Raw genomic sequence first — 56944 nt, 5'->3', positions numbered from 1 at the left:
TCAGACGCGCAGCAAGCACGCAGCCCGCCGAGCCGCCGCCGATGATGATGAAATCGTAGCCTTCGGTCATCAGGCGGCTCCGGTCGGGGCTGGGGCCCGGAATTTTCGAAAATTCCGGACAAAAGTTCTGGAAAACTTTTGGGCGTTGCGCATGGGTCAGAGCCTTTCGATGGAAAGCCCGCCGTCGACGGGGATCACCGCACCGGTCGCAAAGGCCATCTGGCCGGTAACCAGCGGGATCACGGCCTGCCCGATATCCGAGGGCTGGCCCCACCGCCCGGCCGGGACGAGGCCGCCCTCGATGCGGGCGGTGTACTTGTCCTTCACGCCCGCGGTCATGCCTGTTTCGATGATACCGGGACGCAACTCGAAAACGCCGATCCCGTACGGCGCGAGGCGCAGCGCAAGGGTCTGCGCGGCCATCGCAGCGGCGGCTTTGGAGATGCAGTAGTCGGCGCGCTCGGGGCTTGCCATCTGGGCCGAGACCGAGGTCACGAAGGTGATGGAACGGTAGTGTGGGCTTGCGGTTGCGAGCATCCGTTTCGCCACCGCTTGGGCAAGGAAGAAGGCGCCGCGCAGGTTGATGCCCATGATCCAGTCGAAGTTCTCCGGCGTGATCTCGAGCATGTCGCCCCGCACTTTGGCCGCGACACCTGCGTTCTGGATCAGGGCGTCGATGGGGCCTTGATCGGCTTCTATGCGGTGGAGAAGTGCCGGGATGGCGGCGAGGTCCGAAAGGTCATGGCGATAGCAGCAAGCGTCTGGGCCCAGTGCGGCCAGAGCCGCCCGAACGCCGTCATCCTCGGGCGCTGATCGGGACGCGATAGCCAGGCGAAAGCCCTCTTTGGCCAACGCTTGGGCGATACCAAGGCCAATGCCCTGCTGGCCTCCGGTCACAAGGGCAAAGGGGGCGGTCATGCGGGGCCTTTCGCGATGTGCTCACCCGCGCGCAGGGCAAGGGCGGCGATGGTGAGCGAGGGATTGACGGCAGCGGAGGTCGGCAGAACCGAGGCGTCGACGATGTAGAGGTTGTCGAGGTCGTGCGCCTTGAGGTTTGCGTCGACGACCGAGGTCGTGGGGTCGGCGCCCATCCGGTTGGTTCCGCACTGGTGGCTGGGCTTTGACTTCGGGAACCCGCGTGACAGGGCGATGGGCCAGCCCGCGCGGCCCATGGCTTTCTTCAGACGCCGGACCAGAAGGTCATGGGCACGGGTGTTGGTCTGGCGCCAGTCGAGGACGACCTCGCCGTTCTTCCAGAAGACACGGGAGTTCGGGTCGGGCAGGTCTTCGGACATGGCCATGATGTGGATCGAGCGGTCGGCGATATGGCGGGCGAGCCAGAGGGGAAGGCCCGCCTCGCCCGCAAGGATCGGGCCGGTGATGCGGCCGAGCATCTGGATGTTGCCCAAAGGCTCGTCATTGGGGCCGCCCTTCAGGTAGAAATCGTTGATCTGGATGGTCTTTTCGTAGACCGACCGGTTCCGGCGGAAGGGGTTGTAGGCGACCATCCCGGTCAAGTTGTGGTTCATGAAGTTGCGCCCGACCTGATCGGAACGGTTCGCAAGCCCCCTTGGGTGATCGTCGTTCGCCGAGGCGAGGAGCAAGGCCGACGAAAGGATCGCCCCCGCCGCAAGGCAGATGATGGGGGCCGAAAGCGTTTCGCGGCGCCCGCCGCTTTCCACCTCGACCCCGGTCACGCGGCGGCCTTCCGCGATCAGGCGCGCCACTTTCGTGCCGGTCAGCAGCGTCACGTTCGGATGCTTCAATGCCTCGGCAAGCCCGCAGCTTTCGGCATCCGACTTGGCGCCTGTGGTGTCGGGGAATGCGTCCCATGTGGTCGGCGCGCGGGCCAGCCAGCGGTCGAGATCGACACCAAGCGGCAGGGGCGAGACGTGCAGGCCCTGGGCTGCGAAGGCGCGCGACAGGGCGGCGATGTCAGGCTCATCGGGGACGGGTGGAAAGGGATAGGGGGTCGAATGCGGGGGTTCGGTTGGGTCGGTAGTCGCATCGCCGCGGACCCGGTACAGGGTTTCGGCGCGGCTGTAGAAGGGTTCAAGCTCGGGATAGCCGATTGGCCAGCCAGGCGTGGTGCCTTCGACATGCTTCAGTGGCGCGAAATCCTCGGCCCGGTAGCGAAGCAGGACGGCGCCGTAGAACTTGGTGTTGCCGCCGACGAAGGCGTAGTTGCCGGGGTGCAGAGCCGCGCCAGATATGTCGCGCCAGGTCTCGTTCGGCTTGAAGTGACCGCGCTGGAAGATCGCGGCCGGGTCCCGCGCTTCGGGACTGTCGGGCAGGCGTTCGCCCCGCTCCAGGATCAGCACCCGGCGGCCTGATGGCGCCAGCGCCGCGGCCAGCGTGGCACCCCCCATGCCGGAACCGATGATGATCACGTCAGGCTGCATCAGGCGGGGATCCGGGCCTCGGTCTCGGGGTCGAAGGCGACGGCCTTTTCCATGTTCACTGCAAAGTCGAAGACCTGCCCTGGTGCCACGGCGGCATCGGCGCGCATCCGGGCGATGACGTCCTTGCCGGACAGGGTCATGGTCACGAACGTGTCGGCGCCCGAGGGTTCGGTCACGGTGACGCGGTTCGCGAACGGCTGGATGTTTCCGGACTTGCGGTCCGCGCCTTCGGGGTCGGTGATGGCCTCGGGGCGAATGCCCAGAAGAATGGGCTTGCCGTCCCAATTGGCCATGTTGGCCTGGCTGAACCGAAGCTTGCGGACCACGCCTTCGGCATCGGTGACGGCGGCATGGGGCTGGCCGTTCTCGACCACTACGGTGGCCGGGACGATGTTCATCGCCGGGCTGCCCATGAAGGTGGCGACGAAAAGGTTTGCCGGGGCGTCGTAGATTTCTTTCGGCGTGCCAAGCTGCTGGACATGGCCCTTGTTCATCACCGCGATGCGGGTCGAAAGGGTCATCGCCTCGATCTGGTCGTGGGTGACATAGACGATGGTGGTCTTGAGCTTGTGGTGCAGCTTCTTGATCTCGGTCCGCATGTCGACGCGGAGCTTGGCGTCGAGGTTGGAGAGTGGTTCATCGAAGAGGAAGACATCGGGGTTCCTGACCAGTGCCCGCCCCATGGCGACGCGCTGGCGCTGGCCGCCGGACAGCTGGCCGGGCTTGCGGCCGAGGAGGTGATCGATCTGCAGAAGCTTCGCGACATCCGCCAGTGCCTGATCCCGCTTGGGCTTGGGGACACCGTGCATCTCGAGCCCGAAGGTCATGTTCTGGCCGACGGTCATGTTGGGGTAGAGGGCGTAGCTCTGGAACACCATGGCGATGTTGCGCTTGGAGGGGTGCACCCCGTTCACCACGCGGCCCTTGATCGCGATCTCACCGCCCGAAATCGCCTCCAGCCCCGCGATCATGTTCAGAAGTGTCGACTTTCCGCAGCCCGAGGGGCCGACAAGGACAAGGAACTCGCCCTCCTCCACGGCGATGTCGACGCGGTGCAGGACCTCGACGCTCCCGTAGGATTTGGTGACGTTGCGGATGTCGAGAAAGCCCATTGTATTCTCCTGTCGTGGTGCCCTCGGGGTCGCCCCCGAGGACCATTCGTTTACTGCGCAGCGGCGATGGCGTCGGCGAGTGCGGTCGCGCCCTCTTCGGCGGTCATCTCGGAATTGAAGAAAGTGGTGATCGCGTCGGTTGCGGCCCCGACGACGGAGGCATTCGCGGCATGGGTTCCGGCGAAGGTCGGGACGGCCGAGCCCGCTCCGTCATTGGCGGCAAGGCTGGCCGAGGTCGCTTGCGCGCAGGCGTCCATCGCCGAAAGGTCGATGTCCGTTCTGGCCGGGATCGCACCCTTGGCGTTGTTGAAGGCGATCTGGACCGCGGGGTCCATGATGGCGCTTGCCAGCACTTCCTGGCCCTTGATCAGGTCGGGATCGGTCTGGGTGAAGAGCGAAAGCGAGTTGACGAGGTAGACGAAGCTGTCGCCCTTCGCCTTGGGTACGGGGATACAGGCGAAGTCAGTACCCGCGACCTTGCCGGCATTGGTGAACTCACCCTTTGCCCAGTCGCCCATGATCTGCATCGCGGCCTCGCCGTTGATCACCATGGCCGAGGCAAGGTTCCAGTCACGGCCCGGGAAGTTTGCGTCCACCATACCGCGCAGCTCGGCGATCTGGGCGAAGACGGCTACCATTTCGGGCCCGCGCAGGGTGGCATCATCCAGCTCGATCAGGGCCTTGCGGTAGAAGTCCGCCCCGCCGACGCCTGCTGCGACGGCCTCGAACATGTAGGCCTCCTGCCAGGCCTGCCCGCCATGGGCGAGCGGGATGATTCCGGCCTCGCGGAACTTGGGCGCCAGAGCGTTCAGCTCTTCCCAGGTCGTCGGATAAGCCGCGCCGATCTTGTCGAAGGCGGCTTTGGAGGCCCAGATCATGTCGGTCCGGTGAACGTTCGTCGGCACCGAAACGTAGTGCCCGTCGATCTTGGTGAAGTCCTTCACGGCCTGCGGCAGGGCCGCGTCCCAGCCCTGCGCTTCAGCCAGCGCGTCGACGTTGCCAAGCATCCCCTCGTTGGCCCAGTCGATGATGTTCTGCCCTAGCATCAGCATCGCGGCCGGAGGATTGCCGCTGGCGATCCGCGCCTGCAGCGCCGTCTTGGCCTGATCACCGCCGCCGCCTGCGACGGGCGCATCCGTCCAGGTGACGCCCTCGGCAACCACCTTGTCACGGACGGCCCCCAGGGCCGCGGCCTCGCCCCCTGACGTCCAGAAATGCATGACCTCGACCGAGGGGTCGGCAAGCGCCGGGCTTGCTGCGCTGAGCAGAAGCGCGGTGATGGACATTAGCCTCATTCTCGTGTTCCTTCCTGTCGTTCGCCCGGTTCCGCTTCGCAAAGGGGGGGCTTTGGGTTGAACATGACCGTCGGGCGGTTGCCGCCGCCCGGCGGTCTCCTGACCTATCCTTTCACACTTCCCGCCATCAGCCCGCGCACGAAGTAGCGGCCTGCGACGATGTAGACGAGAAGCGTGGGCAGTGCGGCCAGGATCGCACCGGCAAAGTGGACGTTGTACTCCTTCACGCCCGTGGACGATTGGACGAGGTTGTTAAGGGCGACCGTCATCGGCTGGCTGGTGCCGCCGAACGAGACGCCGAAGAGGAAGTCGTTCCAGATGTTGGTGAACTGCCAGATCACGCTGACCACCGCGATGGGGCCGGATACGGGCAGGAGGATGCGCCAGAAGATCCGGAAGAACCCCGCCCCGTCGATCTGCGCGGCCCGGATAAGCTCGGTCGGGAAGCTTGCGTAGTAGTTCCGGAAGTAGAGCGTGGTGAAGCCGATCCCGTAGACGACATGGACAAGGATCAGGCCGGGGACCGACCCCGCGAGATTGAGTTTGCCAAGGATCAGCGCCATCGGGATCAGGACGATCTGAAACGGGATGAAGCAGGAAAAGAGCATCAGCCCGAAGACCCAGGTGTCGCCCCGGAACCGCCATTTGGTCAGGACATAGCCGTTCAGCGCGCCGACGATAGTGGAAATGGCGACAGCGGGGACGACCATCAGGATCGAGTTCAGGAAGTATGGCCTTAGCCCCGTCGGCTCCACCCCGATCTGGGCGGTGGACCAGGCCGACCGCCAGGGGGCGAGGGTCCATTGCGAGGGGAGCGCCATCATGTTGCCGCCGGTGATCTCCTCAAGCGGCTTCAGTGAGTTGATGCCCATGACGTAAAGCGGCAGGAGGTAGAAGAGCGCGAAGAGGATCAGCACCAGATAAAGGAACACGCGGGTGACCCGACCGGTCGAGACGGCGGTGTCCTGAGAAGCGACGCTCATGCCTTCTTCTCCTTCAGTTCCGCGTAAAGGTAGGGCACCATGATTGCCGCGATGGTCATCAGCATGATCACGGCGCTGGATGCGCCGATGCCCATCTGGTTCCGGGTGAAGGTGTAGGAATACATGAAGGTCGCCGGCATCTCGGTCGCCCTGCCCGGGCCGCCACCGGTCAGAGCGATGACCAGGTCGTAGGACTTGATCGCAAGGTGGCTGAGAATGACGAAGGCCGAAAGGAACGCGGGTCGTAGAAGCGGGATGACGATGCGGCGGTAAAGCTGCCAGTTCGAGGCGCCGTCGATCTGGGCTGCCTTCAGGATCTCGTTGTCGATGCCGCGCAGGCCCGCGAGGAACATGGCCATCACGAAGCCCGAGGTCTGCCAGACCGCCGCGATGACGATGGTGTAAAGCGCCATCTCGCCGTCCTTGATCCAGGTGAAGGAAAAACTCTCCCACCCCCAGTTGCGCATGATCTTTTCCAGCCCGATGCCGGGGTCGAGGAACCACTTCCAGGCCGTTCCGGTGACGATGAAGCTCAGCGCCATGGGATAAAGGTAGATCGGCCGCAGCATCCCCTCGCCCCGAATCTTCTGGTCGAGGAAGATCGCCAGCATCAGGCCGATGACCGTGCAGATGACGATGTAAAGCGTGGCAAAGATCGCGATGTTGATGATCGCGGTGTTCCAGGCGGGGAGCGCGAACAGCTTCTCGTAGTTCTCGAACCCGACCCAGGTGAACCTGGGCAGCATCTTCGAGCCGGTGAAGCTGAGGACGATGGTGAAGAGGATGAAGCCGTAAACGAAGAGGAGCGTCACAGCGAAGGAGGGCGCAAGCACAAGCTTCGGCAACCAGTCCTGCAGGCGTGTGCGGAAATCGGCCCCTGTAACGGCCATGGTGTCCCCCCTCGGTTCCAGCCGCGTCCAAAATCCTTGAGTAAGGATTTTGCCAAATTCCTTACTTAAGGAATTTGCTGGGGGCGGCGCGGGCCGCCCCCGGTCTTGCGATTACTGCGCGGCGGCGACGGCTTCCGCCAGCGCGGCGGCGGCGGCGACACCATCGGCATATTCGCCGTTGAACGCGGCGGTGATCACGTCATAGGTCGCGTTCTTCACCGCAGCAGGTGCCGCATGGCCATGCGCCATCGAGCCGAAGAGCTTGCCCGAGCTGTTGGCTTCTGCAAGGTCCGCCATCCCTTTCTTGCCGCAGTCGTCAAACGCGTCGTTCGGAACGTCGGTCCGCGCGGGGACCGAGCCCTTGACCACGTTGAACGCCGACTGGAACGTCGGGTTCATGATCGCCGAGGCCATCGCGCCCTGGGCAGCCATGGCGTCTTCGCCCTCCACCCCGAACATCGCGAACTGGTCCGAGTTGAAGGTCACCGCCCCCTGCGTGCCGGGGAAGCGGATGCAGACGAAGTCGGTGCCTGGGACCTTGCCGGCCTTCAGGAACTCGCCCTTGGCCCAGTCGCCCATCATCTGCATGCCCGCCTCGCCATTGATCACCATGGCCGAAGCCAGGTTCCAGTCGCGGCCCGAGAAGTTGGCGTCGACATAGGTCGAAAGTTTGATCAGGCGGTTGAAGGCTTCCGCCATCTGCTCGCCACCAAGCGCTGCGGGGTCGAGGTCGATGAAGGCCGCCTTGTAGAAGTCGGTGCCCATGCCCAGAACGACACCGTCAAAAACGGTCGCGTCCTGCCAGGCCTGACCACCGTGGCCAAGCGGCGTGATCCCGTTCGCTTTCATCGCGTCAAGGACGGCAACCAGCTCTTCCCAGGTCTCGGGCGCCTTGCCACCGGCGGCGTCAAGTGCTGCCTTGTTGATCCAGACCCAGTTGGTCGAGTGGACGTTGACCGGGGCCGCAATCCACTTGCCGTCCGACTTCGAGAACGCCTGCAGCGCAGTTGGAACGACGGCGTCCCAGCCTTCTGCCGTGGCAACCGCAGTCAGGTCGCCAAGCGCGCCTTCGCCCGCCCAGTCAAGGATGTCGAAGCCGAGCATCTGGACGGCGGTTGGAGGGTCGCCGGCCGTGACGCGGGCACGAAGCGCGGTCATCGCAGCCTCGCCACCGCCCCCGGCGACGGGCATGTCGACCCAGCCGATGGACTTCGTGGCAAGGTCATCCTTCAGCACGTTCAGCGCTGCCGCCTCGCCGCCCGAGGTCCACCAGTGCAGAACCTCGACGTCTTCGGCCATGGCAAGCGAGGTGGTCATCACCAAAGCTGCCGCAGTGGTCAGTGTCTTTCCGAAAAGCCGCATTTGATTTCCTCCCATTGGATGCGCATCTCACAACCCGCTGCCGGTTTCGGTCAGCGGGGTCTTACCCAAGGCTCTCGCGTGCGGCCGATCCGCATCACGAGCGACTTGATCTCCATGAATTCGTCCAGACCGTAGCGACCGATCTCCCGCCCCAGGCCCGATTGCTTGACGCCTCCGAAGGTCACCTCCGGGAAGCCGTCCATCCAGGTGTTGGTCCAGACCGTACCCGCCTGTGCACCACGTGCAAAGGCAAGGCAGGTGTGGATGTTCTCGCTCCAGACCCCGGCGGAAAGGCCGTAATCGGCATCGTTCACCAGCGCCAGTGCCTCGTCAAGCGTGCGGAACGTGAGGACCGTCAGGACCGGACCGAACACCTCTTCGCGGGCGATGGCCATATCGGGCGTGACGTGGGTCACCACGGTCGGCTGGTAGAATTGCGGTCCGAGCCCAGGCACTTGCAACACGCCGCCGCCCAAGGCGACCCTGGCCCCTGACGTGCGGGCGGCGGAAACGTAAGCGTCGATCTTGGCGCCGTGTTCTGGCGTCACGATGGCCCCCACCTGCGTCGCGGGATCGAGCGGGTCGCCGAATGCGACCTTGCGGGAAAGCTCAACTACGCGGGCGGTGAAATCCTCCGCGATGTCCTCATGCACGATGATCCGGCTGCCGGAGTTGCAGCACTGGCCCACGTTGAAATAGACGCCGAAGACGACCGCATCGGCAGCGCTTTCCAGATCGGCGTCGGGGAAGATCACCTGCGGGTTCTTGCCGCCAAGCTCCAGCGCCACCTTCTTCAGCGTGGCACTTGCAGCCGCCGCGATGCTCCGGCCCACGGCGGTCGATCCCGTGAAGGTGACCATGTCGACGCGGGCGTCAGAGGCGAGGGTTGCACCAACGGGCTGGCCATAGCCGAGGACGATATTCACGACGCCCGCCGGCAGCCCGGCCTCGATCAGAAGCTCACCCAGCATCACCGTGGTCGAAGGGGTCAGCTCGGACGGCTTCACCACGCAGGTGCAGCCCGCGGCGAGCGCAAAGGGAAGCTTCTGCGACAGGATCCAGAACGGGAAATTCCAGGGCGTGATGACCGACACCACGCCGATGGGTTCCTTGAGGACAACGGCCAGCATGTCCTCGCCAAGCGAGTTGTGGCTGTCACCGTGAAGCGTGCGGGCAAGCGCCGCGGCATAACGCCAAAGGTCGGCAGCGCCCGAAACCTCGCCTCTCGCCTGGGCAATGGGTTTGCCGGATTCCAGCGTCTCCAACAACGCCATCCGCTCCACATTGGCCTCGATCAGGTCGGCGACCTTCAGGAGGACGGCGGCCCGGGCCTTGCCCGAAAGGTGGCTCCAGCGGCCGTCGTCAAAGGCCTTGCGGGCCGCGGCGATGGCTGCCTCGGCTTCCGGCTTGCCACCTTTGGCCGCGCGGCTGACGACAACCCCGTGCGACGGCGACAGACGCTCGGACACCGCCCCGTCGGCGCTGTCGCACCACTGACCGTCGATCAGGTGGCGCGCCTGAAACGGTGCTGCAGGAAGAGCAGTACCGGAAGCCGGGATGATGGTCAGGTCAAGCATGTCAGGTCCCCGGAAATTCGGCTGGGCGCTTCGCTCGGAAAGCGGCCACGCCCTCGTCACGGTCCGCGCTGGCGGCGATGGCGGCGGAACCGAGCGCCTCGACCATCGCGGCATGGTCCTCGCCCTGGGCGGCATGGATCATCGATTTGGTGATCTCGGTCGCGCGGGGCGAAAGCGTTGCGACCTTGGCCGCGATGTCCTGTGCCGCAGCGCGAGCGTCTTCGGCCACTTCGGCCACGAAGCCGCAAGACAACAGCCGCTCCGCCCCGATGCGCCGACCAAAGAGCGCCATTTCCTTCAGCATCCCCTCCGGGATCAGCCGGGCAAGCCGCTGCGTCCCCGACCAGCCCGGCACGACTCCGATCCCGGCCTCCGGCAGGGCAATCGTGGCCTTGGGCGCGATCACGCGGATATCGCAGGCCGCCGCAAGCTCCAGCCCCCCGCCGAAAGCATGGCCGTTCAGACAGGCAATCGTCGGTTTCGCCAGCCGCGCCAGCCGGTCAAACAGCCGATGCCCGCCCCGGACCCAGTTCCGCGCGAACTCGGCGGGCGAGATGTCGCCCCAGGCATTCACGTCGGCGCCCGAGCAGAAGGCCCTGTCGTCGTCGCCCGTGACGATCACAGCGCGAACCTCGCTGCGGCCTTCGATCACTTCCAGATGGCCCGCCAGCTGGCCCAGCATCTCGACCGTGAAACAGTTGAGCTTGGCCGGGTTGTCGAGCCGCAGTTCCGCCACCCCTTCCGCGATATGAAGGCGAACGCCGGTCATGGCTGCCACCCCATCGGGCCCTCGGCCAAAAGCGACAGCGGCATCGTGGTCGCGTTCCCGGCCACCGAAACCCTGCCCCCCGAGGCCGCAACGATGTCGCGCGCGGGATCGATCCCCGGCATGATCTCGGTCGCGACCAGCCCCTCGCCGGTCAACCGGATCACGCAGCGTTCGGTGACGTAAAGCACCTCCTGCCCCTGAGCCCGCGCCCGGTTACCCGAGAACGTGACATGTTCCACTTGGTCGACCATTTTGGAGAACTTGCCCGGCTGCGCAACCTTCAGGCCCGCCGCGGAAAGCTCCACCTGCGCGCCCGCTTCGAACCAGCCGGAGAAGACGATCTTCTTCGCATGCGCCGTGATGTCGACAAACCCGCCACAACCGGCGGTCAGGTACGGCTTCTTCCCCAACTTCGAGACGTTGACATTGCCTTCGACGTCAATCTCCAGGAAGGACAGGAACGACACATCGAACCCCGCGCCCTGGAAGTAGATGAACTGCTGCGGCGAGGGCACATAGCCCCAGGCGTTCGACGCACATCCGAAAGCGAAACCCGTCAATGGCATGCCGCCAACGGCACCCTGCTCAATGGCCCAGGTCACCGCCTCGGGGTGCCCCTCCTCCAACAGAATGCGCGGTACCATGGCGGAGATTCCGAAGCCGAGGTTCGCGGTCTGGCCCGCTTTCAGCTCCAGCGCCGCGCGGCGGGCGATGACCTTTTCCACCCCATGCTCGGCCAGCGAGAAACTGGACCAGGGCCGCATGATCTGACCGGAGATCGCCGGGTCATAGGGCGTCTCGCAGGTCTGCTTCTGGTCCGGGTCGATGACGATCAGATCGACCAGATGCCCCGGCACGCGCACATCATGTGGCCGCAAGGACCCCTTCGCCGTCACCCGCGACACCTGGGCAATCACCAGCCCGCCATTGTTCCGCGCCGCAATCGCCTGTTCGAGGCCCCCGAGATAAGCGCCCTCATGTTCGTAAGTCAGGTTCCCGTTCTCATCCGCCGTGGTGGCCCGCAGGATGCAGACGTCGGGGTAGATGTTCGGGAAGTGGAGCCACGTCTCGCCCCCGAACTCCACCCGTTTGACGATAGGAGCGCCCGACCCGCGGGCGTTCATTGCGCAGCCCTCGCGGATGGGATCGGCAAAGGTCTCCATCCCCACCTTTGTCAGAACACCGGGACGGCGCGCGGCAGCCTCGCGGTGCATGTCGAACAGGATGCCGGAGGGCACGTTGTACGCCGCGACCCTGTCCTCGACGATCATCTTCCAGATCTCGGGCATCGGCAGGTTGGACGAGCCCGAAGGGTACGACCCCGCCAGAACCCGCGCCAGAAGCCCGTCCTCGGCGATCCAATCCATGCCCTTGACGCCGTACATGTCGCCCGCAGCGATGGGATGCAGCGTCGTGATGTCCCTTGGATGGCCCTCGGCGCGGAAGCGGTCGCCCAAGGCTTTCAGCACCAGATCAGGGCAGCCCAGCGACGAGGACGAAGACACCGTCACCACCGCGCCATCGGGGATGCGGGCGACAGCCTCTTGCGGCGAGACAAGCTTCGTCATGCCGCCCTCGCGTAGTCGACAACCTGCCGGATGCCGGTGCGGGCGGCCTCGCGCACGGCCAGGGCCACTGCCAGAGAAGCCACACCGTCCACACCGGCGGCGGCGGGCTGGCCTTGGCCGGCAACAGCCGAAAGGAAATCCCGCACGCCCTGGACATAAAGACTGTGCGCCGGGAAGGGCACGGCTTCACGGCAAGCGGCAGTGACCAGCTCGATCTCTCCGACCGGCTGTTGCGTCATCACGCCCCGCGCGAAGATCGAGCCCTCACTGCCATGCACCTCCAGCCCCGATCCGGCAAACGGATGGGTGAAGCTTTCGTGGCTCATGACCATGGCGCCCGAGGGCATCGACCAGACCGACATCGCGCTGTCCTCGACCCCCTGCCCCATGCCGGACGCCCCCATCTGCGCCACAACCGCCGATGGGTCTTCGCCAAGCAGGAACCGCGCTACATCGGCGTCATGCACGGTTATGTCGGGGATGACGCCGCCCCCTGCCGCCGCATCGTTGATCCGCCAGCCCTGCAAGCTTTCCGGCAAGTGGACCGCATGGAACAAGCGCAGCGACAACACGCGGCCAATCCGGCCCCGCACGATCAGATCACGGATCGCCCGATGCGAGCCCGAGCAACGCAGGTGATGGTTGGTGGCGAACACCCGCCCCGCCTTATCGGCAGCCATGACCATCCCAGCGGCCTCAGCCACCGTCATCGCCAGGGGCTTTTCGCACAGCACATGCTTTCCCGCCCCGATCGCGGCCAGCGCCTGCGCGCGGTGCTTCTCGTTCATCGAAGAAATGTAGACCGCCTCGATCGAGGGATCGTCCAGCACGACGGAGAGCTCAGTCCCCGCCCCCGCAATCCCGTTCTTGTTTGCGAAGTCCTTGGCGCGGGTCGCGGTCGTGCTGACAACTGCCTTCACGTCGCCGCCCGTTGCACGGAAAGCCCCGATCATGTGCTGCTCGGCAATTGTGCTCGCCCCGATCAGACCCCAGCGCATGATTCTCCCGAAAGTTTGGACCGTTCCAAATCGATACTGGAACGATCCAAATAGTCAAGCGTTCATCCGCCATCAGGTTAGCCCCACGGAAAGCCGACCCTAGCGTTTGGTCTTGGTGCCCGTGTCAGCCGAACCGTTCCTCAGGTCCAGCTTCTGCAGATCTTCCAGAAGATCAAGCAACTGCTCAAGCCGCTCATGCCCGAACTCGGCTTCGATCTGCCCCAGGATCGCTGCACTTTGCCCCGCATGCGCCTGCACCAGCTGAAGCCCAACCGGAGTGATCGCGACAATCGCCTTGCGCCGGTCCTCTGGCGGGGTCGTGCGCGAGATCAGCCCCTCGTCCACCATCGGGCCAACCATCCGTGTAAGGCTCGACAACAGAAGGCACGCCTCCGCCGCGACCTGGCTCAGCTCCAAAGGCCCCCGTTCCTGCAACACGCGCAGAACCCGCCATTTCTGCTCGTTCACGCCAGAGGTCGAAAGCATATCACGAAGCGGCCCCATCACCGTCTCCCGCGCCCTAAGCAGCGCAATGGGCAGCGATCTGCGCATCAGACGAAACGAGGGCGGCGCATCGGACATCCCCGGCTTATCGCGCGTTTTCACGTCGGCCTCAATCCTGCGAAATTACTTGACCGAGCAACTATCTTCCCGCTCACTGCAGCCAGGAGCCCTTCATGCCCCACATACAGATCGACTATTCCCCGAACCTTGAAAACCGCCTTGATGTCGCAGGCCTCTGCCGAGTTCTGCGCGACGCGGCGGTCGAAACCGGGGTCCTGCCGCTGGCCGGCATCCGTGTCCGGGCCATCCGCGCCGACCACGTGGTGATCGCCGACGGCAACCCGGACCACGCCTTCCTGGACATCGTGCTCCGCCTGCGCGGCGGGCGGTCGGACGAGGCCAAGGCCAGGGCGACGGAACTGATCTTCGCAGCCGCCGAGGACTACTGCCGCGAGGTGATGGAAACCTCGTCCTTCATGCTGTCGATGGAACTGCGCGACATCGACCCACGCTTCAGCCCGAAGGCCAGCTCGATCCGCAAATACCTCCCCGGAGAGCCCGCATGACCCTAGCCACCCATCTGGAAAAGCTGGAGGGTCACCTAAAGCGGTTCCGGTCCAGCGGGATCCTGAACCTGATCGGCGGCGAGGATGCGCCCGGCGCAGGGGGCGCTTTCGACACGCGCTCGCCGGTCGACGAAAGCCTCATCGCAAACGTCGCGCGGGGCACGGCAGCCGACATCGACCGGGCCGCGCAAGCGGCAAAGGCCGCGTTCCCCGCCTGGGCCGCTCTGGCAGGCGACAAACGCAAAGCGATCCTCCAACGCATCGCCGACCTGATCGAGGCGCGGGCCGAGGAAATCGCGCTTTGCGAATGCTGGGACACCGGTCAGGCCTGGCGCTTCATGTCAAAGGCCGCCCTGCGCGGCGCCGAGAACTTCCGCTTCTTCGCCGACCTTGCCCCCGGCGCGCGCGATGGCAAGACCCTCCACTCCCCTGACCACCTGAACCTGACCTCCCGCAGACCCATCGGTCCGGTGGGCGTGATCACCCCCTGGAACACGCCCTTCATGCTTTCCACCTGGAAGGTCGCGCCCGCTTTGGCCGCAGGCTGCACGGTCGTTCACAAACCCGCCGAGTTCAGCCCGCTGACCGCACGCCTCCTGGCCGAGATCGCGCATGAAGCGGGCCTGCCCCCAGGCGTTCTGAACCTGGTCAACGGCTTCGGCGAGGAAGCAGGCAAGGCCCTCACCGAACACCCCGACATCAAGGCCATCGCCTTCGTCGGCGAAACCCGAACCGGGTCGATGATCATGAAGCAGGGCGCCGACACCCTGAAACGCGTCCATTTCGAGCTTGGCGGCAAGAACCCCGTCGTGGTCTTCGACGACGCCGACCTCGACCGCGCGCTCGATGCCGTGATCTTCATGATCTACTCGCTGAACGGCGAACGCTGCACGTCGTCGTCCCGCCTTCTGGTCCAGGAAACCATCGCCGACACCTTCCACGCCCGCCTGATCGAGCGGGCAAACAACATCAAAGTCGGCCATCCGCTTGACCCTGCCACCGAAGTCGGCCCCCTGATCCACAAGACGCATTTCGACAAGGTCATGTCCTACGTCGACCTCGGCCGCTCCGAACGCGCCACACTTGCGGCCGGTGGAACGCGCGTTGGCGACAAGGGCTGGTTCATCCGCCCCACCCTCTTCACCAACGCCACGCCTGACATGCGCATCGCGCAGGAAGAGGTCTTCGGCCCGTTCCTCACCTCGCTGACCTTCAGGGATGAGGCCGAAGCGCTGGCCATCGCCAATAGCACAGCCTACGGGCTGACAGGGTACCTATGGACCAACGACCTGACCCGCGCCCTGCGGTTCTCGGACGCGCTGGAGGCGGGCATGATCTGGGTAAACTCCGAAAACGTCCGCCACCTGCCCACGCCCTTCGGCGGGGTCAAGGCCTCGGGCATCGGGCGCGACGGGGGCGATTGGTCCTTCGAGTTCTACATGGAACAGAAGAACACCGCCTTCGCTTTGGGCACCCACAAGATCCAGCGACTGGGAGCCTGAGATGCCCGTCCCCGCCCCGAACCTCTACCCGCCTTTCAACACCATCCGTCTAAGCCATGTCGAATTGGGCGTAACCGACCTTCAGCGCTCACGAGCCTTCTATGTCGATACGCTGGGCCTCCAGGTGACCGAAGAGGACGCCTCGACCATCTACCTCCGCGCGATGGAAGAACGCGGCCACCACTGCATCATCCTCAAACAAACAGACAAAGCCGGGGCCCGCTATCTGGGTTTCAAGGTCTACGACGAAGACAACCTAGACCGCGCCGCCGCCTTCTTCAAAGCCCGCGGCCTGCCGGTCGATTGGGTCGACAGCCCCCATATCACCCGCGCTTTCCGCACCCGAGACCCGCAAGGCATTCCGCTGGAGTTCTATGCCCGGATGGACCGCCTGCCTCCGATCCACCAGCAGTACGCCCTCTACCGGGGCGTCAAGCCCCTCAGGATCGACCATTTCAACTGCTTCTCTCCGGACGTCGACGCCGCCGTCGCCTTCTGGAACGAGATCGGCTTTCGTGTCACCGAATATACCGAAGACGCGGACACCGGCCGCCTCTGGGCCACCTGGCTGCACCGGAAGGGGGGCGTTCATGATATCGCCTTCACCAACGGCGCTGGCCCACGGCTCCACCACACCGCCTTCTGGGTGCCGACGCCCCTCAACATCATCGATCTTCTCGACCTCATGTCCACCACCGGCTGGCTGGCGAACATCGAGCGCGGCCCCGGCCGCCACGGCATCTCGAACGCCTTCTTCCTTTACATCCGCGACCCCGACGGCCACCGGATCGAGCTTTACTGTTCCGACTACCAGACCGTCGACCCCGACCACGAACCGATCCGCTGGGACCTGAAGGACCCCCAGCGCCAGACCCTTTGGGGCTCCCCCGCCCCGCGCAGCTGGTTCGAGGAGGGGAGCCTTTTCGCCGGGACCGCGCCCGTCCAGAGCACCCTCGCGGCAAGCCCGATAATCGCGCCATGAACCTGGTCGCCTTCACCGCCAGCGGCGTCCAGCACTGGGGCGTACGCGCGCCGGGAGGTGTTCTGGCGCTGTCGGGTGAGTTCCCGCAGTGGCGGACACTCCGAAACGTGATTGCGGCAGGGGCCATCCCGGCAGTTCTGGACGCCGCAACTGGCCGCCTGGCAAGCCATACCGAAGGATCGTTCACATACGATATCCCCGTCGCCGATCCGGAGAAGATCATCTGCGTCGGCTTGAACTTTCCCGACCGGAATGCCGAGTACAGGGACGGTGAGGCCGCGCCTCCCAACATGTCGCTCTTCATCCGCTTTCCTCGCTCTTTCACCGGCCACGGCCAACCCTTGATCCGCCCCCTGGAAAGCCCGCAGCTCGACTACGAAGGCGAGATCGCAATCGTCATCGGCAGGCCCGGCCGCCGCATCCCCGAAGGCGACGCCCTCACCCATATCGCCGCCCTGACGCTCTGCAACGAAGGCACGATCCGCGACTGGGTGCAGCACGCCAAGTTCAACGTGACGCAAGGCAAGAACTGGGACCGCTCCGGCGCGATGGGGCCATGGCTCGTCCCCTTCACCGAGCCTTCACAGATCGCCGACATCCAGCTCACCACCCGCGTCAACGGCGAGGTCCGCCAGCAGGACCGCACCAGCCGGATGCTCTTCCCCATCGCCCGCCAGATTGCCTACATCTCGACCTTCACCACCCTCGTCCCCGGCGACATCATCGTGACCGGCACCCCCACCGGCGCAGGCGCACGCTTCGATCCGCCGGTCTGGCTGAAACCGGGCGACGTGGTCGAGGTGGAGGCCGACGGGATCGGCACCTTGCGAAACGGAGTGGCCGACGAATGACCCCCGAAGACCACCGAGCCGCCGCCCGCGCGCTCCTGAGGGCCGAGGAAACCCGCACCCAGATCGGCCTTCTCTCCCTCACCTACCCAGACATGACGCTTGACGATGCCTATGCCGTTCAGGCCGATCTCATCGCCATGAAACTGGCGATGGGCCGACGCGGCATCGGCTGGAAGATCGGCCTCACCTCCCGCGCCATGCAGGAGGCTCTGAAGATCGACACCCCCGACAGCGGAGTCCTTCTGGACGACATGCTTTTCGCTCACGGCGCGACAATCCTGAAAAACCATTTCATCCAGCCAAGGGTCGAGGCCGAGATCGCCTTCCTGATGGCCCAGGACCTCAGCGGCGCAGAAACGACCCGCGGCGACGTGGTCGCCGCCACCGCCCATGTCGCCCCAGCGCTGGAAATCCTCGACACCCGGATCCTGCGCACCGATCCCGTCACCGGGCGCACACGGATCATCACCGACACCGTCAGCGACAACGCCGCCAACGCAGGCGCCGTCCTCGGCCCCCAGCGCCACGCCATCGACGCCCATGACCTCCGCTGGGTCGGCGCCATCGTCAAGCGCAACGGCATCGTCGAGGAAACCGGCCTCGGCGCAGGCGTCCTTGACGACCCGGTCACCGGAATCCTCTGGCTCGTCCATCGCCTCGCGCGCTATGGTCAGGGCCTGAAGGCGGGCGACATCGTCCTCTCCGGCAGCTTCGTCCGGGCCATCGAGGCCCCGCCCGGCAGCCGGTTCGAGGCCGACTTCGGCGCCTTCGGTTCTGTCTCCATCAGCATCGAGTAACCCATGCCCGCCCCCCAGAACCGCCTGAAACACCGCCTCGCCGCCGGCGAAACCCTCTACGGCTGCTGGCTCGGCATGGCCGACCCCTACGCCGCCGAAATGGCCGCCACGGCGGGGTTCGACTGGCTTCTGATCGACGGCGAACACGCGCCGAACGACCTGCGCACCACGCTTGCGCAGCTGCAAGTGATCGAACCAGGCCCAAGCGCACCCATCGTGCGGCTCCGCGACGACGACCCCGCCCGGATCAAGCAGACGCTGGACGCCGGTGCCCAAAGCCTTCTCATCCCGATGATCGAAAGCGCCGCCCAGGCCGAGCGCTGCCTCAAGGCCACCCGCTACCCGCCCGACGGTTTCCGCGGCGTGGGGTCCTCCCTCGCCCGCGCCTCGAAGTTCGCCCAAATCCCGGACTACCTGACCACCGCAAACGACCAGATCTGCCTGATCCTGCAGGTCGAGAGCCTTGCGGGCCTCGCGGCACTGGACGATATCCTGGCCGTCAAAGGCATCGACTGCGTCTTCATCGGCCCCTCGGACCTCGCCGCCGACATGGGACACCTCGGCAACGCCAGCCACCCGGACGTCCGCACGGCCGTCTTCGACGCGCTCCGCCGGATTTCCGCCTCGGGCAAGGCCGCGGGGGTTCTGGCAACCGAAGACGGCTTCATCCAGGATTGCCTGAACGCAGGCGCCCGCTTCGTCGGCGTGGGGATCGATGTCCTGGCCTATGTCGGCGCGCTAAGGGCGCTGGCGCTCAAGTACGCTCCGCCCGCCAAGGCCTGACTCGCCACCAAAAGCGTTTTCCCAACTAAGTCCGGTCCAAGCCGAAGTTCCGCCACAATCCTTGGTTCATTTCCCGACCCAAAGCACAATCTGGAGTTAGCGATGGGCCTCTCTTCCAAACTTCCCGGACGGGTCTCAATACCAGGCAAAGCCGCGGCGATTGCCAAGCCAGCGTCGGAGCCGCACCTGAAATGACCGCGACGGCGACATGGCGGCAGAGCGCAGATCCGCTCTCCACACCCTTCACCGCTTACGTGCTTCTCTCGGAAGGGCTTGAGCTTGCAAGCCGCGAAATCCTTGAGGCCGTGGTCGACGATTTCCCGTCCATGTTCTGGACCAGCCGCTTTGGCGGCGACCAGACCTGTTCGACCGATCAGACCTGTCACGTCGTCTTCCACCCCGAGCCGGGCCGAAACGAACCGAAGGAAGTCCACGTCTATACCGAACCCGGGCGCTTCCACACCCACTGGGACGCATCCTGTGCCAGGTCCGAGATGTTCTTCTCGGATGCCCGCGCCGCAGTCGAACGCCACAAGAGCTTTATCGCGATCACCGTCGCCTCGGCAGACGAGTCGGTTGCGGCCCGCTTCGAGGCGGCAAGCCGCATGACCTGCCTTGCTGCCGTCTTCGCCAAGCTGCCGACCTGCACAGCAGTCCACGTCGCCCATAGCGGGCTGATCGTTTCGCCTGCGGCTTGGGTGAAGGCCGCAGACACGCTCGTCGGCGGCGAAGTCCCGGTCTGGCAATGGATCGCCGCACCGATCGAGCTGCACAAAGACCGAAAGGAACCAACGCCCGTCACCTTGCGCACCATCGGCCTTGCGCAGCTTGCCGGGCGCGAGATCGTCTTTCCGCAGGTCCGCGCCGAGCCCAAGGAGCTTATGCTCTTCACGGTCGCGGTCGCCACTGCGGTCCTGAAAATGGGGACGGTTCTGCAAGACGGCGAGACTTTCGATATCCCGGGGGCGCCGGACCGGAATATCCCGATCCGCCACTGGCCCGCCGCCAAGGGTGGCGCCGCATCCGACATGTGGGCGCTTGTGCATTCCAAGTCGACGCTCAACGAAAGTGGGCCTGAAGCGCCGCAAGCAACTGGAACCACCGCATCCGCGGGGCCCGGCAGCCGCCAGCAGGTCCGGTCGGCCGAGACGCAGCCCCAGGGCGGGAAGAGCAGCTTCCTGCAACGAACGCTTGGCAGCCTTTTGCGGGGTTCGACCCGCAAGGTCGAAGCGAAGCCGGCCCCAGCGGCCCAGCCCGCCCCCGCGGCGCGGCCCACCCCCAAAAGGGAAAAGCCGCTCAACTCCTCGTTCTCGGCCTATGTCCTCCTCACCGAAGACATCCGGTTCGTGCCTTCCGAGCTTCTTCGGACCGCAACCAGAGGGTTCCCCGGCCTCTCGTGGTCGATAGAACCGCATCTGGACGTGCCTTTCAGCACGGATCGTCCCAGCATCGCGCCTTTGCTCGCAACCGAAGACATGCGCGACGTCAAGTTGATCAATTTCATCGCGAAGCCCGGAACGCTCGACCTTGAATGGGAGCCGATCTATCAGCTCTCGCAGCTGACTTTCCCCGATGCGCGCGACGCAGTTAACCGGCACCGGGCCTATCTTTCGATCAACGTGACCTCGGTCGACGACTCGCTCGCCGCGCGCTTCAGCGCAGCCCGGCGCATGACCTGCCTTGCGTCGCTCTTTGCCAGGCTGCCGAGTTGCACCGGCATCTGGCTTCAGAACAGCAATACGCTGATCCCGCCGAAGACCTGGATCGCCTCTGCAGACATGGCGATGGACGACACGTTCCCCATCGCCACCTGGGTCAGCCTGGTCATCGGGAAGGAAACCGGCGATCAGGACTCAGAGCTCCTCTGGGCCCGCACGGTTGGCTTGTCGTCCTTCATCGGTCGCGAGATCATGATCCCCAAGGTCCGCAGAAACTGGCGTCAACTGCCGCCGCAGCTGATGCTTGCGACCCACCAGTTGATGAACCTTGGGCACCGGTTCAATGACGGGGACACGATGGCGCTCCATGACGACCCGGAATCCATATGCCGCATTCGCAACTGGCCTGCCGCTGCGAACGATTTCGGGGTCGACATGTGGGCGATCCTGTATCCGGATGCCGCGATGGACGAGATGTCGACGTTCGGCCCGCGCCTCGCCAAGCCGCTTGCGCCCGGCCAGAAGAACGACATTCCACACGATGAGGACTACCTGTGCAAACTGCTGCGTGAGTTCAACCAGAAGCCAACGCTGCACTGACAAGTCGGGGGGCTGGCGGCGGAAGCGGGGCGCCAGTCCGCCAGTTCCCCTTCCACCGATCCGCCGTACGTGCTTAACGGTCGTCGGACCACACGCGGGCAGAGACGGAAACAAGATGAAAGCAAGACGGCAACAAGATCATTAACTTGTTCGAAAGGTGCAAGATTAACACAGCGTTCTCAAAAAGTTGCAGCCCGCCTTGCCCCCCCTTTGCACCCCTTGCCGATTTTGTCGTTCATACTTCGTCAACCCGACCGCACGGCACTGTCGTCCGCCGTTAGTCCTCTGCCCCCGGCACCAGCGCAATCGCCCGGATGGGTGACCCGGTGCCCTCTGCGATCTTCAAGGGCGCCGCAATCAGGATCGCACCTTTCGGCGGCAGCCGGTCAAGGTTGCAAAGGCTTGCGAGGCCAAAACAATTGTCCCGGTGGAGGAAGTTATGCGCCGGGAACGGAGGGCTGAACTTCCCCGCCATCCCCGCATCGGTGCCGATGCACTGCGTGCCCCAACCGACGATCCCCTTCCCAAGAAGATAATCAATGCAATCGGTTGACGGCCCAGGCGAGTGCGACCCATCCTCGAATGGATCGGGGTCCTCGTTCAGGAACAGCTCTTCGTCATGCGACCGCTTGTCCCAATCGGTGCGCATCAGCACCCATTCGCCCGGACCTATCTCGCCATGCCTGGCCTCCCACGCCTTGACGTGCTGGGCTGTAAGCAGAAAATCGGGGTTTTGGGCCGCTTCTTCTGAACAGTCGATCACGTTCGCAGGCGCGATAAGCCGTTGAACCGAAAGCGTATCTGTAAAGCCATCCGGGTGCTCCCTTCCCGACAGCCAGTGATGCGGTGCGTCGAAATGGGTGCCGCTGTGTTCGCCGAGTTCCAGCCAGTTCCAGGCCCAGAACGGCCCGTCCTTGTCGTATTCGCTGATCCGGTGGATAGCGACCTTCGGCGTGTTCCTCGCAAGGTCCTCGGGCAGCCGCAGGATCGGCGTCTTGGGGCCAAGTTCCGCCGTGCAATCAACAACTTGGACCCTTCCGGCCAGAAGCTCCTTGGCCAGCGAAGCAAGCACCTCTCCCGCCCCATCCGCCTTCCCGCAGCCCTGCCCAGCAAAGCGACGGCGGCGGCGTGCCATCACCGTTTCGACCATGTCGAAGACAGCATCAACCGCTTGTTCTTCTGTCACAAATCCCGGAGACATCCGCAGGATCGGCCCGCGGAAATCGACAGAATAGCCCTCCACCCCCAACGCCCCCACACAGGCCGCGGCCTCGGCCTTGTCCGGCATCCGCAGCATCACCGCCCCACCCCGGTTGGCCGCCTCACGCGGGGAGTGAAGCGGCAGGTCCAGGCGGTCCGCCCGGTCGATGACCCGGTCGACAAGGCGCCGGTTGTGGGCGGACACTTCGGTAAGGTCTTGTTTCGAAAACCATTCCAGCGCCGGCAGCGAAGCCAGCGCCGCGACCGACCCGGGCGTCCCGGTGTCGAAGCGGCGGATGTCGGGGGCGTATTCGAACTTGTCGAGGTCCCACGAGAACGGGTTGTTCTGCGAAAACCACCCCCGCGTTTCGGGTCGAAGGGTTGTGACCAAGTCCTTGTCAACATAGAGAATCCCGGCACCCGGCGTCCCGCAAAGCCATTTCAGGCTGGTGGAGACCACGAAATCCACCCGCGGATTCAGCGCGTCGAAGGGCATCAGCCCGGCCCCTTGGGTGATGTCGGCAACCATGAGGCTGCCCATCGCCCGGCCATGCGCGACTAGGGCGGGGTAGTCCATCTTCGACGAGCCGATCGAGGTCACCCAGGTGAGAAGTGCAAGCCCCACATCCCTTCCCCAGCGGGCGATGAAATCGGCTGTCTCCACCCAGGCGCGGCCTTCGGACAGGGGAACCGTCTCGAGGGTGAAGCCCATCTTCGGAGCGAGGCCCTCAAGGAGGAAGTGTAGCGAGGGGAAGCAGTCGGCGGCGACCAGCACGCGCTTGCCGCGCAAGATGCCTTGCGGCAGGGCCCGCATCAGTTTCTGCATGCCTTCGGTGACGTTGTCGACCGTCGTCAGCGAGCCTTTGGGGACGTTGATCAGCCGCCGCCAGCGGTCGATGAAGTCCTGTCGCTTCCGGAGGACGTAGCCCCATTGCTTGTCGTTGGGGGAGGCCCAGACCTCGGCAAACTCGGCCATCGCGTCGGCGAGGTCTTCCTCTTTGCCGGGGTAGATGCCGATGGAGTGGTAGAGGAAATAGCCGCCTTCGGTCGTATTCCGCTGCATGGTCCCCGATGCTCCCATTCCCTGGGCCGGACAGTGCCAGCGGGGGGCACGGGCCGCAAGCGGGATCGGTGTTCGGGAGGGTGTCCCACGGTGGGACAACTTGGTGCGCCAAATGATATCAATGGGTTGCCATGTCGTTCAGGATTTGGAAAGGATTTCGCCCCGCCAACCGGCGCTTCGCGCGAGGTCGAAGACATCCCCTGCCAGAACATCTACCGTCCCGTCCGGATGGACCTTGAACGCGGTCTGCACGCCTGCGGCCCGACAAAGGGCAAGGCCTCCGGCGCAATCCCAAAGGCCGCCGACGCGGGCCTCGATGTAGCCCTTCAGGCGTCCGGTCGCGACCAGCAGCAGGGACAAGGCGCAGGAGCCCAAGAGGCGGGGACCAAGGTCTGCAGCGTCAATGGCGGCCTCGATGGCGTGGCGGTCGGCGGTGTGCCAGCGGGGGTTGCGGCCGATGCCGATACAGGGCGGGTCCTCCGGGCGGGAGCCGGGAGTGAAGCCCGTTGCAACGAAAGGACCGCCTGCCTGGCCTACGGCGGCAAGGCCCATCGTCGGGGCGATGATGCCGCCCATAACCGGCTCGTCTGCCACCATGAGGCCAACGGAGATCGTCCAGAACGGCAGGCCCGACAGGAAGTTCGAGGTGCCGTCGATCGGGTCGATGGCCCAGAAGCGCGCCGATGGAGTGCCGCCAAACTCCTCGCCGAGGATGTCGCAGTCGGGGAAGTGCTGGCCGAGGAGGCGGCGCAGGGTGTTTTCGACCTCGCGGTCGGCATCCGAGACCAGATCGCCGGGTGATTTGGCGTCGACGGTCCGCGCGGCCATGCTGTTGAAGTAGCCGAGCGCCTGCTGCCCCGCTTGCTCGAGGATCGTGCCGAGCGTTGCGAGGCTGTCGTTATCGGTCATCAAGCGGGTCCTGCTGGGAAAGACCACGCTAAGGCAGAATCGGTGATTGCGGAACAGCCTTCACCGCGCCGGCAGTCACGGCTTTTCCGGCGTGACCTCCTCGTTCGACTTCGTCTCCTCGTCGGGCGGGGCGCAGCGAGGAGTGCATGAAATGCATCGACGATGCGGTTCGTCAGGCTTGCGGAGATTGAGGAACAGCCTTCACCGCACCGGCAGGCACGGCTTTCCCGGCGTGACCTCCTCGTTCGACTTCGTCTCCCCGTCGGAGGGCGCGCAGCGAGGAGTGCATGAAATGCATCGACGAGCGGTCCGTCAGGCTTGCGGAACGTGAAGGAGGATGCCGTCAAGTGCTGCGGACATCTTCAGCTGGCACGAAAGGCGTGAGGTCGGCTGGCGTTCGGCTTCGGTGATGTCGAGCATGTCTTCCTCGAACGTGCCCGGCTCCCCCGCCGGTTCGGCCCAGGCGGGGTCGATGACGACATGACAGGTGGCGCAGGACATCGAGCCGCCGCATTCGCCGATGATGCCGGGGACGCCGCGGTTGGTCGCGGCCTCCATCAGGGTCTGGCCTTCGGCCAAGTCATGGGTGACCTCACGCCCGTCGGGAAGCTTCCAGGTGGCTTTCATGTGCGAGGCCCCTCAGACGTACCAGATGTAATAGTCGCGCAAGGCAGGACCTTCGAGGCCTTCGGTCTTCGTCACCTCGATCCGCTTCATGAAGACGTGATGCTCGACCAGTTCCGGGCCCAGGGCCTGGGCAAGTGCGGTATCGGCCTCAAGGTCGTCCATCGCTTCGGCGAGCGAAGCGGCAACGCCGTAGCCTGCGTCGGTGCGGTCAAAGCCGTCGCCCGCCTCGGGTTCGGGCAGCGCATAGCCCTTCTCGACCCCCAGCCGCGCGGTCTGCAGGAGGGCGGCAAGCGCGGTGTAGGGGTTGCAACTGGCATCGGCCATCCGGTGTTCAAGGCGGGTCTTCGGCCCGCCCTCTTCGGACACCCGCACTGTCACCCCGCGATGATCACCGCCCCAGTTGCACCAGTAGCCCGACATCGAGGCGGGTTGCAGCCGCAGGTATGACCCGACCGTCGGGGCCAGAAGCCCCGCGAGGCCCTTGTGGTGCTGAAGCCAGCCCGCGACGCAGCCTTTGGCGAGGTCGTTCATGTGGGCAGGACCGCCTTTCGGCCCGGTCATCAGGGCGTTCTTCCCGGCCTTGTCGGCGAAGGAGAGATTGAAGTGGAGGCCCGAGCCGCCCTTTTCCGGGATTGGTTTCGGCAGGAAAGTCAAAAGGATGCCGTGATCCAGCGCCACTTCGCGGGCCATCTGGCGGAAGAGGACCATTTCGTCGATGGCTTTGACCGCCTCGTCATAGGCCAGGGTGAATTCGTACTGCGGCGTGTCGTATTCGGCGGTGATCAGTTCCAGCCGGAAGCCCGCTTCCTCGGCCCGGTTCCAGATCGCGTCGGTGAAACCGGCAGGGTCGGCGAAAGGGCCGGTGCCGTAGACGATACCGCCGGGGGCATGCATGGGGGAGACGCTGCCATCTTCGGCGATCTCGAAGGCGAAGGCTTCCAGCTCGATCCCGACCTTGGGCGTCAGGCCGTGTTTGCCCCAGTCGGCAACCGCGCGCTTGAGGGCAGAGCGGGGGCAAAGGGGGATGCGCTCGCCGTCGCTGTCATAGAGGTCGCCCGTGACGACCTTGGTGTCCGGTTCCCAGCCGTCGCGGATCTCGGCGGCGTCCCAGCGGAGCTCCATGTCCGGGATGCCCTCGCGGCATTTGGTGTGGGGGGCGTCCAGGATGAGGTCCTTGTCCCAATGGACCGAGAAGGTGGGTCGCGCCAGCCGCGTGCCTTCGGACTTGAGCTTTGAGGCGGGCAGGTATTTGCCACGCATCAGGCTCAAGTGGTCGCAGAACATGGCCCTCAACCGGTCCGCCATCGTGATCCTCCCCCGTTTTTTTGTCATCATTGCATGGTTACGCGAACCGGCAAGCTTTTCAGCCCGGCCACGAAGTTTGACCGCAGGAACTTCTGGTCCCCCGCCGGTTCGATGGATTTGATCCGCTTGGCGAGTTCCTGGAAGAGAACCCGCACCTCCAGCCTTGCAAGCCACATCCCAAGGCAAAGGTGCGGGCCGCCCTGGCCGAAGGCGAGGTGTTTGTTCGGGCTGCGGGCGAGGTCGACGCGGAAGGGCCGGTGGAAGACCGTTTCGTCCCGGTTGGCCGAGGCGAACCAGTAGAGGACCTTGTCGCCCGCCTTGATGGTCTTGCCGTGCATCTCGAAATCGCGGGTGGCGGTGCGGCGGAAGTAGCTGGTGGGGCTGGCCCAGCGGATGATCTCGTCGGCCATGGTGTCGTCGACGCCGCCGGACTGGATGAGGGGGAGGAGTTCGGGCTGATGCGCGAGGGCCTGGAGGCCAGCGGCGATGGAATAGCGGGTGGTGTCGTTTCCGGCGGCGACCACAAGGCAGAAGAAGTTGCGGAACTCGATTTCCGGCATGACCTGGCCGTCGTGGCCGGGCTGCAGGATCATGTGGAGGACGCCCGAGGTGTCGCCTGTCGCGTTTTTGCGGGCCATCAGGTCCTTGGCGTAGACGAAAAGCTCGGCCCCGGCGGGGGAGTTGAAGGGCATCATCCGAAACTCGTCGGTGGTGAGCTTGTCGAGGACGTGGGGGGTGAAGTCGGGGTCGGTGTTGGCGATGAGGGCGTCACCCTTTTCGACGAGCCAGGGGAGGTCTTCGTCGGGCAGGCCCACGATCCGGCCGAGCATGCGCATGGGAAGCTCGCGGGCGATTTCTTTGGTGGCGTCGAAGGTTTCGCGCGGGAGGGCGGTGTCGAGGATGGTTGTGCAGAGGTCGCGGATCGATTGCTCGAAGGTGGCGATGACGGGTTTGGAGAAGGCCTTCGCGACCTTTACCCTTGTCATCATGTGTTCGGGCGGGTCGGTCTCCTGGAAGGTGCGGCGGGCGAGGTATTCTTCGTAGCTCTGATCCTCCATGCGGATGCCGCGGGCTGAGGAGAGAAGGTCGGGCTGGCCGTTCAGGGAGTGGATGTCTTCGTGGCGGGTGACGGACCAGAAGGGCTGGCCTTGGGGGTAGTCGGTCCAGTGCATCGGGTCTTCGCGGCGGAGGCGGGCGAAGGTGTTGTGGGGGGCTCCGGCCAGGAAGGTGTCGTGGCTGGTGAGGTCGGCATGGCCGTCGTCCGTCGGGGTCCAGACCGTCATCGGTTGCTCCTTGCCGTGGGGCGCGTTTTGTATAATGATGAACGTGTTAAATATGTAAAGGGAAATCTCCATGCATATTGCGGTTCTGGCGACGAACACCGACACCAGCGCCTTCGCGGCCAGGCATCCGCGCGACACACAGAAGTTCCGGGACCTGCTGCTGGGCGTGCGGCCGGGCTGGACGGTGACGGCCTTCGATCTGCCGAGCGGGGAGTTTCCTGAGGGGCTGCAAGGGTTTGATGGCTTCCTGATCGGCGGCAGCCCGTCTTCGGTAGATGATGATGATCCGTGGATCGGGCGGCTGATGGAACTGATCCGGCAGGCCTATGCCGATGGCAAACCGCTCGCCGGGGCGTGTTTCGGGCATCAGGCGATTGCCAAGGCCCTGGGGGGCACGGTAGGCCCGAATCCGGGGCCGTTTGTGCTGGGGACAGCAGAGACCGAGCTTGTGGCGCCGGCGCCCTGGATGGACGGCGGCGCGCGCATCCGGCTGGCGGCGGCGCATGGCGAGCAGGTGCTTCGGTTGCCTGCGGGTGCCGAGGTGGTGGGGCGGAGCGAAGGGTGTCCGGCGGCCGCATACCGGATTGGGAGCGGGGTCTTTGCGACCCAGTATCATCCCGAGATGACGCCGGAGTTCCTGGCCGGGCTGGTCGAGGAGTTTGCGCCGGGGCTTGCGGCGGAGGTCGGGGCGGCGGCAAAGGTCTCCCTCCCGCTTGGTACGGAGGGTCGGCGGTTCGCAGAATGGATCGCGCGGTTCTTTGAGATGGCGAGAGGTTGAGAGTCGATTTTTCGTCGAAAAATCGAAGTCTTGCCTCACGACAGCGCGGCAAGCAGGTCCATCGCGGTGACCTGGTCGAACTGGACATGGGACTGCATCATTACCTCGGCCCCGGCGGAATCGCGGTCGGTGATGAGCTTCGCGATGGCGCGGTGCTCGGTCGCGGATCGGGGGATGGCCCCGGCAAAGCGGTAACGTGCGCGGTAATAGGCAAGCAGGCGGCGGGCATTTGTTTTGAGGCTTTCGAGGAGCACTCCGTTTCCAGATGCCGCGGCTACGCAGGCGTGGAAGCGCAGGTTCAGCTGGTAGTAGCCGTCAGGGTCGGCATTGGGGCTTTCTGCGGCCTTGGCTTCGCAGGCTCGCACGGCGGCCTCAAGCTCATCGGCACCCTGCCGCGAGAGGCGGCGTGCGGCCAGACCTGCGGCCTGGCCTTCAAGTTTCGCATGAACCTCGAGGATCGCCAGAAACTCCTCCAGCGTCGGACGGAATATCGCGGCCCCCTTGCGGGGCAGGCGGCGGACAAGGCCCAGCGCCTCGAGATAGAGGATCGCCTCGCGGACCGGGGTGCGCGAGACGCCGTGGGTCTGGGAAAGCTCCGCCTCGTCCAGAAGATCGCCGGGGTTCAATTGGCCAAGATCGATCCGTTCCAGAATGTGCTGGACCAGCGTCGGGATCTGAGGGCCGGCAAAGGGGGTGGACATGGGGGCGACCCTGCCACGGGGCGGGCTGCTCGTCGATGCATTTCATGCACTCCTCGCGGGCGGCGACCGACGAGGAGACGAAGTCGAACGAGGAGGGGTCAGCTGCCCTTCAGAGCCCGAAAGACTTGGCCATCTCGGCCAGTCGCCGGTCTTCCAGGGCGTCGAATTCGGGTGGGGGTTGCTGTTCGGTCACGAAGTCGAGGAATGGGTCCACTACGGCGGTTTTCTCGCCCGAGAGCGTCTCCATGATCGCGTGGCCGCAGAAGGGCACCACGACCTCGGCATAGCCGCCCTCATGCGCCATCATCAGCCGTCCGGCTGAGAGGGTGGCCGCGGCCTGCATCAGGCGTTCGGTCATCGCGCGGTAGGTGCCGGAATGCGCCATCATCCGGGCCAGGGGATCGAGAGCGTTGGCGTCGAGGCCCGAGGCTACGACGATCAGATCGGGTTTGAAGCGGCTTAGCGCGGGCAGAACGATGCGATCCATCGCCATCAGATAGCTCTGGTGGCCCCCGCCGGGCAGGAGGGGGATGTTGATGTTGGCTCCCTCGCCCGCCCCGCCGCCACGTTCGGCGGTCGTCCCAAGATGGGTCGGATAGCAGGCGTTCTGGTGGATGGAGATGGTCAGGACATCGGGCCTTTCCCAGTAGATCGCCTGCGTCCCGTTGCCGTGGTGGACGTCCCAGTCCACCACGGCGACTTTCCCAAGGCCGTGCCGCGCCTTCATCTCTTCGATGGCGACCGGAATGTTCGCCATGAGGCAGAAGCCCATCGAATGGTCGGGCATGCAGTGATGGCCGGGCGGGCGCGAGAGCGAATAGGCGTTGGTCCACTCACCCGTCAGCACCTTGTCCATCGCGTGGATCGCCAGTCCTGCCGAGAGGGCGGCGATCTCATAGCTGCCATGACCGAAGGGTGACTCCTCACCCAGCATGCCGCCGTCCGCATCCGAAAGCCGTTTGAATTCATTGAGGTAGCTTGGCGGGTGAATGCGGCGCAGGGCTTCCTCCGACGCCTCGGGTGCGGTCTCGACGGCAAGCTTGCGCCAGAGGCCGGAGACTTCCAGCAGGTTCTTGAACCGCCTTTTGGTTTCCGGGTTTTCCGCGTGGCCGCCCGCCGCCGGGGGCTGCACCCAGCCGCCGGGGCGGAGAAAGAGGGCGGCTTCCCCGGTCGAGTGCCAGAGCGTGCGTTCATCGAAGCAGAAACCTGTGGTCATGGGGCCTTCACACTGCCGCCAGGGCCATGTCGAGTGCCGAGAGGATGATGTCGGCGTCGGCCGGGGTCAGGATCAGGGGGGGCGAGAGGATGATGTTCGGGCCAGAGACCCGGATCATTGCGCCCGCCTTGTAGGCCGCCGCCTGGACCTGCCCCGGCAGCGCCTTGGGTGGGGCGGCTTTGGTGGCCCGGTCCGCCACCATCTCGATCGCCAGCATCAACCCATGCCCGCCCCGGATATCGCCGATCACCGGGTACTTCGCTTGCAGGGCCTTCAGCCCCTCCCAAAGCTGCGCGCCCCGCGCGGCCGCGTTCACCGGGACGTTCAGCCGCTTCGTCTCGGCCAGACAGGCGAGAGCTGCCGCCGCACCAACCGGATGGCCGGAGTAGGTGTAGCCGTGGCCGATGGCGGCTTTTCCCGTCTCATCCGCCTCGAATACCTGGGCCACGCCTTCGGCGATCATCACCGCGCCGAAGGGGAAGTAGCCGTTGGTGATCGCCTTGGCCGTGCAGGCGAAGTCCGGTTTCACTCCCCAAAGTCGGCTGCCGGTCCAGGCCCCGGTGCGGCCGAAGGCGGTTATGACCTCGTCGGCGATCAGCAGGATGCCGTGCTTGCGGCACAGCTTTTCGACCCCCGGCATGAAGCTTTCATGCGGGGGGATCACGCCGCCTGCCCCCAGGATCGGCTCCATGATGAACGCGGCAATCGTGCCTGCGCCCTGGAAGGCGATCTCGTCCTCCAGCGCCTGCAGGCAAAGCTGGGCGAGCCGTGCTGGGTCGTCCTCGTTGAAGGGGTTTCGGTAGGTGTAGGGCGCGGGGATGTGGAAGCAGCCGGGAAGCAGGGGTTCGTAGGCGGTGCGGAAGTTCGCGTTGCCGTTGACCGAGGCGCCGCCCATGTGGGTGCCGTGATAGCCCTTCTTGAGCGAGAGGTACTTCACCCGCCCGGGTTCGCCCTTGATCTTGTGGTACTGCCGCGCCAGGCGCAGCGCGGTTTCCACGCTGTCCGAGCCTCCGCTGGTGAAGAACGCCCGCGTAAGGCCATCGGGTTCGAAGAAGGTGCGCAGCTCTTCCGCCAGTTCGATCACCTTGTCGTTGGAGGTGCCCCGGAAGATCGAGTAGTAGGGGAGCGCCTCGAGCTGGGCGGCGATGGCGTCCTTCACCGGCTGGCAGGAATAGCCGAGGTTGACGTTCCAGAGGCCCCCGACCGCGTCCACCACCTCATGCCCGTCAATGTCGCGGATGCGGACGCCGGAGGCCGCGGTCACGATCACCGGCGGGGACTTGTGACTGTCTGCGGGCGCAGTCATCGGATGCCAGAGCGAGCGGGCATTGTGCGCTTTCAGGAAGTTCGCGTCTTTCATCGGTCCGGGTCCTTTGAGGGGGCCGCGCGCCAGAGGCGGGCCAGGGCATCGGGGATCACGCCGCCCCAGAGCCCGGTGATTTCGGCCCCTGCGCAGGTGAGTTCGGCGGTGATCGCGGCGTGAAGACCGGGCGTCATGCGCGGGGCGGCGGCGGCCACGGCCAGCGCGCCGGTGCACTGGCCGAAGGCGTCAAAGAGCGGGACCGCAAGGCCATGGACATCCTTCTCGAAGGTCGAGACGGTTTCGGCCCAGCCATTGTCACGGCAATTGGCAATCCGGGTGCGCAGGGCGTTTTGGTCGGGGGCCACGGCGATCAGGGGTTCGGGATCGGCAAGCTGCGCAAGCACCGCTGCCCCCGATGCGGTGGCGTGGAACGGCAGGAAATCGGCGTCCTCCATCATGACCTTGACCCCTGGCCGCGAGGAGTAGGCGAAGGCGAGCGTTTGCAGCCGACCGGCGACAAGCTGCGACAGATGGGCGGTCTCGCCAGTGGTTTCCGCCAGCCGCCGCAGGACAGGCATCGCCGCGTCGCGGGTGGGAACGGCGGCTTCCCTGAGGGCCGCAAGCCGCAGGACGGCAGAGCCAAGCCGGTATTCGCGGGCGGGGCCGACCTGCTCGACCAGCCCGCGCGATTCCAGTTCGGACATCAGGCGATGGCAGGTGGCCTTGTTGACGCCCGAGGCGCGCGCAAGCTGCGAGAGCCCAAGCTGAGGCTCGGCCCTTGAGAAGAGGTCCAGAAGGTCAAGCGCTTTTCCGACTGTTCCCATGGTGCTTGCCGCCCCCGGCGGCATCCCAAGCAGCGGGCCCGAAGCCCCATGGCATTTTTGTTGACAGATCGGGACAAGGGCTGTCAATCTGTTTTTCAAACCATTGGTTCATTATTTGAACCGATCGCCGCTACAGGAATGCAAGCCCATGGCATTGGATCAGGCAACCATCGACCAACTGGCGGCAAGCCCGGTCGGTCCGGGCAAGCTTCTGATCGATGGAGAGTCGCTTGATGGTGCAGGCGGGACGTCGGCGGTCCTGTCGCCCATCGACGGGCGGCAGCTGACCACGCTTGCCTCGGCCAGCCCGGCCGATGTCGCCCGCGCCTGCGCTTCAGCCCGGGCGGCCTTCGAGGACGGGCGCTGGTCGCGCATGGCTCCGGCCGGGCGGAAGGCGGTGCTGCACCGCTTGGCCGACCTGATCGACAAGCATGCCGCCGAACTTGCCGTCCTTGGCGTCCGCGACAATGGCACGGAAATCTCAATGGCGCTCAAGGCCGAACCGGGCAGTGCCGCCGGGACATTTCGCTACTATGCCGAGGCCATCGACAAGGTCTACGGCGAGGTGGCACCGACACCGTCGAACGTCCTCGCCTTGGTTCACCGCGAACCGGTTGGGGTAGTGGGTGCCATAGTGCCCTGGAACTTCCCGCTGATGATCGGGTCATGGAAGATCGCGCCCGCCCTTGCCATGGGCAATTCGGTGGTGCTGAAACCAGCCGAAACCGCCTCGCTTTCGCTTCTGCGGCTGGCCGGGCTGGCGCTGGAGGCAGGCATTCCCCCAGGCGTCTTCAACGTGGTCACCGGTCCGGGGCGGGTCACGGGCGAGGCGCTGGCGCTTTCGCCGGATGTTGATGTGCTGGTCTTCACGGGCTCGGGTGCAACTGGCCGCCGGTTGCTGCAGTATTCGGCGCAGTCGAACCTCAAGCGGTGCTATCTGGAGCTGGGCGGCAAGTCCCCGAACGTTGTCTTCGCCGATGCCCCCGACCTTTGCGCCGCCGCCAAAGCCGCCGCCAACGCGATCTTCCGTAACGCCGGGCAGGTCTGCGTCGCGGGCTCTCGGCTGCTGGTCGAAGCGTCGATCCACGACGCCTTCGTCGCCGAACTGGCCGAGGCGACCCGCAAGATGACGGTCGGCAACCCGCTGCAGTTTGAGACGCAAGTCGGCGCGGTGAACTCGCTGGTCCAGCTGGAAGGCAATCTCGGCTTCGTCGCTGATGCCACCCGCGAGGGCGGTAAGATCGTGACCGGCGGCAAGCGGGCGCTGGAAGAGACGGGAGGGTGGTACATGGAGCCGACCATCGTGACCGGCGTCCGTCCCGAGCATCGGCTTTTCCGGGAGGAGGTCTTCGGTCCCGTCCTCGCCGTCACTTCGTTCAGCGACGAAGCTGAGGCGCTGCGGCTGGCCAATGCCAGCGACTTCGGCCTTGCCGCCGGGGTGTGGACCGCGAACCTTTCCCGCGCGCATCGGATGATCCGGGGCATCCGTGCGGGGGTTGTTCACGTCAATACCTATGGCGGGGTAGATGTGACCGTACCCCTGGCGGGCACAAAGCAATCCGGCAACGGGGCCGACAAGAGCCTGCATGCGCTGGAAAAATACACCGATCTCAAGACCGCATGGATCCAGCTATGACCGAAGCGCCTTGCATCCTCGTGGCTGGCACCTGGGACACCAAGGACGCCGAGCTTGTCTACATGCGCGACGTGATCATTGCGCAGGGCGGGCGGGTTCTGACCATGGATGTCTCGGTCCTGGGCGACCCCTCCAGTCCCACCGATATCTCCAAGCACCAGGTGGCCGAGGCGGCAGGCTCTTCCATCGCCGCAGCCATCGCGGCCGAGGACGAAAACACCGCCATGCAGATCATGGCGACGGGCTCGGCTAGGCTTGCGGCGAAGCTGCATTCCGGGGGCCGCATCCACGGGGTGATCGTCCTTGGCGGCACGATGGGCACGGACCTCGCGCTTGACCTCTGCTCGGCGCTGCCCCTGGGCGTGCCGAAACACGTGGTCTCGACCGTCAGCTTTTCCCCCATGCTGCCACCCGAACGGCTTGCGGCCGACATCCAGATGATCCTCTGGGCGGGCGGGCTTTACGGGCTGAACTCGATCTGCAAGGCATCTTTGTCCCAGGCGGCGGGGGCAGTTCTGGGGGCGGCAAGGGCGGTCGAGCCCCCCCGCCGCGACAGGCCGCTGATCGGGATGACGAGCTTCGGCAAGACCGTGCTGCGCTACATGGTCACACTGAAACCGGCGCTTGAAGCGCGGGGGTTCGAGGTGGCGGTCTTCCATGCGACAGGCATGGGCGGACGGGCGTTTGAAAGCCTTGCGGCCGAAGGGGCTTTCGCTGCTGTCCTCGACTTCGCACCGCAGGAGGTGGGGAACCATCTCTTCGGCTCGGCCATCAGTGCCGGGCCTGACCGGATGACCGCAGCCGGGGCGCGGGGCATTCCTCAGATCGTCTCGATTGGCTGCTATGATCTTGTCGACGTCGTCGGCTGGCATCCGCTGCCCGCCCAGTTCGCGGATCTACCAAGCCACGCGCACAACCGTCTTCTGTCCTCGGTCGTACTGGATGCAGAGGCCCGCCGGAAGGTTGCGCGGGCGATCATGGGCAAGCTCGCGCAGGCCAAGGGCAGAACGGTCTTCCTTCTGCCGACGCGCGGTGGCAACGAATGGGACCGTGAAGGCGGCCCCCTGCACGATGCCGAGGGGCTTCGGGCCTTCATCGAGGAAGTCCGGACGTGCTGTCCGCCCAACGTCGAGCTGCGCGAGCTGGATGCCCATATCAACGACCCCGAGTTTTCCGAAATCGCCCTGACAATCGTCGACGACTGGATATCCGCCGGGTGGTTGCCGCGGGGTTAGAACTGCCCGCGATGGCCTTCGGGGGGCTGCTGAACCGGCTTTCTGCGGGGCGCGGACGCACCCGGCAGTCTGGCGCACCGACGTCGCCAAACCTGGCGGCCAACCGCCGAATCGGCCCGGCGCGACGCGCCTTCCCCCTCGCGGCGAAACGGGGCTAGTGCCTTCAGGATGCACCCATTTTGCGCAGCGAGCTGCAGGATCGCTACGTCGATGACAGCATCATCGCCCGCCCGCCAGGGTTGTGCGCGGCGATCCTTCAAATCTCCTTTCGATCGCCCCATTTTCGCCCTCATCCACAACCATGGAATAACCTGTAGATTGGTGCGTTAATGTGGACGATAAGCGTTGCAGGTTGCGGCTGGTAAAGTCATTGTCAGCCAAGCCTCAACAGCATTGCTACATTCGGGCCGACGCACTGCTGGAAGGGTGAAGAATATGGCGCAGCAAAAGGCGGTCGAACCCGCGATCGATGAGGAGGAAGACCTCATCGACGAACTGCAGCCGGGCGCTAAGCTGCTCAAGGGCCAATACACGATCACGCGCTATATCAACAGCGGCGGGTTCGGCATAACCTATCTGGCCAAGGACAGCCTGGACCGCGATGTGGTCATCAAGGAGTGCTTCCCGGGCTCGGTCTGCCGTCGCAGCAAGGTCATGGTGGCGGCCCGCTCGCGCGCCCATACGGCCGAGCTTCGCTCGATCATCCAGCTCTTCGTGAAAGAAGCGCGGAGCCTGGCCAAGATCGTGCATCCGAACATCGTCGCGGTGCATCAGGTCTTTGAAGACAACGGCACCGCCTACATGGCCATCGACTTTATCAACGGCCTCGATCTTCAGCAGATCATCGATGGCGAGGGCCGGCGCCCGACGCCTGCAGAGATCGTACAGATCACCGACAAGTTGCTGGATGCCGTCGGCTTCATCCACGCGCATGACATGCTTCACCGCGACATCTCGCCCGACAACGTGCTGATCGACCAGGACGGCGAACCGATCCTGATCGACTTCGGCGCCGCGCGCGAGAAGGCTTCGCAGACCAACCGCGCCATGTCGGCGCTGCGCGTGGTCAAGGACGGCTACTCGCCGCAGGAATTCTACATCGCCGGGTCCGAGCAAGGGCCCTGGAGCGATCTTTATGCATTGGGTGCAACGCTTTATCACCTGATCTCGGACGAAGCGCCGGTCAACGGGCAGGCCCGGCTGGCTGCGCTGGCCGAAGACCGGCCCGATCCTTACGTGCCGCTTGCCGGCCGGTTCGCGGACTATCCCAGGGGCTACCTGGAAGCGATCGACCGGGCCATGAGCACGCTGCCGAAAGACCGTGTGCAAACCGCGCAGGAATGGCTGGAGCTGTATCAGGGCAAGGCAGTGGTGCTCGCCGCGCCAGAGGGCGTGGACGATGCCGTGCATCGCTTGATCACGGATTTCAACCGCGCCAATGCACCGGCAGAGGTCGTTCAGCCTGTGCCTGCGCCCGAGCCGGCACCGGCAGCGTCTCGCATCAGCCGACACGCCACGCGCTACGCCCAGGTCGCCCCGCCGTCGACCGGAGGCGGCAAACGCAGCGTGCAGATCGCCGCTGCGGTCGCACTGGGGCTGATCCTGGTGGCGGGCGGCTACGTTGTGCTTAACAACGACGGCAGCTTGCCCATCGAACAGGATGCAGCAACAGCCGCGCCGGCACGGACCAAGGCGACTGACACTCAGACCGTCGAAGTGGCAACAGCGGGAACCGCGACAGTGGCGGCTGCGCCCGAAACCTCGCCCGCAGAGGTTGTGGAAGTCGCCCCAGATGCGGCGCCTGCAATCGCGTCGACGACCGAATCCGAGCCTGCGGCCGATGCGCCGGCGGCCACAGAAACAGTGGCGACCGCCGGGTTGACCGAAGCCGCGGCCGAGGCGCCCGTTGCCGCCGAAGCAAGTGCGGCGGCCGATACCACGCTCAGCGAATCGGAAGCAGCTCTCCTTGAAGATGCTTCTCGTCTCTCTGCTGCCGAAGCGATCCTGAAGGAAAAACTGCTGAACATCGAAGTGCTCCAGCTGCCGTTCGCTTCGCCGATCGGTACCGTCGAGCCCATTCAAGCGGGCTTTGCGGTCTGGGATGTCGAGATGCCGATCTCGGAAGGGACGCGCACTGTCGGCGGATCGAAGGTCGCGGTTGTCGCCCGGATTTCGCCAAACGCCGATCTGACGGAGGCGGGGGACTGGCTTAAGCCCGGCGTGCTGCTTTATGCGGTTAATGGCGTGCCGATCAGTTCGAGCGGCAGCCTTGCCGGTGGCGTTCTGAACGTGATGAACATCGACCCGGACGGAAAGGTTCGCGTGGTTGTGGACTACTCCGATCCAGCGGGACAGAAAAAGACGGGGCTTCTGACCGTGAAAGCCGTCCGGCTGGTCAGCCTGCGGAACGGGGTCAGCTTCGCCATCACCAACATTGATGGTGAGTGGAAAACGGTGGTCACCGGTGTGGCAGACGCCAACGAAACGAACCTGCTCCCCGGTGACGTCGTGTTCCGTGAGAAGAGCACTGGACTTCGCATGGACGCCCCCGACTCGCTCGAGAAGCTGATGCCTGTCCTTGCGGAGCAGGGCACCAGAGTGACAAGTTTCTCGATCCTCCGCGGCAGCAAGGTCACCACGGCGGCCATGCGTCTGACGGTCGATCCGACGAAGTGAGGCCACTGTGCAGAATAACGCCGCCCGACTGCAAGAAACTAGTCTCCGATCCATCGGCGGTCGGAGCATTGGCGGGCGATCGGTCGATCAGACCGGCCCGACGCCCCTTGATCCGCTGATCGAAGCGCTTGAACGGGCGGTCGGACGGCTTGGAGCGGCCCAAGTGTCCGGACTGAACACAAACGAGGCGATCTGACCCGTGTTGGTCAGGTCGAAGTAAACACACAAACGACCCCTGCCCCTCTGGCCTGGCGGCGCATGAAAACAGTTAGCCGTCTGCAAGACTGGCACAAGGAGTAAGTAAAGATGGCAATCGCGCGGACTATCCTTTTAGGCACATCTGCTCTCATGCTGACCAGCGTCGCAAGCTTGGCCCAGGAGGCCTGCACGACCTACACCGTGGTTGCGGGCGACAACCTGCGCTACATCGCCCGCGAAGCCTATGGCGACGCCGATCTCTATCGGCTGATCTATGACGCGAACGTCGCAGTGATCGGCGAGAAGGCCGACCTGATCGAAGTGGGAACCGAGCTCGTTCTGCCCTGCCAGAACGAACCGGCCGCAGCCGAGACCGCGGCCGCCGAAAGCGTCACGACCGTCGCGGCGAACCCGGAAGTCGAACCCGCTGACCCACAAACCAAGCCCGTCAGCTTTGTGACCGGCAACGGCTATTCCCCCTTCGCTGACGAAACGCTTCCCGGCGGCGGGATGGTCACCCAGCTGGTCGAGATGGCGGTCTTCCGCGCCGACCCCGGGATCACCTACAACCTGACCTTCATCAACGACTGGCAGGCGCACATCGACGCGCTCCTCCCGTCGGGCGCGTACGATCTGAGCTTCCCCTGGATCCGTCCCAACTGCGAAGCGCCGGAAACGCTGTCACCCGGCGATCAGGTCCGTTGCAATGACTTTGTCTTCTCCGGCCCGCTTTACGAAATCGTCGACGGGTTTTTTGCCCTGCGCGAGAGTGGTCTTTCTGCGGCTACCAGCTATGCCGAGTTCCAAGGCAAGCGCATCTGCAGGCCCGAGGGCTATACCACGGGTGTTCTCGATTCCGTCGGCCTTACGGCCCCGGCAATCACGCTGTCCCGGCCTACCGAAGTGATCGACTGTTTCCGGGCCTTGGCCGCCGGCGAGGTCGATCTGGTATCTGTCGATGCTGAAGTCGGGGACTCGGCTGCCTCGGAGCTTGGCCTCACTGCTGAAATCGAACAGAACCCGCATCTGACGACGCTCCTCAGCCTGCATGTGATTGCCCATAAATCCAACGCCCGGGCCGTGGACATGATCGGCAAGCTGGATGCAGGCATGATTGAGATGTACGAGTCTGGTGAATGGTATGATATTGTTTCCACAGCGTTGACAAACAACAATCTGCAGCAATAGGTCGTAGCATCTGTAAGTGCTGCCCACGCCCGTCCACCCGGCTCTCGGCGATGAGAGCCGGTCTTTGGAAAGAGCGTCGGATTAAGGAATTAGAGCCATCGGCCCGCTAACCCGATGGCATCGGAACCTTGAGAATTGCACCGTTGATCAGTTCGTCCGCAACGCCAAAAGTGGACGAGATTGACCACCGGAACGCCATATTCGTGCCACTTATGCGAAGATATGGTTCGTTATCCAGTGAATTGTTTCGGTGTCTGACTGTTCACTAAAGACAAACCTCTAGCCTTCAGAAGGAAATGCGCCGCATGAAAAACGCATCAAAGAAACATCGGCTGGCCGTTCTGACGGTTGCGCTGCTCGCGCTTCCTGCAATGGCTTCGGCCCAAGAAGCCTGCACCACGTACACCGTCAAGGATGGCGACACACTGGGCTCGATCGCCCAGACAGCTTATGGCACCTTCGACTATCAGATGATCTTCAACGCGAACCGCGATGCGCTGGCTGCAAGCCCGAACAGCCTGCCCGCTGGTTTGGAGCTGATCCTGCCCTGTGAAGACGGCCGCCTGACCGCCGATTCCGAGCTGAGCTCGGTCATCGATGCCGAGACTGAAAAGCAGGAAGCGACCGCGACGAAGAACAACATCTATGAGCCTCCGCTCAAATTTGTCACTGCGAACGGCTTTGCGCCCTTTACCGACGAATCGCTCACCGGCGGTGGCATCATGAACCGGCTCGCGATGACCGCCCTGCAGCGTGGCGGCAACGATCGCGAGGCAACGCTTTCCTGGGTCGACGACTGGGGTGCGCACCTGGACCCGCTTCTGCCGACCGGCGCGATGGATGTCTCGGTTGCCTGGATGATGCCCGACTGCTCGAAGATGGACCTCCTCGGCGAGTTCTCGCTTCTTCGCTGCACCCAGTTCGACAAGTCCCTTCCGATCTACGAGATGGCGTTCTCGTACATCACCCTGAACGACAACAAGTATGCCAACGTTCCTACCTTCCGGGACCTCGAGGGGGCCAGGATCTGCCGTCCGAAGGACTATGAGCTTGAGATGCTCGAGATCGAAGGTCTGGTCGAACCGTTCATCACCATGGTCCTGCTGCCATCTCTGGCTGACTGCGCCCAGGCCGTCGTGGATGGCGAAGTCGACGTCTACGTTGACGGAACGGAAACCGGTATTCGTCTGTTTGAAGATCTCGGCGTCGGGGACCGGATCGCAGTCAACCCCTATCTTGTTCAATTCCCCACCTTCCACTTCATCGTGGCCAAGAACAATCCGCGCGGCCGTGTCTATCTTGCGATGATCAACCGTGGCCTGACCGAGATGCGCGAAAGCGGCGAGTGGTATGATATCGTTGCTTCTGGGCTTGCTGAATTCAACGAGCTGAGCCAGTAACCCTCTCTGGTCTTGGCCTCTGGAAGCCCCGTGCCGCAAGGTGCGGGGTTTTCGCGTTTGAAGCGGCCAGGTTTCAGCCGAAAGCCGGATCGCGCCAGACCTGCCGGCCCTTGAAGAGCGTCATCATTGCCCTGGTGTCCGACATCCGATCGGGCGCCACCGCAAAGATATCCTGGTCGAGAAGGATCAGGTCTGCCGAGAACCCCGGTCGCAGCATGCCCGTGTGGCTGCCCCGCCAACAGGCCCGCGCGGCATGGGCGGTATAGCCCAGCACGGCTTCTTCAACGGTCAGCGCCTGGCCTGGAAGGAACGGCTCACGCGGGTTCTCGTCCCGCCGGGCCTGCCGAGTGACTGCGGTTTCGATGATCTCGAACGGGTTCAGGGTCGACACCGGCCAGTCTGAGGACAGGCACCAGTCGGCCCCCGCATCCAGCATCTTGCGGAACGCATAGGTCTCGCCCAACCGCGCAGCACCAATCATGTCCAGTGCGATGTCCGGCACCACCGGATCGTAGCGCGCCCAGAGCGGCTGGATGTTCGCGGTCGCAAGCCCCGCGATACGCCGGTAGTCCAAGGGGTCAACCAGTTGCAGATGCGCCAGCTGATGCTGAGCGGGCCAATGGCCGTTGGCCGCAAGCGCGGCCTCCAGCCCTTCGATCGCCCGCCGCGCGGCCGCATCCCCTATGACATGGACATGGATCGCGAACCGTGCCGCTTCCAGCGCCTGGAAAAGCCCGGCTGTCGCCTCGGCCCCGAACATGCAGGGCGCGTTGCCTGCGGGAGGGTCGGCATAAGGCTGAAGACAGGCTGCCGTCCGGTTCTCGAACACCCCGTCCATGAAGAACTTGGCCGACTGGACGTGGAAATCCGGCCCCGGATGCGCCAACCGCATCGCCGAAAGCCGCGCGACCGCTGTCTCTGGCGTGTCCGCTGCCGTCACAAGCGCCGCCCCCGCAACGCGCAGTGTCAGCCGCCCCTCGGCCAGCCCACGCGCATAGATCCGCGCTTCCAGTTCGGTCACCCGCGGATCGAGCACCCCGGTTATTCCATGCTGATTGGCGTGGGCCTGCCCTGCCTCCAACCCGTCCAGATAATCGTCATCCGTCAGTTGCGGCAGCCGCGCAATGGCCCATGGAATCGCCTCTTCGTGCAGCATCCCCGTCGCGTGGCCCTGGCCATCCCGGACGATATGACCGTTCAGCGGATCGGGCGTGCCATCCCCGATCCCCGCCATCTCCAGCGCGCGGCTGTTCAGGCAAGCGTTGTGGAACGAGCTGTCGTAGATCACCGCCGGACGGTCCGCGACGACCCGGTCCAACAGCGCCGCTGTCAGGTTGTGATCGCCAAAGACGCCGGGCTGCCACCCTGAACCCTGGACCATCGACAGGGCAGGTCGCGCGGTCGCATGGGCCTGAAGCCGGGCCAGGAGCTCCGCCTCGCTCTCGACATCATAAAGCGACGCGGCCGTCGCCAAGTCCGTCCCGCCCGACAGAAGGTGGATGTGCGCGTCCTGGAACCCTGGCAGCACCAGTCGCCCAGCCGCATCGATCCGGTGATCGGCGGACGGAGGCTCCCCTGTTCCGAGCGCAAGAATGCGCCCGTCCGCGAAGATCAGCCACTCGGCATAGGGCCGGGCCGGGTCCATGGTCCTGATGCGCGCGTTGTGAAGCAGCGTCGTGTCGGACATGGCAGGCGCGATCCTTTCTTCCATGCGAGCAAAGGACCCACAGGTCCCAGTCGTCCCAAGGCTGCCGCGCCACTGACTGCACTGTCAATCGAAGATTATCCGTTGTCTTTCGGCGCGCGGTCGCTATCACATGCGCGACAGCAAGAGGCGGACCCGTGACCGACAGCCTGCAAAACTCCATCCCCCGCCCGCCCCGCACGATGAGCCGCGAGGCGCGTCGCATGCAGCTGATCGAGTCCACGATCGAGACGCTTGCCGCGCGCGGCTATTCCCGCACCACACTGACCGAGGTCGCGAAAGCTGCGGGCCTCTCGCACGGGCTTGTACTGTTCCACTTCGAGACCAAGGAAAAGCTTCTGGCCGAAACGCTGAACTACCTTGCGGAAGAATATCGGCAGAACTGGCTGTCAGCGCTTGCGAAGGTTGGCGACGACCCGGCCGATCAGTTAAACGCGCTGATTAACGCCGACTTCAATCCGGCTATCTGCACCCCTTCGCGCCTTGCCGCCTGGTGCAGCTTCTGGGGCGAAGCCCAGTCGCGCCCGCTTTATCAGGAAGCCTGCGGCGCCAAGGACGATGCCTACAACGTGACATTGGAGGCGATCTGCCAGCGTCTTTCGGACCAGGGCGGCTATGGGCGGAACGCTCAGCGCGTGGCTCGGGTGATCCGTGTCACGGTCGAAGGCGTCTGGCTGGATCTGATGACCATGGTCTCGCCTTATGCCCGCGACGAGGCGCTGGCCACCGTCCGGACTTGTGCAGCCTTGTGCTTCCCGGACCACTTCACGCCCGACGGCTTGAACCCCCATCGTCGCAGACCCGGCTGATCCCGCCGCGCTTGCGGCCGTGACATCCATCCGAATTGGGGCTTGGAACGTCCATTCCATGTGCTATGGTGCCTGCGCCAAGGCAAGAGGCTGCAATGCCCGAGGGAACGCCCCCGATCGAACTGCACGACGCCCCCCCGACGATTGAGGCGTTCCGCGACCGTCTTCACCGGCTGAGCGGCCAGCTGCCGCGTCGCCTGCAGCAATGCGCCGACTATGTCGCCACCCATTTCGACAGCATTGCACTCTCTACCGTCGCGCAAATGGCCGAAGGCGCCGGAGTGCCGCCGTCGGCAATGATGCGTTTCTGCCAGATCATGGGGTTTTCCGGCTATGCCGAGATGCAGCGCCTCTTCCGCGAGGCGTTGTCGAGGGGTGTGCCCGACTATGCCACGCGGCTCGCCAACCTGAAGGCGGGGGGTGCCGGGCAACCCGCGACGCTGGTGGCCGAGTTCGTCGAGGCAGGGCGTCAGTCGATGGAGGCACTGACGCGCGATCTTGATGAAACCGCTCTGAATCAAGCAGTTGACGCGCTTTCGCGGGCCCAGATGATTCATCTTGCGGGCTTCCGGCGGTCGTTCCCGGTCGCCTCCTATCTCGCGTATGTCTTCGACAAGCTGGGGGTTCCCGCCATCCTGCACGACGGTGTTGCGGGCCTTGGTCACCGCTCGACCTTGCGGGCGGGCGACGCACTTCTCGCCATCACCTTCGCACCCTACTCCGACGAGACGCTGGCGCTGGCCGCCCAGGCCCGCGAGACCGGCCTTGCGGTGGTCTTCCTGACGGATCCTCCCGCCACGCGGCTTGCCGGGGCGGATGACACCGTGTTGACGGTCAACGAGATAGATTTCGGTGCCTTCCGGTCGCTCTCGGCTGCCATTGCCCTGGCCCTTGCGCTGGCCGTCGCCGTTGCGGCCCGCCGCGAAACTTAGGGCTTCCTTGCCCGGCAGAAGCGGAATATTCGTTCCATTGCAATCAGCGACTCGACGTTGCCGCACTACGGAGCCTGGTCATGACCGCCCCCCGCGCCAAACCGCTTGATATCATTACCATCGGCCGCTCGTCGGTCGACCTTTACGGCGCGCAGGTCGGCGGGCGGCTGGAAGACATGGGGTCGTTCCAGAAATACATCGGCGGCTCGCCCACCAACATGGCGGCGGGGACCGCCCGGCTGGGCCTGCGCTCGGCGCTCATCACCCGCGTCGGCGATGAACACATGGGCCGGTTCATCCGTGAGGAGCTGCAGCGTGAGGGTGTCGACGTGCGGGGCGTGAAGACCGACCCGGAACGGCTGACCGCCCTCGTCCTTCTTGGCATCCGCGACGACAAGCATTTCCCGCTGATCTTCTACCGCGAGAACTGCGCCGACATGGCGCTTTGCGAGGATGACATCGACGAACGCTTCATCGCCGAGACCCGTGCCGTCGTGGCCACGGGCACGCATCTTTCCAACCCGCGGACAGAAGCGGCGGTGATGAAGGCCCTCACCCTCGCCCGCAAACACGGCGGGCGGACGGCTTTGGACATCGACTACCGCCCGAACCTTTGGGGGCTTTCGGGCCACGGCGACGGGGAAAATCGTTTCATCGAAAGCGCCAAGGTCACGGCGAAGCTGCAATCCACCCTGCACCTCTTCGACCTGATCGTCGGGACCGAGGAAGAGTTCCACATCGCCGGCGGCTCCACCGACACGATCGCCGCCCTCCGCGCCGTTCGGGCGGTGTCGAAAGCCACGCTCGTCTGCAAACGCGGCCCGATGGGTGCTGCGGCCTTCACCGGCACCATCCCCGACAGCCTGGACGACGGCCAAACCGGCCCCGGCTTTCCGATCGAGGTCTTCAACGTCCTTGGCGCGGGCGACGGGTTCATGTCCGGGCTTCTAAAGGGCTGGATGGACGACGAACCCTGGCCCTTGGCGCTGAAATACGCCAACGCCTGCGGCGCCTTTGCCGTCAGCCGCCATGGCTGCACCCCGGCCTATCCCTCGTGGGAGGAGCTGCAGTTCTTCCTCAACCGCGGCATCGTAACCCCTGCCCTCCGCCACGACCAGGCGCTGGAGCAGATCCACTGGTCCACCAACCGCCGCAAGACCTGGCCCGAGGTGCGCGCCTTCGCCTTCGACCATCGCAGCCAGCTGGAGGACATCCCCGGCGCCACGCCGGAAAAGATCAACCGGTTCAAGGAGCTGTGCCTGGATGCCACACTGGCTGTCTCAGGGGACGCGCCAGGCTATGGCATTCTCTGCGACAACCGTCTTGGCAAGACAGCGCTGCACCGGGCGGCAGGCCGGGGCCTCTGGATCGGGCGCCCGGTCGAATGGCCGGGATCGCGGCCCCTGACGCTGGAACCCGAGCTTGGGCCTGACTTCGGCGGGCTTTCCGAATGGCCGCTGGAGCATGTGGTCAAGGTCCTCTGCTTCTGCCACCCCGACGACGCGGCAGAGATGAGGGCCGAGCAGGAGGCCGTGATCACCCGCCTCTTCCACGCCTGCCGCCGCAATCGGCTGGAAATGCTGCTGGAAGTGATCCCCTCCAAAGTCGGCCCGGTTGACGATCAGACCACCGCCCGGCTGATCGACCGGTTCTATGACATCGGCATCTACCCCGACTGGTGGAAGCTGGAACCGATGCAGACCGCCGCCGCCTGGTCCGCCACGACCGCCGCGATCAGCGCCCGCGATCCCTGGTGCCAGGGGATCGTCGTCCTTGGCCTCGGCCAGTCCGAAGCCGAGCTTGCCAGCGCCTTCCGCCTCGCCGCGACCCAGCCGCTGGTCAAGGGCTTCGCCGTTGGCCGCACGATCCACGCGGGGGCAGGTCGTGACTGGATGGCCGGAAAGATCGACGATGCAACTGCCGTGGCCGATATGGCCGCCAATTTCCGCCGCCTCTGCGCCCTCTGGGACGAGGCGCGCGCAGCCATGGGAGATGCCGCATGACAACGGTCCGCCTTACCGCCGCCCAGGCGATGGTCCGCTGGCTATCGATGCAAAAGGCCGAAGATGGCAGCCGTTTCATCGAAGGGGTGTGGGCGATCTTCGGGCATGGCAACGTGGCGGGTCTGGGTGAGGCGCTGCACGCCCACCGCGATGCGATCCCCACCTGGCGCGGGCACAACGAACAGACCATGGCACATGCCGCGATCGCCTATGCCAAAGCCAAGGGGCGCAGGAATGCCATGGCTGTCACCTCATCCATCGGGCCCGGCGCCACCAACATGGTCACCGCCGCGGCTTTGGCCCATGTGAACCGCCTGCCGGTGCTCTTCATCCCCGGCGATGTCTTCGCCAGCCGCGCGCCCGACCCGGTGCTCCAGCAGATCGAGGATTTCGACGACGCGACTGTCAGCGCCAACGACTGCTTCCGCCCGGTTGTCCGCTACTTCGACCGCATCAGCCGCCCCGAGCATATCCTGACCGCCCTCCCCCGCGCGCTTCGCGTGATGACCGACCCGGCGAATTGCGGCCCCGTCTGCCTCGCCTTCTGTCAGGACACGCAGACCGAAGCCCACGACTATCCGGTGGAGTTCTTCGAGCCCCGCATCTGGCACATCCGCCGCCCCGCACCCGACCAGCGTGAACTTGAGGCCGCCGTGGCCGCAATCCGCGCTGCCAAGCGTCCGCTGATCGTCGCGGGGGGTGGGGCGCTTTACTCCGGCGCAGAGCAGACCCTTCTGAACTTCGCAAAGACCCACAACATCCCGCTCGTCGAAACCCAGGCCGGAAAGGGCGCGGTGGATTGGGAGGAGAAGCTCCACTTCGGCTCGCCCGGCGTTACGGGCACCGGTTGCGGCAATGAACTTGCAGCGAGGGCCGACCTGGTGATCGGCGTCGGCACACGGTTCCAGGACTTCACCACCGGCAGCTGGACCGTCTTTTCCGCCCCCGGCCGCAAGCTCCTCTCGATCAACATCCACGGCTACGATGCCCATAAGCGGGCCGCGCAACCGCTTGTTTCAGATGCCAAAGTCGCGCTGGAACGGATCAGTGCGGCGCTTGGCAAACACCGGTTCCCCGACCCCGACTTCAAGACCCGCGACGCGTGGTTCCAGACCACAGACACCCTCTTCGCCGCCCCTAAGGGCAACGAACTCCCCACCGACGCGCAGGTGATCGGGGCGGTCCAGCGGAATGCTACGAAGCAAAGCCTGATCATGTGCGCCGCGGGCACCATGCCTGGCGCGCTCCATGTGCTCTGGCGCGCCTCGCAAGGTGGCTACCACATTGAGTACGGTTTCTCCTGCATGGGCTATGAGATCGCCGGGGCCATGGGGATCAAGATGGCCCTGCCCGAGCGTGATGTGATCTGCATGGTCGGCGATGGGTCCTATATGATGGCCAACAGCGAACTGGCCACCGCCGTGATGATGGGCGTGCCCTTCACCGTGGTCCTGACCGACAACCGGGGCTATGGCTGCATCAACCGGCTGCAGGCAGCCACCGGCGGCGCACCGTTCAACAACCTTCTGGACGACAGCTACCACGTCAATGCTGCCCACATCGACTTTGTCGCCCATACCCGAAGCATGGGGGCGAACGTGGTGAAAGCCGCCGGGATTGCCGAGCTGGAAGCCGCCATGCAGGCCGCGAAGACGGCGACGATCCCCACCGTGATCGTCATCGACACCGACCCGATGCCCGGCACAGGTGCGGGCGGGCATTGGTGGGAGGTGGCCGTGCCCGAGGTCTCGGACCGCGTGGAAGTGAACGAGGCCCGCAAGGCCTATGAGGAAGCGACCAAGGCCCAGTGGCTGGTCAACTGAGAGACGAAGATGATCCAATTCGGCACGAACCCCATCGCCTGGGCCAATGACGACGACCGCACCATCGGCGCGGATATCCCGACCGAGCGAATCCTCGACGAAGCCGGTCGCCAGATCGGCTTTGACGGTATCGAGGGCGGCCACCGCTGGCCGGACGAACCCGAGGCTCTGCGCGCGCTTCTGGCTGAGTACGGGCTGAAGTTCATCTCCGGCTGGTATTCGACCGAGCTTCTGGTCCGGTCGGTCGAGGACGAGATCAAGGCGGCAGAGGCCCATATCGCCAAGCTTCGCCACAATGGCTGCAAGGTCATGATCGTGTGCGAGACGTCGAACGCGATCCACGGCAACCCGACCAAGCCGGTGAACGACCGCCCCCGCCTCTCGGCCCCCGAGATGCAGGCGTTTGGTGCGAAGCTCGAAGCCTTTGCGGCCCACCTGAGCAACCAGGGCCTGATCCTCGTCTACCACCACCACATGGGAACGGTCGTCGAGTCCCCCGAGGACATCGACGCCTTCATGGCCGCGACCGGCCCGCAGACCCACCTCCTCTTCGACGCGGGCCACTGCGCTTTTGGTGGCGGTGATCCCGTGGCGGTGCTTGCCAGACACATAGGTCGCGTCCGCCATTTCCATGCCAAGAACATCCGTCCCGCCGTCATCGAGCGGGTCCGGAAAGAACGTCTGAGCTTCCTGCAGGGCGTCGTTGCCGGGGCTTTCACGGTGCCGGGCGACCAGGACGGCGGGATCGACTTCGGGCCTTTGCTGAATATCCTCGCAGGTGCAAAGTACGACGGCTGGATCGTGATCGAGGCCGAGCAGGACCCGAAGGTTCGCAATCCGCTGCTCTACCAGACCCTTGGGCTGGCTACTCTGAAGCGGTTGTCGAAGGAAGCCGGCCTTATCTGAGCGGGAGGAACCGGGGGCCCGCCCCCGGACCCCCGGGATATTTGGAGAAGAGAAAGACCATGGCCGATCTTTTGCGGAAACCCACCAGCGCTCGGGGTAAGGTTCATGCGATCACGCCTGAGAGTGCGGGTTGGGGGTATGTGGGCTTCTCGCTCTACCGGCTGGAGCCGGGGGATGTGGCCGAGGAGGTGACGGGGGGCCGCGAGGTAATCCTGGTGCTGGTGGAGGGCAAGGCGAAGATCGCGGCTGCCGGGCAGGACTGGGGCGAGATGGGCGCGCGGATGGATGTGTTCGAGAAGACGCCGCCGCATTGCCTTTATGTCCCGAACGGGCAGGATTGGCGGGCGGTGGCGACGACGGGTTGCACGCTGGCGGTCTGCTCGGCGCCGGGCAAGGGTGGCCACAAGGCTCGGCGGCTGGGGCCGGAGGGGATCGAGCTTACTCCTCGGGGGAAGGGGACCAACACCCGCTACATCAACAACATCGCGATGGAGGGGCGGGAGGTGGCGGACTCGCTGCTGGTCACGGAGGTCTTTACTCCGGCGGGGCACTGGTCGAGCTATCCCAGCCACCGGCATGATGAGGATGACTTCCCCCGCATGACCTATCTGGAGGAGACCTACTATCACCGGCTGAACCCCGGCCAGGGCTTCGGCATCCAGCGGGTCTATACCGAGGATGGGTCGCTGGACGAGACCATGGCGGTGAAGTCCCACGATGTCGTCCTCGTCCCGAAGGGGCACCATCCGTGCGGGGCGCCTTATGGGTATGAGATGTATTATCTGAACGTGATGGCGGGGCCCTTGCGGAAGTGGCGGTTCCAGAATGATCCGGACCACGACTGGATCGCCAAGCGAGATGCCTGAGGGGTTTGGGCACGGTGCCCAGCTTTTTCGGCTATTTCTTTTCAATGGGTTGCCGGTTGGCGTTCATAGTTCGTCAAGACTTGCGCATGGCCGAAACCTGACTTGAGGGGCTACCCAAGGCGCCCTACGCTGACCGGCATCAATAGCTCTGAGGTGTCATTTCCATGCGTCTTCTAGTCGTCTCGCTTTCCCTGGCGGCCGCGCTGGCCCAGGTGGCCCAGGCTGACCAGATGCCCATCCTCCAGCGCGGGGATGTGATCTTCCAGAACTCGTTGTCGCCGCAATCGCTGGCGATCAGCCTGGCGACGCAAAGCGAATACACCCATGTGGGTATCGTCGACTTCGACGAAGCCGGAGAGGTCGTCGTGCTTGAAGCCGTCGGCCCTACCCTCGCTACACCCTTCGAGGAATGGGTGACCCATGGCGCCGATGGGGATATCGCGATTTATCGCTTTGATGGCCTGACCGAAGATCAGGCGCTGGCCGTTACAACCGCGGCCCGCGAGCATTTCGGCAAGCGATACGACCCGTTTTTCTACGCATCCGAAGATGAGCTTTACTGCAGCGAACTGGTCTTCATCGCCTTTCGCGACGGGATGGGGGTGGAACTCGGCCAGATGCAGAAGCTGAGCGAATTGAACCTTGGCAGCACCGCCGCGCAGGCCCTGATCGGCGAGCGGTGGGACAGGCACCCCTTGTGCAAGGATGGCCAGGCCGGGGATGCGGAGGCCTGCCTTGCCCTGATCCAGGATGGCCCGCTGATCACGCCGCAAGCCCAGGCCGAAGATGAGCGGCTGACGCTGATCTATTCGACCTTTGGTCGTTAACGTACTGGAGCGGAAGCCACGCCAAAGACGGGCATTCCGCTCTGCTGACCTTGGGGGCTTTGCCGCTTAGAACAGTTTCGGCAGCGTGTCGGTCGCCGTGTTGTTGGTGAAGGCGTGGTAGGTGACGGTCAGGACGCCATCCTTCAGATCGAACACATGCGACGGCTCTTCTGCGCTGACGCCGCCTACGCGCGGGATCAGGACGATGCTTTTCAGCTTCTTCGCGAGGTTGGATTTGAAGAGCTCGTCCTGGCATGCGTCCGCGACGCCAAGAAGGTGGGATTCCACCTGCCCGCCTGCCAGGCTGTAGATGTTGTCCATCGTGCGACCGTCTTTTTGATCGTCCGGCAGGGCCTTGATCGCGTCATATCCGGTCCAGGTGATTGCGGCGGTCACGGCGGTTCCGCAGCTTTCGTTGAGCTTGTCGACTGCGGCCTTGAGAACCTCTTCCGACGCCAGAACCGCTTTCTGCTCAAGGGTGTTTTCACCGTATGGCTGCCCAGCGCTTTCGTTGGTTGGCTGTTGCAACTGGGTTTGATCAGTTGACTGCTGCATACTCGCGTCACCGGTGGTCTGCGCATTTGCAGCCAAGGGTGAAAGTGCTACGGCAAGTACCAGTGCGCGACGAAGGATCAAGATGAATCTCCTGGTTTGTGAATTCATTGGCGGGCCGCTTCGTGGCGCCCTTGCATCAGGCTGACATTCGCACCCCCCGGCTGTCAAACCCCGGACAGGTCGGGTAATCCGCCGAAGTTAACGGCATTTGTCAGTTGCGGGACTGTCGGGCACCGGGCCAGGGATCAGTAGCCGTAGCCAGCAATGACCATGAACAGCACGAAGGCGACGAAGATGGCAGCCCCAGCCGCAATACCGGCGTTTCGCCCCTTCTGACGGCCGACATATACCCCGCCTACAAGCGTCCCTATGCCTCCAACCACGTAAGGCAAATCTTCCATATTACCACCTCGTTTCATGCGGCATCCCGTGGCGGGCATAGAAGCCATGCCCGTGACGGCGCGCAAGGTCGGAATGCTGCTTGGTACGGAATTCGCGCCGTTTTCTGTGGCGCGCGGGGTCTTTAGCCGGCGGAAGCGTAGGACGATCAGCCGGGGCAAAGGGCTCACTCTCCGACGACTTGGGGGACGAGCGTGCCAATAAGCGTTTCGGCGGTGGAGCGTGCCACTGCCGGATCGTCCGACATGATGCGCAGGGTCAGAAGATCGCCGTCGCGCAAGATGACGACGGTATGGGCTGACCGGCTACCAAGGGCATAGGTGGTCATCCAGCCCACCGCGGGGGCGACCTCAAGCCCTTCCAACCGGCACGCAGGATCGCGCGCCTGGCAAAGCTCTTCGAGCTTGGCGAAGGTCGTCTCGCCGGTGCGCACGCGGTCTTCCGTGCCATCGTCCTGGCGGCCGAGCTGCGCGTCGACAACGGGAGCGCCGGGGCAGTCCGGGCACATGAGGGTCAGGCGTGCGGGCTCGGCCCGGCCGATGTAAGAGCCGCCGCCGACGAGCGTCCCGTCCGTCGGCAGGCCGGAGAGATCGGTCAGGGCGAAGCCTTCGGCATGGGCCGGACCCGCCAAGAGCGCTAGAATTGCAAGGATAGGTTTCATGTATCTTGCTCCTATTCAGGCATGTGTTTGCTGAGCTGAGGCAGGACAGTGACGCCCAACCACTCCATCAGACAGGCGCACCTTAGACCGTCTTTTGTGGCACGCGGGATTCCAGCCAGCGGAAGAGGAGCACGATCAGCCCGGCCAGCGCCATGTAGACGACGGCGAGGAGGAGGAGCGGTTCGTAGACCACGAACGTGTCCTGCCGGATGCGCGAGGAGACGGCGTAGATGTCGATGACGGTGATCGTCGCGACAAGGGGGGTGGCCTTCAGGGTCAGGACCGTCTCACCCCCAAGCGTCGGCAGCACGCGTTGCATGGCCTGGGGCAGCCAGATGCGGCGGAAGACGGTGAACCGGGGCATGCCCATGGCCTTTGCGGCCTCAAGCTGACCGTGTGGCACGCCCTTGAAGGCACCGCGCATCACCTCGCCCGAGTAGCCCGCGACCGAGAGGGTCAGGGCAAGAACCGCATAGGGCCAGGCCTGGCGCAGGATCGGCCAGAGGTCGGACTGCCGGATCCAGGGGATTGAAGGGAAAAGCGAGCCGAGGCCGTAGTAGAGGAGCCAGAGCTGGAGGAGGAGCGGCGTGCCGCGGATCAGCCCGCAGAAGGCAAGCGAGGGGGTGGCGAGCCACCAGGGGCCTGCGGCCTGTGCGAGGCCGAGGGGAATAGCGAGCAGCATGCCAAGGACCATGGTCACGACCAGAAGCCAGGTGGTGGTCCAGATGCCCTGCAGGATCAGGGTCTGGTACTTCGGATTTGCGAGCCAGGCCCAGTTCAGGCTGTTGACGCACCAAATCACGATAAGCGCCGCTATCACGGCCATGACGATGCGACGGGGGACCCAGAAACCCTGCATCAGCGTGTCCCCGGCCGGACTTGGCCCCGGCGCGCCCAGGCCTCGATCCGGCCGAAGATGAGCGTCGAGAGGATGGAGATGACGAGGTAAAGGAGGCCTGCAGCCATGAAGAAGGTGAAGAAGGCCTTGGTGGTGCTGGCGGCCTGCCTTGTGACGAGCGTGAGTTCAGCATAGCCCACGACGGCCAGAAGGGCGGTGTCCTTGGTGGCGATGAGCCAGAGGTTCGCAAGGCCGGGGATTGCGGCCGCAAGCATCTGCGGAAGGGTCACCCGCCAGGCCAGCTTCAGGGGCGGCATGCCCATGGCGCGGGCGGCCTCGATCTGGCCGGGGGGGACGGAGAGGATCGCGCCGCGCAGGATTTCGGTCGAATAGGCGCCTTGCACGACGCCAAGGACGGCGATTCCGGCGACGAAGCCTGAAATCTGGATACGCTCGAACTCCCAGGCGAGGAGGAGGTTGTTGAGCGACGAGGTGACGGCGAAATAGAGGATGAGGATCAGGACCAGCTCGGGCACGGCGCGGACGATGGTGGTGTAGATGCCGAGAAGATCGCGGGTTATGGGGCCGCCGTAGAGCTTGCCGTAGGCCCCGGCGATGCCGATCAGGAGGCCGAGGGCGAAGGCGCCGATCGCGATCAGGATGGACTTGCCGAGCGCGATGGCAAGTGTCGCCCCCCAGCCGGGAGGCGACCATGCCAGATAGTCAAGCGTCGAGACCAGAAGGCCCGCGCCGGTCATCGCATACACCGGATTGGGAGCGACGCGAAACAGTGGGCGCCGTCAGCCTCCCCTCCCCCTCGTGGGGAGGGGATGGGGGCGGGGGGCGACCGGCCGGAATGACGCGCGCTTGCTGCAGGCGGGAGCAGAGCCCCCCCACCCTCTCCCTCCCCCACAAGGGGGGAGGGAAGCGCGGAAGGCCCGGCCGGTCTTCCCCCGACCATCACGTCCTTATCCGCCGTAGATCGACGAGGCGAAGTAGTTCGCGGTGATCTTGTCGTAGGTGCCGTCGGCAATGACCTTGGCAATCGCGGCATTGAGCTTCTCGCGAAGCTCATCCTCGCCCTTGCGGACCCCGGCACCGACGCCAAGGCCAAGGATCGCCGGATCGTCCGCCACGGCCCCTTTGAGGTCACAGCAAGCCGCCCCGGCCTCGGACGCAAGGAACGCATCCATCGCGATGCTGTCGGCCTGGATCGCGTCGATCCGCCCGGCGGCGAGATCCGAGTTGGCTTCGTCCTGGGTCTGGTAGATCTTGATCTCGGCCGCGGTGGGCGCGAAGTATTTCTCGACATAGGCCGCGTGAATGGTCGAGGCCTGAACGCCGATGATCTTGCCAGCGAGCCCTTCGGCAGTGGGGGCCATGTCTATGCCCTTGGTGCCGATGATGACCGTCGGGGTGTTGTAGTACTTGTCCGAGAAATCAATCGTCAGCATGCGCTCCTCGGTGATCGACATCGAGGCCATGATCACGTCGATCTGGCCCGAGGTCAGCGAGGGGATGATGCCGTCCCAGGCGACCGGAGTGATCACGCACTGCATCTCGCCCGCGGCACAGACGGCGTTGATGAAGTCGATCTCCCAGCCGACCCAGTTGCCTGATGCGTCGGGTGAGGCGAAGGGCGGATAGGCCTCGGCGGCGATGCCGATCTTGACTTCTTGCGCAGCGACCGGGCTGGCCAGAAGCAGTGCGGCGGCGATGAGGGATTTGACTTTCATGGTAGTCTCCTTGTTGGTTTTTTGTTTTCTGGCAGCGTATTACGCGACCGACTTGAGAAACTGCTTTAGCCGTTCGGACTTTGGCGCGCCGAAGAGCTGGTCGGGCGGGCCTTGTTCTTCGATCAGGCCGTTGTGCAGGTAGATGACGTGGCTTGCGACCTCGCGGGCGAATTTCATCTCGTGGGTTACGAGGATCATCGTGCGGCCTTCGTCGGCAAGGCCCCGGATGACCTGCAGCACTTCGCCCACAAGCTCGGGGTCAAGCGCCGAGGTCGGCTCGTCGAAGAGCATGGCCTTCGGTTCCATGCACAAGGCGCGGGCGATGGCCGCGCGCTGCTGCTGGCCGCCGGACATGAAGGCGGGATAGGCGCCCTCCTTCTCGGCCAGGCCCACGCGGGCGAGAAGCTTCCGGGCGCGCTCGACTGCCACATCCTTCGGGCATTTCAGCACATGGACGGGCACTTCGATCAGGTTCTCCAGCACCGTGCGGTGGGTCCAGAGGTTGAAGCTTTGAAACACCATCCCCAGGCTCTGGCGCAAACGCTCGATCTGCTGGCGGTTCGCAGGCGCCCCATCGCGGCGCATGTTGACCGCCTCACCGGCGATCGTGATCCCGCCGGACGATGGTGTTTCAAGGAAGTTGATGCAGCGCAGCATCGTGGACTTGCCCGAACCGGAGCCGCCGATGATCGCCACCACATCGCCTTCGCACGCGGTCAGCGACACACCCTTCAGGACATGATGCGTGCCAAAGCTCTTGTGCAGGTTGTCGACCCGGATCGCCTCGGGCCGCGCGTTTGTGTGGTCCGACATATTTCCCCCAGTTGCTGTCATCTGACTGTGACTTTCGCCCGTGCGCAAGTCTTTCCTTCGTGAAGACCCTTGGGCTTCGGCGCTTGAAGGGGGGGCAAGGCTCGTCTAATCAGGGGCAAGCGAATGGGGCCCCGAATGCGCATCCTGATCACCAACGACGATGGCATCAACGCGCCGGGGCTTGAGGTTCTGACCGAAATCGCGACCGAAATCGCCGGGCCGAAGGGCGAGGTCTGGACCGTCGCGCCCGCTTTCGAGCAGTCGGGGGTTGGGCACTGCATCAGCTACACCCACCCGATGATGATTGCAGAACTTGGGCCCCGCCGCTTTGCCGCCGAAGGAAGCCCTGCAGATTGCGTGCTCGCGGCGATCTACGACGTCCTGGATGGCGCAAAGCCCGATCTGGTGCTGTCGGGCGTGAACCGGGGGAACAATGCCGCCGAGAACGTGCTTTACTCCGGCACCATAGGCGGGGCGATGGAGGCGGCGTTGCAGGGCGTTCCGGCAATTGCGCTGTCGCAATTCTTCGGCCCGGAAAATGTGCGCCTTGCTGATCCTTTCGACTCTGCGCGAAAGCACGGGGCGGCGTTGGTCAAGGCGCTCCTGGACAAGGGCCTCTGGACGCAAGACGACTACCGCGTGTTCTACAATGTCAACTTCCCGCCCCTGCCTGCCGCGACCACCCGCGGGATGAAGGTCGCAGCCCAGGGTTTCCGCCGCGACACCGCGTTCAGCGTCGAGCCGCATCAGTCGCCCTCGGGCCGCAAGTTCCTGTGGATCAAAGGCGGACATCAGCACACGCCGACGCTGCCCGGCTCGGACGCGGCCGTGAACCTGGAGGGCTTCATCTCGATCACCCCCATGCGCGCGGATCTTACCGCGCATGACCTGATCGCCGATCTTGAGGACAGGCTCGCATGACCAGGGGTCCGGAGGATCAGCTGACCTCCGAAGAACTTGCCGAACGCAAGATGCGCTTTCTCTTTTCGCTCCGCTCGCGCGGCGTGACTGACAGCCGCGTTCTGACCGCGATGGAGCGGATCGACCGCGGCCATTTCGTGCGCGGCATCTTCGCCGACCGCGCCTATGAGGACATGCCGCTGCCCATTGCCTGCGGCCAGACGATCAGCCAGCCGTCGGTCGTGGGCCTGATGACCCAGGCGCTGGCAGTGAACCCGCGCGACACGGTCCTGGAGGTGGGCACCGGCTCGGGCTACCAGGCGGCCGTCCTGTCCGAGCTTGCGCGGAGGGTCTATACGGTCGACCGCTACCGCCGCCTCGTGCGGGAAGCGGCGGAACTGTTCCGCAAGCTCGATATCCCGAACATCAC

At 64.7% G+C, this 56944-nt stretch carries 52 protein-coding genes (1 of these 52 cut by a window edge); 22 read left to right on the top strand and 30 right to left on the bottom strand.

From position 1 onward, the window contains the following. The 13 genes from ACRCSW_RS13345 to hpaR form a co-directional block, all read right to left on the bottom strand. Positions 1 to 70 carry the start of a GMC family oxidoreductase gene (locus ACRCSW_RS13345; RefSeq protein ID WP_438705802.1) on the bottom strand. The gene continues 1532 nt to the left of window position 1, outside the view, so 70 of the gene's 1602 nt are visible here — the first part of the coding sequence; its start codon is at positions 68 to 70; its stop codon lies beyond the left edge, outside the window. 86 nt (positions 71 to 156) lie between these two features. Continuing rightward, positions 157 to 918, bottom strand: coding sequence for a 3-ketoacyl-ACP reductase (locus ACRCSW_RS13340; RefSeq protein ID WP_438705800.1), 762 nt, complete (start codon positions 916 to 918; stop codon positions 157 to 159). After that, complete coding sequence (locus ACRCSW_RS13335; protein WP_438705799.1) at positions 915 to 2402, bottom strand: FAD-dependent oxidoreductase; 1488 nt, start codon at positions 2400 to 2402, stop codon at positions 915 to 917. The genes ACRCSW_RS13340 and ACRCSW_RS13335 overlap by 4 nt, the downstream gene beginning before the upstream one ends. Continuing rightward, positions 2402 to 3514 (bottom strand): ABC transporter ATP-binding protein, encoded by a 1113-nt coding sequence (locus tag ACRCSW_RS13330; protein WP_438705797.1) that lies wholly within the window; start codon positions 3512 to 3514, stop codon positions 2402 to 2404. Before ACRCSW_RS13330 ends, ACRCSW_RS13335 begins: the two co-directional genes overlap by 1 nt. A gap of 50 nt (positions 3515 to 3564) precedes the next feature. Further along, complete coding sequence (locus ACRCSW_RS13325; RefSeq protein ID WP_438705795.1) at positions 3565 to 4809, bottom strand: ABC transporter substrate-binding protein; 1245 nt, start codon at positions 4807 to 4809, stop codon at positions 3565 to 3567. A gap of 104 nt (positions 4810 to 4913) precedes the next feature. Continuing rightward, on the bottom strand, positions 4914 to 5792 hold the full coding sequence (locus ACRCSW_RS13320; protein ID WP_438705793.1) for a carbohydrate ABC transporter permease: 879 nt from the start codon (positions 5790 to 5792) through the stop codon (positions 4914 to 4916). Next, on the bottom strand, positions 5789 to 6682 hold the full coding sequence (locus ACRCSW_RS13315) for a carbohydrate ABC transporter permease (protein ID WP_438705791.1): 894 nt from the start codon (positions 6680 to 6682) through the stop codon (positions 5789 to 5791). Before ACRCSW_RS13315 ends, ACRCSW_RS13320 begins: the two co-directional genes overlap by 4 nt. A 111-nt stretch (positions 6683 to 6793) precedes the next feature. Continuing rightward, entirely contained in the window at positions 6794 to 8044 is a 1251-nt protein-coding gene (locus tag ACRCSW_RS13310) for an ABC transporter substrate-binding protein (RefSeq protein ID WP_438705789.1), read from the bottom strand. Positions 8045 to 8094: 50 nt separating this feature from the next. After that, entirely contained in the window at positions 8095 to 9621 is a 1527-nt protein-coding gene (locus ACRCSW_RS13305; RefSeq protein ID WP_438705787.1) for an aldehyde dehydrogenase family protein, read from the bottom strand. 1 nt (position 9622) lies between these two features. Continuing rightward, the gene (locus ACRCSW_RS13300) at positions 9623 to 10390 is read right to left on the bottom strand and encodes an enoyl-CoA hydratase/isomerase family protein (RefSeq protein ID WP_438705785.1); all 768 of its coding nucleotides are present in this window, start codon (positions 10388 to 10390) and stop codon (positions 9623 to 9625) included. Next, entirely contained in the window at positions 10387 to 11958 is a 1572-nt protein-coding gene (locus ACRCSW_RS13295) for an acyl CoA:acetate/3-ketoacid CoA transferase (RefSeq protein ID WP_438705783.1), read from the bottom strand. Before ACRCSW_RS13295 ends, ACRCSW_RS13300 begins: the two co-directional genes overlap by 4 nt. Beyond that, complete coding sequence (locus tag ACRCSW_RS13290; protein ID WP_438705782.1) at positions 11955 to 12956, bottom strand: Gfo/Idh/MocA family protein; 1002 nt, start codon at positions 12954 to 12956, stop codon at positions 11955 to 11957. Before ACRCSW_RS13290 ends, ACRCSW_RS13295 begins: the two co-directional genes overlap by 4 nt. 99 nt (positions 12957 to 13055) lie before the next feature. Beyond that, complete coding sequence (gene hpaR / locus ACRCSW_RS13285; RefSeq protein WP_438705780.1) at positions 13056 to 13562, bottom strand: homoprotocatechuate degradation operon regulator HpaR; 507 nt, start codon at positions 13560 to 13562, stop codon at positions 13056 to 13058. A 71-nt stretch (positions 13563 to 13633) separates the two neighbouring features. On the opposite strand from hpaR, the gene ACRCSW_RS13280 reads away from it, so the two are divergent. The 7 genes from ACRCSW_RS13280 (at position 13634) to ACRCSW_RS13250 (ending at position 21199) form a co-directional block, all read left to right on the top strand. Next, a complete protein-coding gene (locus ACRCSW_RS13280) occupies positions 13634 to 14026 on the top strand; it encodes a 5-carboxymethyl-2-hydroxymuconate Delta-isomerase (protein WP_438705779.1) in 393 nt (130 codons plus the stop codon). Further along, positions 14023 to 15528, top strand: a complete 1506-nt coding sequence (gene hpaE, locus ACRCSW_RS13275; RefSeq protein WP_438705778.1) for a 5-carboxymethyl-2-hydroxymuconate semialdehyde dehydrogenase — start codon at positions 14023 to 14025, stop codon at positions 15526 to 15528. Before ACRCSW_RS13280 ends, hpaE begins: the two co-directional genes overlap by 4 nt. Position 15529: 1 nt before the next feature. After that, on the top strand, positions 15530 to 16510 hold the full coding sequence (hpaD, locus tag ACRCSW_RS13270) for a 3,4-dihydroxyphenylacetate 2,3-dioxygenase (protein WP_438705777.1): 981 nt from the start codon (positions 15530 to 15532) through the stop codon (positions 16508 to 16510). After that, positions 16507 to 17361 carry a fumarylacetoacetate hydrolase family protein gene (locus ACRCSW_RS13265; protein ID WP_438705775.1) on the top strand — a complete coding sequence of 285 codons (855 nt, stop codon included), beginning with the start codon at positions 16507 to 16509 and terminating at the stop codon, positions 17359 to 17361. The genes hpaD and ACRCSW_RS13265 overlap by 4 nt, the downstream gene beginning before the upstream one ends. Then, positions 17358 to 18158 (top strand): 2-oxo-hept-4-ene-1,7-dioate hydratase, encoded by an 801-nt coding sequence (gene hpaH / locus ACRCSW_RS13260; protein ID WP_438705773.1) that lies wholly within the window; start codon positions 17358 to 17360, stop codon positions 18156 to 18158. The genes ACRCSW_RS13265 and hpaH overlap by 4 nt, the downstream gene beginning before the upstream one ends. A gap of 3 nt (positions 18159 to 18161) precedes the next feature. Continuing rightward, positions 18162 to 18941, top strand: a complete 780-nt coding sequence (locus ACRCSW_RS13255; RefSeq protein ID WP_438705771.1) for an aldolase/citrate lyase family protein — start codon at positions 18162 to 18164, stop codon at positions 18939 to 18941. A gap of 191 nt (positions 18942 to 19132) precedes the next feature. Then, complete coding sequence (locus tag ACRCSW_RS13250) at positions 19133 to 21199, top strand: hypothetical protein (protein ID WP_438705769.1); 2067 nt, start codon at positions 19133 to 19135, stop codon at positions 21197 to 21199. A gap of 277 nt (positions 21200 to 21476) precedes the next feature. On the opposite strand, the gene ACRCSW_RS13245 is transcribed toward ACRCSW_RS13250, so the two are convergent. The 5 genes from ACRCSW_RS13245 to ACRCSW_RS13225 form a co-directional block, all read right to left on the bottom strand. Beyond that, the gene (locus ACRCSW_RS13245) at positions 21477 to 23462 is read right to left on the bottom strand and encodes an aminotransferase class V-fold PLP-dependent enzyme (protein WP_438705768.1); all 1986 of its coding nucleotides are present in this window, start codon (positions 23460 to 23462) and stop codon (positions 21477 to 21479) included. A gap of 138 nt (positions 23463 to 23600) precedes the next feature. Further along, positions 23601 to 24371 carry an inositol monophosphatase family protein gene (locus ACRCSW_RS13240; RefSeq protein WP_438705767.1) on the bottom strand — a complete coding sequence of 257 codons (771 nt, stop codon included), beginning with the start codon at positions 24369 to 24371 and terminating at the stop codon, positions 23601 to 23603. Between the two features lie 312 nt (positions 24372 to 24683). Continuing rightward, positions 24684 to 24998, bottom strand: coding sequence for a 2Fe-2S iron-sulfur cluster-binding protein (locus tag ACRCSW_RS13235; RefSeq protein WP_438705765.1), 315 nt, complete (start codon positions 24996 to 24998; stop codon positions 24684 to 24686). Between the two features lie 12 nt (positions 24999 to 25010). After that, positions 25011 to 26303, bottom strand: a complete 1293-nt coding sequence (locus tag ACRCSW_RS13230; protein ID WP_438705764.1) for a glutamine synthetase — start codon at positions 26301 to 26303, stop codon at positions 25011 to 25013. A gap of 26 nt (positions 26304 to 26329) precedes the next feature. After that, entirely contained in the window at positions 26330 to 27586 is a 1257-nt protein-coding gene (locus tag ACRCSW_RS13225; protein ID WP_438705763.1) for a cytochrome P450, read from the bottom strand. 70 nt (positions 27587 to 27656) lie between these two features. Between ACRCSW_RS13225 and ACRCSW_RS13220 the strand changes: the two genes are divergently transcribed. Beyond that, positions 27657 to 28364 carry a type 1 glutamine amidotransferase gene (locus ACRCSW_RS13220; protein ID WP_438705761.1) on the top strand — a complete coding sequence of 236 codons (708 nt, stop codon included), beginning with the start codon at positions 27657 to 27659 and terminating at the stop codon, positions 28362 to 28364. A gap of 35 nt (positions 28365 to 28399) precedes the next feature. Here ACRCSW_RS13220 and ACRCSW_RS13215 read toward each other — a convergent pair whose 3' ends face one another. The 4 genes from ACRCSW_RS13215 to ACRCSW_RS13200 all read right to left on the bottom strand — a co-directional run bounded on the left by ACRCSW_RS13215 (position 28400) and on the right by ACRCSW_RS13200 (position 32408). Next, positions 28400 to 29065 (bottom strand): GntR family transcriptional regulator, encoded by a 666-nt coding sequence (locus ACRCSW_RS13215; RefSeq protein WP_438705759.1) that lies wholly within the window; start codon positions 29063 to 29065, stop codon positions 28400 to 28402. Between the two features lie 109 nt (positions 29066 to 29174). Then, a complete protein-coding gene (locus tag ACRCSW_RS13210) occupies positions 29175 to 30281 on the bottom strand; it encodes a class II histone deacetylase (RefSeq protein WP_438705757.1) in 1107 nt (368 codons plus the stop codon). 7 nt (positions 30282 to 30288) lie between these two features. After that, a complete protein-coding gene (locus ACRCSW_RS13205; RefSeq protein WP_438705755.1) occupies positions 30289 to 31641 on the bottom strand; it encodes an aminotransferase class III-fold pyridoxal phosphate-dependent enzyme in 1353 nt (450 codons plus the stop codon). Further along, positions 31638 to 32408, bottom strand: a complete 771-nt coding sequence (locus ACRCSW_RS13200; protein ID WP_438705754.1) for an IclR family transcriptional regulator — start codon at positions 32406 to 32408, stop codon at positions 31638 to 31640. The genes ACRCSW_RS13205 and ACRCSW_RS13200 overlap by 4 nt, the downstream gene beginning before the upstream one ends. A 148-nt stretch (positions 32409 to 32556) precedes the next feature. Between ACRCSW_RS13200 and ACRCSW_RS13195 the strand changes: the two genes are divergently transcribed. The 5 genes from ACRCSW_RS13195 (at position 32557) to ACRCSW_RS13175 (ending at position 40741) form a co-directional block, all read left to right on the top strand. After that, positions 32557 to 34044 (top strand): aldehyde dehydrogenase, encoded by a 1488-nt coding sequence (locus tag ACRCSW_RS13195; RefSeq protein ID WP_438705752.1) that lies wholly within the window; start codon positions 32557 to 32559, stop codon positions 34042 to 34044. Further along, positions 34041 to 35279 (top strand): Tm-1-like ATP-binding domain-containing protein, encoded by a 1239-nt coding sequence (locus ACRCSW_RS13190; protein WP_438705750.1) that lies wholly within the window; start codon positions 34041 to 34043, stop codon positions 35277 to 35279. Before ACRCSW_RS13195 ends, ACRCSW_RS13190 begins: the two co-directional genes overlap by 4 nt. 435 nt (positions 35280 to 35714) lie before the next feature. After that, positions 35715 to 37955 (top strand): serine/threonine-protein kinase, encoded by a 2241-nt coding sequence (locus tag ACRCSW_RS13185; RefSeq protein ID WP_438705749.1) that lies wholly within the window; start codon positions 35715 to 35717, stop codon positions 37953 to 37955. A gap of 306 nt (positions 37956 to 38261) precedes the next feature. Further along, positions 38262 to 39341: a LysM peptidoglycan-binding domain-containing protein gene (locus ACRCSW_RS13180; protein WP_438705747.1), complete on the top strand. Its 1080-nt coding sequence runs from the start codon at positions 38262 to 38264 to the stop codon at positions 39339 to 39341. A 305-nt stretch (positions 39342 to 39646) separates the two neighbouring features. Further along, a complete protein-coding gene (locus ACRCSW_RS13175; protein WP_438705746.1) occupies positions 39647 to 40741 on the top strand; it encodes a LysM peptidoglycan-binding domain-containing protein in 1095 nt (364 codons plus the stop codon). A gap of 73 nt (positions 40742 to 40814) precedes the next feature. Here ACRCSW_RS13175 and ACRCSW_RS13170 read toward each other — a convergent pair whose 3' ends face one another. Then, positions 40815 to 42428 (bottom strand): amidohydrolase, encoded by a 1614-nt coding sequence (locus tag ACRCSW_RS13170; protein ID WP_438705744.1) that lies wholly within the window; start codon positions 42426 to 42428, stop codon positions 40815 to 40817. A gap of 155 nt (positions 42429 to 42583) precedes the next feature. Between ACRCSW_RS13170 and ACRCSW_RS13165 the strand changes: the two genes are divergently transcribed. From ACRCSW_RS13165 to ACRCSW_RS13135, 7 genes are all read left to right on the top strand, one after another. After that, complete coding sequence (locus tag ACRCSW_RS13165) at positions 42584 to 43255, top strand: TetR family transcriptional regulator C-terminal domain-containing protein (protein WP_438705742.1); 672 nt, start codon at positions 42584 to 42586, stop codon at positions 43253 to 43255. A gap of 95 nt (positions 43256 to 43350) precedes the next feature. Next, the gene (locus ACRCSW_RS13160) at positions 43351 to 44187 is read left to right on the top strand and encodes a MurR/RpiR family transcriptional regulator (protein ID WP_438705741.1); all 837 of its coding nucleotides are present in this window, start codon (positions 43351 to 43353) and stop codon (positions 44185 to 44187) included. An 80-nt stretch (positions 44188 to 44267) separates the two neighbouring features. Beyond that, complete coding sequence (locus tag ACRCSW_RS13155) at positions 44268 to 46190, top strand: bifunctional 5-dehydro-2-deoxygluconokinase/5-dehydro-2-deoxyphosphogluconate aldolase (RefSeq protein WP_438705739.1); 1923 nt, start codon at positions 44268 to 44270, stop codon at positions 46188 to 46190. Continuing rightward, positions 46187 to 48013: a 3D-(3,5/4)-trihydroxycyclohexane-1,2-dione acylhydrolase (decyclizing) gene (iolD, locus tag ACRCSW_RS13150; RefSeq protein ID WP_438705738.1), complete on the top strand. Its 1827-nt coding sequence runs from the start codon at positions 46187 to 46189 to the stop codon at positions 48011 to 48013. Before ACRCSW_RS13155 ends, iolD begins: the two co-directional genes overlap by 4 nt. 9 nt (positions 48014 to 48022) lie before the next feature. After that, positions 48023 to 48919 (top strand): myo-inosose-2 dehydratase, encoded by an 897-nt coding sequence (gene iolE, locus ACRCSW_RS13145; RefSeq protein ID WP_438705736.1) that lies wholly within the window; start codon positions 48023 to 48025, stop codon positions 48917 to 48919. Between the two features lie 59 nt (positions 48920 to 48978). Continuing rightward, complete coding sequence (iolB, locus tag ACRCSW_RS13140) at positions 48979 to 49785, top strand: 5-deoxy-glucuronate isomerase (RefSeq protein ID WP_438705734.1); 807 nt, start codon at positions 48979 to 48981, stop codon at positions 49783 to 49785. 164 nt (positions 49786 to 49949) lie between these two features. Then, a complete protein-coding gene (locus ACRCSW_RS13135; protein ID WP_438705732.1) occupies positions 49950 to 50612 on the top strand; it encodes a YiiX/YebB-like N1pC/P60 family cysteine hydrolase in 663 nt (220 codons plus the stop codon). A gap of 66 nt (positions 50613 to 50678) precedes the next feature. On the opposite strand, the gene ACRCSW_RS13130 is transcribed toward ACRCSW_RS13135, so the two are convergent. From ACRCSW_RS13130 to ACRCSW_RS13100, 7 genes are all read right to left on the bottom strand, one after another. Continuing rightward, positions 50679 to 51248, bottom strand: coding sequence for a hypothetical protein (locus ACRCSW_RS13130; protein ID WP_438705731.1), 570 nt, complete (start codon positions 51246 to 51248; stop codon positions 50679 to 50681). Between the two features lie 164 nt (positions 51249 to 51412). Then, a complete protein-coding gene (locus tag ACRCSW_RS13125; RefSeq protein WP_438705729.1) occupies positions 51413 to 51727 on the bottom strand; it encodes a hypothetical protein in 315 nt (104 codons plus the stop codon). Between the two features lie 5 nt (positions 51728 to 51732). Further along, positions 51733 to 52227, bottom strand: a complete 495-nt coding sequence (locus ACRCSW_RS13120) for a hypothetical protein (protein ID WP_438705727.1) — start codon at positions 52225 to 52227, stop codon at positions 51733 to 51735. 82 nt (positions 52228 to 52309) lie between these two features. Continuing rightward, positions 52310 to 53086: an ABC transporter permease gene (locus tag ACRCSW_RS13115; RefSeq protein WP_438705725.1), complete on the bottom strand. Its 777-nt coding sequence runs from the start codon at positions 53084 to 53086 to the stop codon at positions 52310 to 52312. Then, on the bottom strand, positions 53086 to 53823 hold the full coding sequence (locus ACRCSW_RS13110) for an ABC transporter permease (RefSeq protein WP_438705724.1): 738 nt from the start codon (positions 53821 to 53823) through the stop codon (positions 53086 to 53088). The genes ACRCSW_RS13115 and ACRCSW_RS13110 overlap by 1 nt, the downstream gene beginning before the upstream one ends. A gap of 210 nt (positions 53824 to 54033) precedes the next feature. After that, positions 54034 to 54801 carry a transporter substrate-binding domain-containing protein gene (locus ACRCSW_RS13105; RefSeq protein WP_438705723.1) on the bottom strand — a complete coding sequence of 256 codons (768 nt, stop codon included), beginning with the start codon at positions 54799 to 54801 and terminating at the stop codon, positions 54034 to 54036. A gap of 39 nt (positions 54802 to 54840) precedes the next feature. Next, complete coding sequence (locus ACRCSW_RS13100) at positions 54841 to 55614, bottom strand: ABC transporter ATP-binding protein (protein WP_438705721.1); 774 nt, start codon at positions 55612 to 55614, stop codon at positions 54841 to 54843. Between the two features lie 135 nt (positions 55615 to 55749). Between ACRCSW_RS13100 and surE the strand changes: the two genes are divergently transcribed. Together surE and ACRCSW_RS13090 are read left to right on the top strand one after the other, a co-directional pair. Beyond that, positions 55750 to 56535 (top strand): 5'/3'-nucleotidase SurE, encoded by a 786-nt coding sequence (gene surE / locus ACRCSW_RS13095; protein WP_438705720.1) that lies wholly within the window; start codon positions 55750 to 55752, stop codon positions 56533 to 56535. Next, positions 56532 to 56944, top strand: a 413-nt coding sequence (locus ACRCSW_RS13090; RefSeq protein WP_438705718.1) for a protein-L-isoaspartate O-methyltransferase family protein, incomplete at its 3' end; no start/stop codon positions are given. The genes surE and ACRCSW_RS13090, both read left to right, overlap by 4 nt.

The sequence above is a fragment of the Tabrizicola sp. genome, from assembly GCF_051645465.1.
Classification (GTDB): Bacteria; Pseudomonadota; Alphaproteobacteria; order Rhodobacterales; family Rhodobacteraceae; genus Tabrizicola.
The sequence above is the reverse complement of the archived record's forward strand: the minus strand, read 5'-3'. Positions and strand labels throughout refer to the sequence as shown.

Coding starts and splice junctions, on each gene's coding strand:
- ACRCSW_RS13305 (WP_438705787.1), bottom strand. CDS start 9,621: ATGCTTGACCTGACCATCATCCCGGCTTCCGGTACTGCTCTTCCTGCA.
- ACRCSW_RS13115 (WP_438705725.1), bottom strand. CDS start 53,086: ATGCAGGGTTTCTGGGTCCCCCGTCGCATCGTCATGGCCGTGATAGCG.
- ACRCSW_RS13220 (WP_438705761.1), top strand. CDS start 27,657: ATGCATATTGCGGTTCTGGCGACGAACACCGACACCAGCGCCTTCGCG.
- ACRCSW_RS13195 (WP_438705752.1), top strand. CDS start 32,557: ATGGCATTGGATCAGGCAACCATCGACCAACTGGCGGCAAGCCCGGTC.
- ACRCSW_RS13175 (WP_438705746.1), top strand. CDS start 39,647: ATGAAAAACGCATCAAAGAAACATCGGCTGGCCGTTCTGACGGTTGCG.
- ACRCSW_RS13295 (WP_438705783.1), bottom strand. CDS start 11,958: ATGACGAAGCTTGTCTCGCCGCAAGAGGCTGTCGCCCGCATCCCCGAT.
- iolE (WP_438705736.1), top strand. CDS start 48,023: ATGATCCAATTCGGCACGAACCCCATCGCCTGGGCCAATGACGACGAC.
- iolB (WP_438705734.1), top strand. CDS start 48,979: ATGGCCGATCTTTTGCGGAAACCCACCAGCGCTCGGGGTAAGGTTCAT.
- ACRCSW_RS13180 (WP_438705747.1), top strand. CDS start 38,262: ATGGCAATCGCGCGGACTATCCTTTTAGGCACATCTGCTCTCATGCTG.
- hpaD (WP_438705777.1), top strand. CDS start 15,530: ATGCCCGTCCCCGCCCCGAACCTCTACCCGCCTTTCAACACCATCCGT.
- ACRCSW_RS13290 (WP_438705782.1), bottom strand. CDS start 12,956: ATGCGCTGGGGTCTGATCGGGGCGAGCACAATTGCCGAGCAGCACATG.
- ACRCSW_RS13335 (WP_438705799.1), bottom strand. CDS start 2,402: ATGCAGCCTGACGTGATCATCATCGGTTCCGGCATGGGGGGTGCCACG.
- hpaH (WP_438705773.1), top strand. CDS start 17,358: ATGACCCCCGAAGACCACCGAGCCGCCGCCCGCGCGCTCCTGAGGGCC.
- ACRCSW_RS13310 (WP_438705789.1), bottom strand. CDS start 8,044: ATGCGGCTTTTCGGAAAGACACTGACCACTGCGGCAGCTTTGGTGATG.
- ACRCSW_RS13105 (WP_438705723.1), bottom strand. CDS start 54,801: ATGAAAGTCAAATCCCTCATCGCCGCCGCACTGCTTCTGGCCAGCCCG.
- ACRCSW_RS13250 (WP_438705769.1), top strand. CDS start 19,133: ATGACCGCGACGGCGACATGGCGGCAGAGCGCAGATCCGCTCTCCACA.
- ACRCSW_RS13235 (WP_438705765.1), bottom strand. CDS start 24,998: ATGAAAGCCACCTGGAAGCTTCCCGACGGGCGTGAGGTCACCCATGAC.
- ACRCSW_RS13185 (WP_438705749.1), top strand. CDS start 35,715: ATGGCGCAGCAAAAGGCGGTCGAACCCGCGATCGATGAGGAGGAAGAC.
- ACRCSW_RS13245 (WP_438705768.1), bottom strand. CDS start 23,462: ATGCAGCGGAATACGACCGAAGGCGGCTATTTCCTCTACCACTCCATC.
- ACRCSW_RS13210 (WP_438705757.1), bottom strand. CDS start 30,281: ATGACCACAGGTTTCTGCTTCGATGAACGCACGCTCTGGCACTCGACC.
- ACRCSW_RS13320 (WP_438705793.1), bottom strand. CDS start 5,792: ATGAGCGTCGCTTCTCAGGACACCGCCGTCTCGACCGGTCGGGTCACC.
- ACRCSW_RS13340 (WP_438705800.1), bottom strand. CDS start 918: ATGACCGCCCCCTTTGCCCTTGTGACCGGAGGCCAGCAGGGCATTGGC.
- ACRCSW_RS13315 (WP_438705791.1), bottom strand. CDS start 6,682: ATGGCCGTTACAGGGGCCGATTTCCGCACACGCCTGCAGGACTGGTTG.
- ACRCSW_RS13280 (WP_438705779.1), top strand. CDS start 13,634: ATGCCCCACATACAGATCGACTATTCCCCGAACCTTGAAAACCGCCTT.
- ACRCSW_RS13170 (WP_438705744.1), bottom strand. CDS start 42,428: ATGTCCGACACGACGCTGCTTCACAACGCGCGCATCAGGACCATGGAC.
- hpaE (WP_438705778.1), top strand. CDS start 14,023: ATGACCCTAGCCACCCATCTGGAAAAGCTGGAGGGTCACCTAAAGCGG.
- ACRCSW_RS13325 (WP_438705795.1), bottom strand. CDS start 4,809: ATGAGGCTAATGTCCATCACCGCGCTTCTGCTCAGCGCAGCAAGCCCG.
- ACRCSW_RS13155 (WP_438705739.1), top strand. CDS start 44,268: ATGACCGCCCCCCGCGCCAAACCGCTTGATATCATTACCATCGGCCGC.
- ACRCSW_RS13300 (WP_438705785.1), bottom strand. CDS start 10,390: ATGACCGGCGTTCGCCTTCATATCGCGGAAGGGGTGGCGGAACTGCGG.
- ACRCSW_RS13255 (WP_438705771.1), top strand. CDS start 18,162: ATGCCCGCCCCCCAGAACCGCCTGAAACACCGCCTCGCCGCCGGCGAA.
- ACRCSW_RS13135 (WP_438705732.1), top strand. CDS start 49,950: ATGCGTCTTCTAGTCGTCTCGCTTTCCCTGGCGGCCGCGCTGGCCCAG.
- ACRCSW_RS13100 (WP_438705721.1), bottom strand. CDS start 55,614: ATGTCGGACCACACAAACGCGCGGCCCGAGGCGATCCGGGTCGACAAC.
- ACRCSW_RS13215 (WP_438705759.1), bottom strand. CDS start 29,065: ATGTCCACCCCCTTTGCCGGCCCTCAGATCCCGACGCTGGTCCAGCAC.
- ACRCSW_RS13110 (WP_438705724.1), bottom strand. CDS start 53,823: ATGACCGGCGCGGGCCTTCTGGTCTCGACGCTTGACTATCTGGCATGG.
- ACRCSW_RS13200 (WP_438705754.1), bottom strand. CDS start 32,408: ATGGGAACAGTCGGAAAAGCGCTTGACCTTCTGGACCTCTTCTCAAGG.
- ACRCSW_RS13160 (WP_438705741.1), top strand. CDS start 43,351: ATGCCCGAGGGAACGCCCCCGATCGAACTGCACGACGCCCCCCCGACG.
- ACRCSW_RS13205 (WP_438705755.1), bottom strand. CDS start 31,641: ATGAAAGACGCGAACTTCCTGAAAGCGCACAATGCCCGCTCGCTCTGG.
- ACRCSW_RS13190 (WP_438705750.1), top strand. CDS start 34,041: ATGACCGAAGCGCCTTGCATCCTCGTGGCTGGCACCTGGGACACCAAG.
- ACRCSW_RS13230 (WP_438705764.1), bottom strand. CDS start 26,303: ATGGCGGACCGGTTGAGGGCCATGTTCTGCGACCACTTGAGCCTGATG.
- ACRCSW_RS13265 (WP_438705775.1), top strand. CDS start 16,507: ATGAACCTGGTCGCCTTCACCGCCAGCGGCGTCCAGCACTGGGGCGTA.
- ACRCSW_RS13240 (WP_438705767.1), bottom strand. CDS start 24,371: ATGACCGATAACGACAGCCTCGCAACGCTCGGCACGATCCTCGAGCAA.
- surE (WP_438705720.1), top strand. CDS start 55,750: ATGCGCATCCTGATCACCAACGACGATGGCATCAACGCGCCGGGGCTT.
- ACRCSW_RS13225 (WP_438705763.1), bottom strand. CDS start 27,586: ATGACGGTCTGGACCCCGACGGACGACGGCCATGCCGACCTCACCAGC.
- iolD (WP_438705738.1), top strand. CDS start 46,187: ATGACAACGGTCCGCCTTACCGCCGCCCAGGCGATGGTCCGCTGGCTA.
- ACRCSW_RS13120 (WP_438705727.1), bottom strand. CDS start 52,227: ATGAAACCTATCCTTGCAATTCTAGCGCTCTTGGCGGGTCCGGCCCAT.
- ACRCSW_RS13330 (WP_438705797.1), bottom strand. CDS start 3,514: ATGGGCTTTCTCGACATCCGCAACGTCACCAAATCCTACGGGAGCGTC.